Annotated in this window: 33 protein-coding genes; 21 read left to right on the forward strand and 12 right to left on the reverse strand. The window is 72.0% G+C overall.

Annotation, left to right across the window (positions count from 1 at the left end; genetic code table 11):
• The 9 genes from ACGF3A_RS42030 to ACGF3A_RS42070 all read left to right on the forward strand — a co-directional run.
• Nucleotides 1-4,360: HAMP domain-containing protein (locus tag ACGF3A_RS42030; RefSeq protein ID WP_393736258.1), on the forward strand; the 4,360-nt coding region annotated here is incomplete at its 5' end.
• A 260-nt stretch (nt 4,361-4,620) separates the two neighbouring features.
• Nucleotides 4,621-5,316: a two-component system response regulator gene (locus tag ACGF3A_RS42035; RefSeq protein ID WP_393736432.1), complete on the forward strand. Its 696-nt coding sequence runs from the start codon at nt 4,621-4,623 to the stop codon at nt 5,314-5,316.
• Between the two features lie 145 nt (nt 5,317-5,461).
• Complete coding sequence (locus ACGF3A_RS42040) at nt 5,462-8,221, forward strand: DNA translocase FtsK (protein ID WP_393736260.1); 2,760 nt, start codon at nt 5,462-5,464, stop codon at nt 8,219-8,221.
• A 314-nt stretch (nt 8,222-8,535) separates the two neighbouring features.
• A complete protein-coding gene (locus ACGF3A_RS42045) occupies nt 8,536-9,366 on the forward strand; it encodes a helix-turn-helix domain-containing protein (RefSeq protein WP_393736263.1) in 831 nt (276 codons plus the stop codon).
• Between the two features lie 86 nt (nt 9,367-9,452).
• Nucleotides 9,453-10,979: a 30S ribosomal protein S12 methylthiotransferase RimO gene (rimO, locus tag ACGF3A_RS42050; protein WP_393736265.1), complete on the forward strand. Its 1,527-nt coding sequence runs from the start codon at nt 9,453-9,455 to the stop codon at nt 10,977-10,979.
• Nucleotides 10,976-11,743 (forward strand): CDP-diacylglycerol--glycerol-3-phosphate 3-phosphatidyltransferase, encoded by a 768-nt coding sequence (pgsA, locus tag ACGF3A_RS42055; RefSeq protein ID WP_393736267.1) that lies wholly within the window; start codon nt 10,976-10,978, stop codon nt 11,741-11,743. Before rimO ends, pgsA begins: the two co-directional genes overlap by 4 nt.
• Entirely contained in the window at nt 11,740-12,336 is a 597-nt protein-coding gene (locus ACGF3A_RS42060) for a CinA family protein (RefSeq protein WP_393736269.1), read from the forward strand. The genes pgsA and ACGF3A_RS42060 overlap by 4 nt, the downstream gene beginning before the upstream one ends.
• 126 nt (nt 12,337-12,462) lie before the next feature.
• Nucleotides 12,463-12,843, forward strand: a complete 381-nt coding sequence (locus ACGF3A_RS42065; protein ID WP_393736271.1) for a helix-turn-helix domain-containing protein — start codon at nt 12,463-12,465, stop codon at nt 12,841-12,843.
• A 191-nt stretch (nt 12,844-13,034) separates the two neighbouring features.
• On the forward strand, nt 13,035-13,349 hold the full coding sequence (locus ACGF3A_RS42070; protein ID WP_393736273.1) for a hypothetical protein: 315 nt from the start codon (nt 13,035-13,037) through the stop codon (nt 13,347-13,349).
• Here the strand turns inward: ACGF3A_RS42070 and ACGF3A_RS42075 are convergent.
• From ACGF3A_RS42075 to ACGF3A_RS42085, 3 genes are all read right to left on the reverse strand, one after another.
• Nucleotides 13,297-14,073 carry an SDR family NAD(P)-dependent oxidoreductase gene (locus tag ACGF3A_RS42075; protein ID WP_393736275.1) on the reverse strand — a complete coding sequence of 259 codons (777 nt, stop codon included), beginning with the start codon at nt 14,071-14,073 and terminating at the stop codon, nt 13,297-13,299. The two genes, ACGF3A_RS42070 and ACGF3A_RS42075, sit on opposite strands and share 53 nt — an antisense overlap.
• Nucleotides 14,074-14,128: 55 nt before the next feature.
• A complete protein-coding gene (locus ACGF3A_RS42080) occupies nt 14,129-14,938 on the reverse strand; it encodes an Fpg/Nei family DNA glycosylase (RefSeq protein WP_393736277.1) in 810 nt (269 codons plus the stop codon).
• Between the two features lie 643 nt (nt 14,939-15,581).
• Entirely contained in the window at nt 15,582-20,438 is a 4,857-nt protein-coding gene (locus ACGF3A_RS42085; protein ID WP_393736279.1) for a DEAD/DEAH box helicase, read from the reverse strand.
• A 100-nt stretch (nt 20,439-20,538) separates the two neighbouring features.
• Here ACGF3A_RS42085 and ACGF3A_RS42090 point away from each other — a divergent pair, with 100 nt between their 5' ends.
• The 3 genes from ACGF3A_RS42090 to ACGF3A_RS42100 are packed head-to-tail and all read left to right on the forward strand — an operon-like array spanning nt 20,539 to nt 22,497.
• The gene (locus ACGF3A_RS42090) at nt 20,539-21,390 is read left to right on the forward strand and encodes an AraC family transcriptional regulator (protein WP_393736281.1); all 852 of its coding nucleotides are present in this window, start codon (nt 20,539-20,541) and stop codon (nt 21,388-21,390) included.
• 10 nt (nt 21,391-21,400) lie between these two features.
• Nucleotides 21,401-22,192 (forward strand): AzlC family ABC transporter permease, encoded by a 792-nt coding sequence (locus tag ACGF3A_RS42095; protein ID WP_393736284.1) that lies wholly within the window; start codon nt 21,401-21,403, stop codon nt 22,190-22,192.
• Nucleotides 22,189-22,497, forward strand: a complete 309-nt coding sequence (locus tag ACGF3A_RS42100; protein ID WP_393736286.1) for an AzlD domain-containing protein — start codon at nt 22,189-22,191, stop codon at nt 22,495-22,497. Before ACGF3A_RS42095 ends, ACGF3A_RS42100 begins: the two co-directional genes overlap by 4 nt.
• 16 nt (nt 22,498-22,513) lie before the next feature.
• Here ACGF3A_RS42100 and ACGF3A_RS42105 read toward each other — a convergent pair whose 3' ends face one another.
• Entirely contained in the window at nt 22,514-23,422 is a 909-nt protein-coding gene (locus ACGF3A_RS42105; RefSeq protein WP_393736288.1) for a hypothetical protein, read from the reverse strand.
• A 78-nt stretch (nt 23,423-23,500) separates the two neighbouring features.
• Between ACGF3A_RS42105 and ACGF3A_RS42110 the strand changes: the two genes are divergently transcribed.
• From ACGF3A_RS42110 to recX, 4 genes are all read left to right on the forward strand, one after another.
• Entirely contained in the window at nt 23,501-23,695 is a 195-nt protein-coding gene (locus ACGF3A_RS42110; protein ID WP_393736290.1) for a DUF3046 domain-containing protein, read from the forward strand.
• A gap of 43 nt (nt 23,696-23,738) precedes the next feature.
• Nucleotides 23,739-24,977 (forward strand): AI-2E family transporter, encoded by a 1,239-nt coding sequence (locus tag ACGF3A_RS42115; RefSeq protein WP_393736292.1) that lies wholly within the window; start codon nt 23,739-23,741, stop codon nt 24,975-24,977.
• Nucleotides 24,978-25,166: 189 nt separating this feature from the next.
• On the forward strand, nt 25,167-26,348 hold the full coding sequence (gene recA, locus ACGF3A_RS42120) for a recombinase RecA (RefSeq protein WP_393736294.1): 1,182 nt from the start codon (nt 25,167-25,169) through the stop codon (nt 26,346-26,348).
• A 3-nt stretch (nt 26,349-26,351) separates the two neighbouring features.
• Nucleotides 26,352-27,074: a recombination regulator RecX gene (recX, locus tag ACGF3A_RS42125; protein WP_393736296.1), complete on the forward strand. Its 723-nt coding sequence runs from the start codon at nt 26,352-26,354 to the stop codon at nt 27,072-27,074.
• Between the two features lie 114 nt (nt 27,075-27,188).
• Here recX and ACGF3A_RS42130 read toward each other — a convergent pair whose 3' ends face one another.
• From ACGF3A_RS42130 to ACGF3A_RS42155, 6 genes are all read right to left on the reverse strand, one after another.
• Complete coding sequence (locus ACGF3A_RS42130) at nt 27,189-29,261, reverse strand: glycoside hydrolase (protein ID WP_393736298.1); 2,073 nt, start codon at nt 29,259-29,261, stop codon at nt 27,189-27,191.
• 66 nt (nt 29,262-29,327) lie between these two features.
• The gene (locus ACGF3A_RS42135; protein ID WP_393736301.1) at nt 29,328-30,923 is read right to left on the reverse strand and encodes an FAD-dependent monooxygenase; all 1,596 of its coding nucleotides are present in this window, start codon (nt 30,921-30,923) and stop codon (nt 29,328-29,330) included.
• Nucleotides 30,924-31,106: 183 nt separating this feature from the next.
• On the reverse strand, nt 31,107-31,991 hold the full coding sequence (locus tag ACGF3A_RS42140; protein ID WP_393736303.1) for an amino acid ABC transporter permease: 885 nt from the start codon (nt 31,989-31,991) through the stop codon (nt 31,107-31,109).
• Nucleotides 31,988-32,635, reverse strand: coding sequence for an amino acid ABC transporter permease (locus tag ACGF3A_RS42145; protein ID WP_393736306.1), 648 nt, complete (start codon nt 32,633-32,635; stop codon nt 31,988-31,990). Before ACGF3A_RS42145 ends, ACGF3A_RS42140 begins: the two co-directional genes overlap by 4 nt.
• A gap of 150 nt (nt 32,636-32,785) precedes the next feature.
• The gene (locus ACGF3A_RS42150; protein WP_393736308.1) at nt 32,786-33,697 is read right to left on the reverse strand and encodes a glutamate ABC transporter substrate-binding protein; all 912 of its coding nucleotides are present in this window, start codon (nt 33,695-33,697) and stop codon (nt 32,786-32,788) included.
• A gap of 63 nt (nt 33,698-33,760) precedes the next feature.
• A complete protein-coding gene (locus ACGF3A_RS42155; protein ID WP_393736310.1) occupies nt 33,761-34,546 on the reverse strand; it encodes an amino acid ABC transporter ATP-binding protein in 786 nt (261 codons plus the stop codon).
• 375 nt (nt 34,547-34,921) lie between these two features.
• Here ACGF3A_RS42155 and ACGF3A_RS42160 point away from each other — a divergent pair, with 375 nt between their 5' ends.
• Both ACGF3A_RS42160 and ACGF3A_RS42165 read left to right on the forward strand, forming a co-directional pair.
• Nucleotides 34,922-35,662 carry a response regulator transcription factor gene (locus ACGF3A_RS42160; protein ID WP_393736313.1) on the forward strand — a complete coding sequence of 247 codons (741 nt, stop codon included), beginning with the start codon at nt 34,922-34,924 and terminating at the stop codon, nt 35,660-35,662.
• A gap of 29 nt (nt 35,663-35,691) precedes the next feature.
• A complete protein-coding gene (locus ACGF3A_RS42165) occupies nt 35,692-37,095 on the forward strand; it encodes an ATP-binding protein (protein ID WP_393736315.1) in 1,404 nt (467 codons plus the stop codon).
• Here ACGF3A_RS42165 and ACGF3A_RS42170 read toward each other — a convergent pair.
• Entirely contained in the window at nt 37,061-40,099 is a 3,039-nt protein-coding gene (locus ACGF3A_RS42170; protein WP_393736317.1) for an alpha-mannosidase, read from the reverse strand. The genes ACGF3A_RS42165 and ACGF3A_RS42170 overlap by 35 nt on opposite strands.
• Before the next feature lie 128 nt (nt 40,100-40,227).
• Nucleotides 40,228-41,226 (reverse strand): TAXI family TRAP transporter solute-binding subunit, encoded by a 999-nt coding sequence (locus ACGF3A_RS42175; RefSeq protein WP_393736319.1) that lies wholly within the window; start codon nt 41,224-41,226, stop codon nt 40,228-40,230.
• Between the two features lie 78 nt (nt 41,227-41,304).
• Here ACGF3A_RS42175 and miaB point away from each other — a divergent pair, with 78 nt between their 5' ends.
• From miaB to ACGF3A_RS42190, 3 genes are all read left to right on the forward strand, one after another.
• Nucleotides 41,305-42,795: a tRNA (N6-isopentenyl adenosine(37)-C2)-methylthiotransferase MiaB gene (miaB, locus tag ACGF3A_RS42180; RefSeq protein WP_393736321.1), complete on the forward strand. Its 1,491-nt coding sequence runs from the start codon at nt 41,305-41,307 to the stop codon at nt 42,793-42,795.
• A gap of 24 nt (nt 42,796-42,819) precedes the next feature.
• The gene (locus ACGF3A_RS42185; protein WP_393736323.1) at nt 42,820-43,098 is read left to right on the forward strand and encodes a hypothetical protein; all 279 of its coding nucleotides are present in this window, start codon (nt 42,820-42,822) and stop codon (nt 43,096-43,098) included.
• Nucleotides 43,099-43,202: 104 nt separating this feature from the next.
• The gene (locus ACGF3A_RS42190; protein WP_393736325.1) at nt 43,203-43,910 is read left to right on the forward strand and encodes a class III extradiol dioxygenase subunit B-like domain-containing protein; all 708 of its coding nucleotides are present in this window, start codon (nt 43,203-43,205) and stop codon (nt 43,908-43,910) included.
• Nucleotides 43,911-44,051 lie beyond the last annotated feature (141 nt).

The raw sequence follows: 44,051 nt of genomic DNA on the forward strand, positions 1-44,051 counted from the left end.
CGTGGCCAACGGTGACCTGTCGCAGAAGGTGACCGTCGATGTCTCGGGCGAGATGCAGGAGTTGAAGAACACCGTCAACACGATGGTGGACCAGCTGTCTTCGTTCGGAGACGAAGTCACCCGCGTCGCCCGGGAGATCGGGGTCGACGGTGTGCTCGGCGGGCAGGCGTCCGTGCCGGGTGCCGCGGGCACCTGGAAGGACCTCACCGACTCGGTCAACACGGCCTTCCGCAACCTGACGGGCCAGGTCCGCAACATCGCGCAGGTGACGACGGCGGTGGCCAACGGTGACCTGTCGCAGAAGGTGACCGTCGATGTCTCGGGCGAGATGCAGGAGTTGAAGAACACCGTCAACACGATGGTGGACCAGCTCTCCTCGTTCGCCGAGCAGGTCACCCGGATGGCCAGGGACGTCGGTACGGAGGGCCGCCTGGGCGGGCAGGCCCGGGTGGACGGCGTCTCGGGCACGTGGAAGGACCTGACCAACTCCGTCAACTTCATGGCGAACAACCTGACCGAGCAGGTCCGGCAGATCGCTCAGGTGACGACGGCCGTGGCGCGGGGCGACCTCTCACAGAAGATCGAGGTCGACGCGCGCGGCGAGATCCTGGAGCTGAAGAGCACCATCAACACCATGGTCGACCAGCTCTCGGCCTTCGCCGACCAGGTCACACTGGTCTCCCGGGAGGTCGGTACGGAGGGCAGGCTGGGCGGCCAGGCGCAGGTGCCCGGCGTCGCGGGCGTATGGCGCGACCTGACCGACTCGGTGAACGGGATGGCGGGCAACCTGACGACCCAGGTGCGCAACATCTCGCAGGTCGCCACCGCCGTCGCGCGCGGTGACCTGTCGCAGAAGATCGACGTGGACGCCCGGGGCGAGATCCTGGAGCTGAAGACCACGCTGAACACGATGGTGGACCAGCTCTCCTCTTTCGCCGAGGAGGTCACGCGCGTCGCGCGCGAGGTCGGCACCGAGGGCATCCTGGGCGGCCAGGCCGAGGTCAAGGGCGTCTCGGGGACGTGGAAGGACCTCACCCAGTCGGTGAACGGGATGGCGAACAACCTCACCTCCCAGGTGCGGAACATCGCCGAGGTCACGACCGCCGTCGCGCAGGGCGACCTGTCGAAGAAGGTCACCGTCGACGCGAAGGGCGAGATCCTCGCGCTGGTCACCACCGTCAACGGGATGGTGGACACGCTGTCGTCGTTCGCCGAGCAGGTCACGCGGGTGGCGCGCGAGGTGGGCACCGAGGGGCAGCTCGGGGGCCAGGCACGGGTGCGGGACGCGTCGGGCATCTGGAAGGACCTGACCGACAACGTCAACATCATGGCCAACAACCTGACAGGACAGGTCAGGAACATCTCCCAGGTGGCCGCCGCGGTGGCGACGGGCGACCTGACGAAGAAGGTCACCGTCGAGGCCAGCGGCGAGGTCGCGCAGCTCGCCGACACGGTCAACACGATGGTGACGACGCTGTCGTCCTTCGCCGACCAGGTCACCCGGGTCGCGCGCGAGGTCGGTACGGACGGTGTGCTGGGCGGCCAGGCACGGGTGGTCGGCGTCGCGGGCACCTGGAAGGACCTCACCGAGTCCGTGAACTCGATGGCGTCCAACCTGACGGGCCAGGTCCGCAACATCGCCATGGTCACCACGGCGATCGCCAAGGGCGACCTCACCAAGAAGATCGACATCGAGGCCAACGGGGAGATCCTCCAGCTCAAGACCACGATCAACACGATGGTCGACCAGCTGTCGTCGTTCGCCGAGCAGGTGACCCGGGTGGCCCGCGAGGTGGGCACCGAGGGCCAGTTGGGCGGCCAGGCGCGCGTGCCGGGCGTCGCGGGCACGTGGAAGGACCTGACCGACTCGGTGAACGAGATGGCGGGCAACCTGACGCGTCAGATGCGGGCCATCGCCGAGGTGGCCACCGCCGTGACGCGGGGCGACCACAACGTCCACATCGACGTCGAGGCAGCGGGCGAGATCCTGGAGCTGCAGGGCTACATCAACACGATGATCGCCAACCTCCGCGACACCACCCAGGCCAACCAGGAGCAGGACTGGCTGAAGGGCAACCTGGCGCGGATCTCCGGCCTGATGCAGGGCCGCCGCGATCTGCGGGACGTCGCCGGGCTCATCATGAGCGAGCTGACGCCCGTCGTCTCCGCGCAGCACGGCGCGTTCTTCCTGTCGGTGCCCACGGGTACGCCCGGGGAGGCGACCGGGGTCGGCGCGGGGCCGGGCGAGGACGGCTCGTACGAGCTGCGGATGTTCGGGAGCTACGGCTACTGCACGGACTCGATGCCCACGACGTTCACCCCGGGTGAGTCGCTGGTGGGGACGGCGGCCAAGGAGAAGCGGACCATCTTCGTGGACCATTCGCCGCCCGGGTACCTCAAGATCTCCTCGGGGCTCGGTGAGGCACCGCCGGCGAACGTCATCGTGCTGCCGGTCATCTTCGAGGGCTCGGTCCTGGGCGTGATCGAGCTGGCGTCGTTCCAGCCGTTCGCGCAGATCCAGAAGGACTTCCTCAACCAGATCGCCGAGATGATCGCCACGAGCGTCAACACGATCAGCGTCAATACGCGCACCGAGCGGCTGCTGGAACAGTCGCAGGAGCTCGCGTCGCAGCTCAGGGAGCGCTCGGGCGAGCTGGAGAACCGGCAGAAGGCGCTCCAGGAGTCGAACGCGGCGCTGGAGGAGAAGGCCGAGCAACTCGCCCAGACCAACAGCGACATCGAGATCAAGAACCGCGAGATCGAGGAGGCGCGGCAGGTCCTGGAGGAGCGCGCCGAGCAGCTCTCCGTCTCGATGCGCTACAAGTCCGAGTTCCTGGCGAACATGTCGCACGAGCTGCGCACGCCGCTCAACTCGCTGCTGATCCTCGCCAAGCTGCTCGCCGACAACGCGGAGAGCAATCTCTCCCCCAAGCAGGTCGAGTTCGCCGAGACGATCCACGGCGCGGGCTCGGACCTGCTGCAGCTCATCAACGACATCCTCGACCTCGCCAAGGTCGAGGCGGGCAAGATGGACGTCAGCCCGACCCGTATCGCGCTCGTCCAGCTCGTCGACTACGTGGAGGCGACCTTCCGGCCGCTGACCGCCGAGAAGGGTCTCGACTTCTCCGTACGGGTCTCGCCGGAGCTGCCCGCGACGCTGCACACGGACGAGCAGCGGCTGCTCCAGGTGCTGCGCAACCTGCTGTCGAACGCGGTGAAGTTCACCGACACCGGCGCGGTCGAGCTGGTCATCCGCTCGGCGCGGGACGACGTGCCGGAGACGATCCGCGAGCAGATGCTGGAGCAGGGGTCGCTGCGGGACGCGGAGGCCGATCTGATCGCCTTCTCGGTGGCCGACACGGGCATCGGGATCGCGCAGAGCAAGATGCGCGTCATCTTCGAGGCGTTCAAGCAGGCCGACGGCACCACGAGCCGCAAGTACGGCGGCACCGGTCTCGGGCTGTCCATCAGCCGGGAGATCGCGCGCCTGCTGGGCGGCGAGATCTACGCGGTGAGCGAACCGGGCAGGGGCTCCACGTTCACGCTCTACCTCCCGCTGCACCCGACCGAACTGCCGCCCCAGGGCTACACGCAGATCGACTCCGGGGCCACGCTGGCCATCGCGGCGGCGGGTACGGGCGCCGCGGCGGCCGAGCCGGTCGGTACGTCCGAGGGCGCGGCGGAGGCGGCGCCTCCGATGACGCCGGAGGAGGCCGCGGCCGAGGCCGCGAACAGCCTCGCCGACCGGCGCCGCAGGCGCGAGGAGAGCGGCAGGCCCCAGGCCGAGCTGCCCCCGGAGGCCCTGCCGTACAACGCGCAGCGCGGCAACGGCGTGGCGCCTTCGGCGGCGGGGACGGGCCCGGCCGTGGAGCTGGGGAACGCCTACGAGGGCCGTGGGAGCGCTTCTGAGGGCGGAACGGGCGCCGTGCCGGACTCGGTCGCCCAGGAGGGCCAGGAGGTCGAGAGAGCGGACATGGGCGGCCTCGCCGGCCGTAAGGTCCTCATCGTCGACGACGACATCCGCAATGTGTTCGCACTCACCAGCGTGCTGGAACAGCACGGGCTCCAGGTGCTCTACGCCGAGAACGGGCGGGAGGGCATCGAGGTGCTGGAGCAGCACGACGACGCGGCCGTGGTGCTGATGGACATCATGATGCCGGAGATGGACGGCTACGCGACGACGGCGGCCATCCGTAAGATGCCGCAGTTCGCCGGACTGCCGATCATCGCGCTCACGGCGAAGGCCATGAAGGGCGACCGTGAGAAGAGCATCGAGTCCGGTGCGTCCGACTACGTCTCCAAGCCGGTGGACACGGAACACCTGTTGGGTGTCATGAGGCGGTGGATGGGTGCACCGTGAATATGACACCGTGACCCGTGCGGGGTCTGCGCGGGCCACATGCTGACTCAGTGTGGTCAAAGACGTGTGGAAACGCGGTAAACCGGGAACCTTTTGGTCCCCTGGGGCGTTTCTGCTACGTGCACAGTGACATCGCGGTGACAGGGTGTGGCGGGCCGCAGGGTGCGGCTACCATGACCGGCACAAGGACGGGCGGCGGCGACAGGGAGCCGCCCCCAGGGGCGGCGTCCGAGGGGCTGCCGGGGCGAGGAGGACGGGCCATGGTGCAGAAGGCCAAGATCCTCCTGGTCGATGACCGGCCGGAGAATCTGCTGGCGCTGGAGGCCATTCTCTCCGCGCTCGATCAGACGCTGGTGCGGGCATCGTCAGGGGAGGAAGCGCTCAAAGCGCTGCTGACAGACGACTTCGCGGTCATTCTGCTGGATGTCCAGATGCCGGGGATGGACGGGTTCGAGACCGCCGCGCACATCAAGCGGAGAGAGCGCACGCGCGACATCCCCATCATCTTCCTCACGGCCATCAACCACGGCCCGCACCACACCTTCCGTGGATACGCGGCGGGCGCGGTGGACTACATCTCGAAGCCCTTCGACCCGTGGGTGCTGCGGGCGAAGGTCTCGGTGTTCGTCGATCTGTACATGAAGAACGTGCAGCTCCGCGAGCAGGCCTCCCTGCTGCGCCTCCAGTTGGAGGGGAACGGCCCGGGCCAGCGCGGCGAGCCGGACGAGGAGGCGGCCGAGGCACCGGGGCTGCTCGTCGAGCTGTCGGCCCGGCTGGCCGCCGTCGAGGAGCAGGCGGAGGCGCTCACCAAGCAGTTGGGCGACTCGGCCGACGCGGCCACGGCCGCCACCGCCGCGCACCTGGAGCGGAAACTCTCCGGGCTCCGCCGGGCACTTGACGCGCTGGAGCCCGGCACGGGCGGCGACACCTCGGCTCACGTGCCGTCACAGAACTAGCTCCCGGGGCGCTTTCGGTGCCCCGGACCCGTGCGGCGCGGGCGCCCGGGGCACCCCGTGGAACCCGGCCGTAAGCGGGCCACACGCGGCTCACACGCGGCCCTCCGAACGACATCACAGGCCCGTTCCGAGTAACCTCACCCCCATGGCCTCACGAACGTCGGGAACCGGAAAGGCAGCCAAGAAAGCGCCAGCGAAGAAGGCTGCCGCGAAAAAGGCCCCGGCGAAGAAGGCACCCGCCAAGAAGGCACCGGCCAAGAAGGCGGCGGCCAAGCCCAAGGGCAAGGGCGGCAAGCCCGCGGCCAAGGGCGCGCCGTCCCCCACCGGGGGGATCTTCCGCATGGCGCGGGCCTGCTGGCTCGGCGTCGCCCACGCGGTGGCCGCCGTGTTCCGCGGCATAGGGCGCAGCGGCAAGGCGCTCGACCCGGCGCACCGCAAGGACGGGCTCGCCCTGCTGCTCCTCGGGCTCGCCCTGGTCGTCGCGGCGGGCACCTGGTCGAATCTGCACGGGCCCGTGGGCGACCTCATCAAGACGCTCATCACCGGCGCCTTCGGCCGTCTCGACCTCCTCGTGCCGATACTGCTCGGCGTCATCGCCGTACGCCTGATCCGGCACCCGGAGAAGCCCGAGGCCAACGGCCGTATCGTCATTGGGCTTTCCGCACTGGTGATCGGCGTGCTCGGGCTCGTCCACATCGGCTGCGGGGCGCCCGGGCGCGGGGAGGGCACCGAGGCGCTGCAGGACGCGGGCGGCCTCATCGGCTGGGCGGCCTCCCGGCCGCTGATCGTCACGCTCAGCGAGATGCTGGCCGTGCCGCTGCTGGTGCTCGTCACGGTCTTCGGGCTGCTCGTCGTCACGGCCACGCCCGTCAACGCCATCCCGGAGCGCCTGCGCGACGTCGGCGTACGTCTCGGTGTGGTCGCGCCCCGGCCCGACGAGGAGTACGAGCCGGAGGACGCCGCCGCCTTCGAGGACGAGGACGACGAGCCCCGGCCGCGCCGTACGCGGCACAGCGTCCGCAAGGACAACATCGACCCGGCGCTCGCCGAGAAGGAGGCGCTGGACCGGCGCCGTACCGCCCGCAAGGGCAAGCGCGCGGGGACGCAGCAGCCGCTCCCGGAGGACGACGGGGCCCAGGACCGGCCGCTGGACGCCGTGGACGTGGCGGCGGCCGCGGCGGCCTCGCTGGACGGCGCGGTGCTGCACGGGGTGCAGCCCTCGCCGCTCGTCGCCGACCTCACGAGCTCCGTCTCGGCGGGGCGCGAGAAGGCGGGCGCGGGGGCGGACGCCGGGGCGCCGGGCGCCGGAGTGCCGGGCGCGCGCGGGGACGACGAGCAGACCGGACAGGGCGCCGTCCCGGACCTGACCAAGGCCGCCGCGCCGCCGGAGCCCGACGCGCTGCCGCCCCGCGCCGAGCAGCTGCAGCTCCGGGGCGACATCACGTACGCGCTGCCCTCCCTCGACCTGCTGGAGCGCGGCGGCCCCGGACGTACCCGCAGCGCGGCCAACGACCAGGTCGTCGAGTCGCTGTCGAACGTCTTCCGCGAGTTCAAGGTCGACGCCGCCGTCACCGGCTTCACCCGCGGCCCGACGGTGACCCGCTACGAGATCGAGCTGGGCCCCGGCGTGAAGGTCGAGAAGATCACCGCGCTGGCGAAGAACATCGCGTACGCGGTCGCGAGCCCGGACGTGCGGATCATCAACCCGATTCCCGGCAAGTCCGCCGTCGGCATCGAAATCCCGAACAGCGACCGCGAGATGGTCAACCTTGGCGACGTGCTGCGCTCCGCCGAGGCGGCGGGCGAGGAGCATCCGCTGCTCGCCGGGCTCGGCAAGGACGTCGAGGGCGGCTACGTCTCGGCGAACCTCGCCAAGATGCCGCACATCCTGGTCGCGGGCGCCACCGGCTCCGGCAAGTCGTCCTGCATCAACTGCCTCATCACCTCCGTGATGGCCCGGGCCACGCCCGAGGACGTCCGCATGGTCCTTGTCGACCCCAAGCGGGTCGAGCTGACGGCGTACGAGGGCATCCCGCACCTCATCACCCCGATCATCACCAACCCCAAGAAGGCCGCCGAGGCGCTCCAGTGGGTCGTGCGCGAGATGGACCTGCGCTACGACGACCTCGCCGCCTTCGGCTACCGGCACATCGACGACTTCAACGCGGCGGTGCGCTCCGGCAAGGCGACGGCGCCCGAGGGCAGCGAGCGCGAGCTGTCCCCGTACCCGTATCTGCTGGTGATCGTGGACGAGCTGGCGGACCTGATGATGGTGGCCCCGCGCGACGTGGAGGACGCGATCGTGCGCATCACGCAGCTCGCGCGCGCCGCGGGCATCCACCTGGTGCTGGCCACCCAGCGGCCCTCGGTCGACGTCGTCACCGGCCTCATCAAGGCCAACGTGCCCTCGCGGCTGGGCTTCTCCACCTCCTCGCTGGCCGACAGCCGCGTCATCCTCGACCAGCCCGGCGCCGAGAAGCTCATCGGTAAGGGTGACGGTCTGTTCCTGCCGATGGGCGCGAACAAGCCGACGCGCATGCAGGGCGCCTTCGTCACGGAGGAGGAGGTCGCGGCCGTCGTCAACCACTGCAAGGCGCAGATGACGCCCGTCTTCCGCGACGACGTGACGGTCGGCCAGGCCCAGAAGAAGGAGATCGACGAGGAGATCGGCGACGACATGGACCTGCTCTGCCAGGCGGCGGAGCTGGTGGTGTCCACGCAGTTCGGCTCGACGTCGATGCTCCAGCGCAAGCTGCGCGTGGGCTTCGCCAAGGCCGGACGGCTGATGGACCTGATGGAGTCGCGCGGCGTCGTCGGGCCCAGTGAGGGCTCGAAGGCCCGTGACGTCCTGGTGAAGCCCGACGAGCTGGACGGGGTGCTGGCCGTCATCCGGGGCGACGGATAGGGCGATGGATAGGGCGACGGCCCGTGTACGGCTCGTGTGAGGGACCGGTCCGGGCGGTGCGACGGGGGCGCGCACGGGACGGGCGGGACACAAGGTCACTCGTACGAGCGACGGATGGGAGCGTGAGGCAACCGTTTCGGCGGTCGTTACGTCCACCGGGGCAGAGCGGCGGGCGGATGTGCGCGTATCGGGCGGGACCGGGTGGCCTGGCCTCCCGATGGCGGACAAAGTCGGTCCGCCCGCTTGCCCCACCCTTTTGCCCGGCCCCTAGACTGAACCTCCAGCAGGTGGCTACACGCTCGAAAGGCGCCCCCGTGTCCATCGGCAACTCACCCGAAGAGGACCGTCCGCCGGTCGGTGACGAGCACCGCCCCCCGGTCGGCCGAGCCCTCCAGCAGGCCCGTATCGACGCGCGGTTGACCGTGGACGAGATCAGTACGTCCACGCGGGTGCGCGTCCCCATCGTCCAGGCCATCGAACAGGACGACTTCTCCCGCTGCGGCGGCGACGTCTACGCCCGCGGCCACATCCGTACGCTGGCGCGCGCCGTCGGTCTCGACGCCGACGCGCTCGTCGCGCAGTACGACGAGGAGCACGGCGGCCGCCCGGCGCCGACCCCTCCCGCGACGCTGTTCGAGGCGGAGCGGATCCGTCCCGAGCCCCGGCGTCCCAACTGGACGGCGGCCATGGTCGCCGCGATCGTCGTCGTCATCGGCTTCGTCGGCTTCACGCTGGTCAACGGCGGCGGTGGCGAGGACTCGGGCGGGGCCGTCGCGGAGAAGACGCCCTCGCAGGCCCCGTCGAAGAAGGAGACCGGCAAGCCCAGCCCGAGCAAGACCGCGGACCCCAAGCCCTCCGACAGCGCCATCGCCGGAGCGCCCGCCGACAAGGTCACCGTCCGGATGACCGCCGAGAAGGGCGGCAGCTGGGTCTCCGCCAAGGATCACAACGGGCGCCTGGTCCACGAGGGCGTGCTCCGCCAGGGCCAGTCCAAGACCCTCACCGACGACAAGCGGCTCGACCTCGTTCTCGGCAACGCGGGCGGTGTGAAGCTGTACGTCAACGGCAAGGAGGTCAAGGACGTCGGCCAGGTCGGGCAGGTCCAGCGGGTCAGCTACACGCGAGGAGACCCCGAGGCCGGCTGATCGCACAGCCCTTCGGGGCGACTGAGCTGGGTGGCCCGGGGGCCCTCGCGGCGGGTGGGGAAGCCGGGACGAAGTAGGCTGAGCCCATGCCCGAACGCCGCACCGTCGCCCTTGTCACGCTTGGCTGCGCCCGTAACGAGGTGGACTCGGAGGAGCTCGCAGGCCGCCTGGCGGCGGATGGCTGGGATCTCGTCGAGGACGCCTCGGACGCGGATGTCGCAGTCGTCAACACCTGCGGCTTCGTCGAAGCCGCCAAGAAGGACTCCGTAGACGCCCTGCTGGAGGCCAACGATCTCAAGGATCATGGCCAGACCCAGGCCGTGGTCGCCGTCGGCTGCATGGCCGAGCGGTACGGCAAGGACCTCGCGGAGGCCCTGCCCGAGGCCGACGGAGTGCTCGGCTTCGACGACTACGCGGACATCTCCGACCGCCTCCAGACGATCCTGAGCGGCGGCGTGCACGCCCCGCACACCCCGCGTGACCGGCGCAAGCTCCTTCCGGTCAGCCCCGCCGAGCGGCAGGGCGCCTCGGTCGCCCTGCCGGGCCACGGGGACGGCGAGGTGCAGGCCGCGGCCCCGGCCCCCGCCGACCTGCCCGAGGGCGTCGCGCCCGCCTCCGGCCCCCGCGCCCCGCTGCGCAGGCGGCTGGGGAGCAGCCCGGTGGCCTCGGTGAAGCTCGCCTCCGGGTGCGACCGCCGCTGCACGTTCTGCGCCATCCCGTCCTTCCGCGGCTCCTTCATCTCGCGGCGCCCCTCCGACGTCCTGGGTGAGACGCGCTGGCTCGCCGAGCAGGGCGTCTCGGAGATCATGCTCGTCTCCGAGAACAACACCTCGTACGGCAAGGACCTCGGCGACATCCGCCTCCTGGAGACGCTGCTGCCCGAGCTGGCCGCCGTCGACGGGATCGAGCGGGTCCGCGTCAGCTACCTCCAGCCCGCCGAGATGCGGCCGGGCCTGATCGACGTGCTCACCGGGACCGAGGGCGTCGCGCCCTACTTCGACCTGTCCTTCCAGCACTCCGCGCCGGACGTGCTGCGTGCGATGCGGCGCTTCGGCGACACCGAGCGCTTCCTCGGGCTGCTGGAGGAGATCAGGAACAAGGCGCCGCAGGCCGGGGCCCGCTCGAACTTCATCGTGGGCTTCCCCGGCGAGACCGAGGCGGACGTGAAGGAGCTGGAGCGCTTCCTGAGCGAGGCGAGGCTGGATGCCATCGGCGTGTTCGGGTACTCGGACGAGGAAGGGACCGAGGCCGCCGGATTCGGGGAGAAGCTGCCGTCCGAGGAGGTCGCGGAGCGGCTGGCGCGGGTCTCGCGGCTCGCCGAGGAGCTCACCGCGCAGCGCGCGGAGGAGCGGATCGGGGAGACGGTGCGCGTGCTGGTCGAGTCGGTGGACACCGAGGACGGCCCCCTGGGGCGCGGTGCGCACCAGGCCCCCGAGACGGACGGGCAGGTTCTGCTGTCGGTGCCCGAGGGCGCGGACGGGCAGGGCGGGCCGGGCGGGCAGGGACAGCCGTTGGCTGTCGGACGTATGGTCGAAGCACGAGTGGTCGCGACGGAGGGAGTGGATCTCGTCGCAGAGCCGTCGGTCCGGGTGAGCGAGGAGGCGGGCAGATGACGGGAGTGCCGGCCTCCGCAGCGGGACGGGGGCCCGTCGCGAAGGCGAAGGCGGCACCGACCGTACGGCCGGTGAGCCTGTGGAACATCGCGAACATCCTGACGATGATCCGGCTGCTGCTGGTGCCCGCCTTCGTGGCGCTGATGCTGGCCAGCGGCGGGCACGACCCGGCCTGGCGCTCGTTCGCCTGGGCGGCGTTCACCATCGCGATGATCACCGACCTCTTCGACGGCGAGCTGGCCCGGCGCTACAACCTTGTCACCGACTTCGGCAAGATCGCCGACCCCATAGCCGACAAGGCGATCATGGGCGCCGCGCTGGTCTGCCTCTCGGCCCTCTCCGACCTGCCGTGGTGGGTCACCGGCGTCATCCTCGCCCGGGAGCTGGGCATCACGCTGATGCGCTTCTGGGTCATCAAGCACGGCGTGATCCCCGCCAGCCGGGGCGGCAAGCTCAAGACCCTGGCCCAGGGCATCGCCGTCGGGATGTACGTCCTGGCGCTGACCGGTCCGCTGGCGACGCTGCGCTGGTGGGTGATGGCCGTCGCCGTCGTCCTCACGGTCGCGACGGGACTGGACTACGTACGGCAGGCCGTCGTGCTGCGCAGGGCCGGACGGGCCGCCGCGGCGGAGGCGGCAGAGGCGTCGGCGGCCAGGTCGGCTGAGATGGCCGCTGAGGTGGCTGAGGCCGGGGCCGAGGTCGAGGCCGGGGCCGAGGTCGAGGAGACCGGTTCTGCCGGGGTGCCGGGAGCGGAGCGGCAGTGAGCCCGCACGGGGGCCGGGCTGGGCTGGACGGCGCGGGGCAGGTGGACGAGGCGGTCCGTGCCCTCGGGCTGCTGCGTGAGCGCGGGGAGACCCTCGCGATCGCCGAGTCCCTGACCGGCGGGCTGGTCGCGGCCGGGGTCACGGCGGTGGCGGGCGCCTCGCGCGCGTTCCGCGGCTCCGTGACGGCCTACGCGACCGAGCTGAAGCGGGACGTGCTGGGCGTCGACGGGACGCTGCTCGCCGAGCGCGGGGCGGTCGACCCGGAGGTCGCGCGCCAGATGGCGCGGGGCGTGCGCCGGGTGCTGGGCGCCGACTGGGGCATCGCCACCACCGGGGTGGCAGGCCCCGAGCCCCAGGACGGACAGCCCGTCGGGACCGTCTATGTGGCGGTGGCGGGGCCGGACGGATCCGTCGCCGCGGCACGTCTGCCGCTTGAGGTGGACCCTGAAGGGAATCCTGACCGTGTGCGTGCTCGAATCCGTACCGAGAGTGTTCGAGGAGTTCTGGAGCTGCTCTGCAAGCTACTGATCGAAAATGCCGGGGACAGGGTAGGGAACAGACCGGGGGGAATGGATGTTTGCAGCCCTGAGTGAACACGACATCGCTCCCCGCACGGCCGCTGTCCGAGGCGGTACGGTGGAGGCTGAAGGAGTCGGGGCCAACTGGCCGTCCCGATACAGGCTGTGGAAGACGCCGCGCGTTGAGAGGGAGGAGCACCGATGATTCTGCTCCGTCGCCTGCTGGGTGACGTGCTGCGTCGGCAGCGCCAACGCCAGGGCCGGACCCTGCGCGAAGTCTCTTCGTCCGCCCGGGTCTCGCTCGGTTACCTCTCCGAGGTCGAGCGCGGCCAGAAAGAAGCCTCGTCCGAACTGCTGTCATCCATCTGCGACGCACTCGATGTGCGGATGTCCGAGCTGATGCGTGAAGTCAGCGATGAGCTGGCACTTGCCGAGCTGGCCGAGTCCGCGCAGAGCGACACCGTGCCCGCGCCCATGCGGCCGGTGCTCAATCCGCTCACTGTGACGTCGGTCACGGGGGTTCCCGAGGAGCGCGTCACGATCAAGGCGCCGACGGAGGCAGTGGACGTCGTCGCTGCCTGAGAGACGAAGAACGAAGAAGGTCCCGCTGGAGCATCCGGCGGGACCTTTGCTGTGTGCGGCCGTACTCCCTCCCCTGCGGTCCCCGCTTGCTGTGCGTGGTCGCGCCCTCGCGGGGTGTGCGGGACCATGGTGGGCCCGGTCGTGACGTGACGGGGCGGCCGAGGTGGAGCGTGCGGCGGGAGGTGGGCGGCATGGCGGGAGACGCGGCGGGCGGTGGGGCCGGCGGCGGCCGGGCGCGGCCGGGACGTCGGCCGTCCGGTGTCCTCTGCGTGCTGTGCGCCCTCGGCACGCTGCTGTGGTTGAGCGCGATGGGGCGGCTCGTGTGGGGCGCGGGCGGGGCGCTGGAGGCGTCCGTGGTCGCGGGGGGCTGGGGGCTGAGCCTGCTGCCCGTGCACGTCGCGCCGGACAGGGGTGCGGCGCCGCGCGCCGCCGATCTGCTCAAGGTGCTCGGGCTCACCACGGCATGGCGATCCCGCCGTTGGGGCGCAGGATCTGACCAGTCGTGAAGGCGGAGGCGTCCGAGGCGAGGTGCAGGACCGCGTGCGCGACCTCCTCGGCCTCGCCGACGCGGCCCAGCGGGGAGACGCGGGACATGGCCTCCTCGGCGCTGCGCTGCTGCGTGCTGTCGAAGCGGGCGGTCATCGGCGTCCGTATCCAGCCGGGCGCGACGGCGTTGACGCGGATGCCGTGCGGGCCGGTCTCGGACGCGAGGATCTTGGTGAGCTGGACGACGGCGGCCTTCGCCGTGCCGTAGCAGAGCAGCCCGGGGGTGCCGCTGTCGACGACGCCGGAGGAGAGCGTGACGATGCTCCCCGGGGTGCCGGTCCCGATCATGCTGCGGGCGGCTTCCTGGCAGGTGCGCAGGACGCCCTTGAAGTTGACGTCGAGGACCCGGTCCAGGTCGGCGTCGTCCGTCTCCAGGACGGTGCTCCGGTGCATGATCCCGGCGGCGGCCACGGCGATGTGGAGCTGACCGCCCGTGCGGACGGCGGCGGCGACGGTCTCGGCGACCGAGGAGCGGTCGGTGACGTCGACGGTACGGGCGTGGGCCGTGCCGCCGGACTCGGCGATCAGCTCCGCCGTACGGGAGGCGCCCTCGCCGTCGAGGTCGGCGCAGAGCACCTGGGCGCCCGCCTCGGCGAGCAGCAGGGCGGAAGCGCGGCCGATGCCGCTGGCGGCGCCGGTGACGAGGGCGGTCCGGCCGGTCAGGTCGTACGCCGTGAGGGTCATGGGTCAGGACGGTACGACCGGATCTGACGGTCCGTCAATTGGTCCGCGTCGCGCGTCAGTGGGGCGCGGGCTGGCAGTGCGGGCAGTACCAGATGGAGCGCGACCGGCCGGGCGGCCCGTACTCGCCGACGCGGACGGAGGCGCCGCAGCGGTGGCAGGGGCGGTGCTCGCGGCCGTAGACCGCGAGGTTCCGGTCGGGGCGGCTGCCGTTGGTGGTGCGGCGGACGGGGCGGTCCTTGTTCGCCTCCAGGAGCCGTTTGGCGACGGTCAGCAGCCGGGAGGGGAGCGGGGGCGTGAGCGAGCCGACCGGGGCCCAGGGGGAGGTGCGGGCGAGGAAACAGAGCTCGGCCGCGTACACATTGCCGATGCCCGCCAGGTTGCGCTGGTCGAGCAGGGCCTCGGCGAGGGGCCTGGCGGGGTCGGCCAGGAGCCGCCGCTCGGCCTCGGCGGGGTCCCAGTCGGGGCCGAGCAGGTCCGGGCCGAGATGGCCGACGACGGAGTGCTCCTCCAGGGTGCGCAGCAGCTCCAGGACGGGGAGTCGGTAGCCCGTCGCCGTGAGCGTGTCCGTGGCGAGGACGGCGCGGATCTGATGGGCGGGACCGCCCTTGCCGGCGGCATACCGCCCGTACTGCCCGCCGGTGAGGCGCCAGGAGCCGTCCATCCCGAGGTGCGAGTGGAGGGTGAGGCCGCCCTCGACGCGGGTGAGGAGGTGCTTGCCGCGCGGGGTGACGTCCAGGACGCGGCGCCCGGACAGGTCCACGGTCGCGAGCTTGGGCACGCGAAGGTCCGTACGGGTCAGCGTCCGGTCCGCGAGTGCGTCGTGGAGCGTGTGGGCCGTACGCCAGACCGTGTCACCTTCGGGCATACGGCCATGGTCGCAGGGCCCGCGCCGCCCCGGGAGTGGGCGGAACGGAGCCGGGGCGCTCGCGTACGCCACCGGGGCGGTTACCGGCCAGCGGGAGGGAGCGTGCGGGGACCTCACGGGGCGCGCGGGGTATTTCACCGGGGCGTGTGGGCCGCTGGGCGCGTGGTGTGTGCCACCAGGGTGGGTGTGTATGCCGCCGGGGCGCATGCGTGCGCCGCCGGGCGCGGGGGTGTGCGGTTCGTCGCCGGAGGCTGCTCCGCTCGCATCGCCCCGCGGCGCACCTCACTGGGCGTGTGTAGGCCGCCGGGCGCGTGATGTGCGCCCAGCGAGTGCGTGCGTACATCACTGGGGCGCATGCGTGCGCCGCTGGGTAGGTGGCGGGCGGTTCGCCGCCGGGGGCTGCTCCCGTTCGGTACGCCGCGCGGCGTACCTTGCCGGGGGATGAGCGCGCCGTCGGGCGCGGGGATGTCGTTCAGGCAGCGGGCGATTCGCCGCCCGGGGTCCCGCTCGCGACGCCGCGCGGCGTATCTCACCGGGGCGTGTGCGGGTCACCCCGCGCGTGGCGTGCGGGCCTGCGCTGCCGGGGGCGGGGGTGCCGTTCCGGCGGTGTGCGGTTCGCTGTCGCGCGCCGGGGCGTTCGGCGCTACGCCGCGCGCAGGCGCAGGCCGCGGGGGGTCGGGTGGAAGCCCGCTGCCTCCAGAGCGGTGCCGACGGGGGAGGAGAGGGCCGGGGTGCCGTTGACCCGTTCCACCGTGACCGTGCCGAGGGTGCCCTGGCGGGCGGCGCGGGAGAGGGCCTCGACGGCGGCTGTGAGCCTGTCGTCGGTCGCGTCGAGCGTGCCGCCTCCTGGACCGCTGCCCGGGGCACTCCGTACGGAGCTGCCGTCCGGTCCGTTCGCGGCGCCCGTACGGCCGTCGAGCGTGTCGTCGTCGGTGCCCGTCCAGGCGAGCATCGTCTTGCCGCCCCGTTCCATGTAGAGCGTCAGGGCGCCGTCGACCAGGACGACCAGGGAGCCTGCCTTGCGGCCCGGCTTGTGGGTGGCGCCGTCGGGCGGGGAGGGCCAGGGGAGCGCCGCCCCGTACGCGTTCGCCGGGTCGGCGGCGGCGAGGACGAGCGCGCGGCGCGCGGAACGGCTGCCCGAAGGGCCGGACACCGACGGGAGCTCGCGCTCGCGCGCCGTACTGACCGCGCGGAGGCGGTCCACGGCGCCGTCCATCGCGAACTGCGCGGCACCCAGGCCCTCGACGACATAGCCGCGGCGGGCCTGGCCGCTCTCCTCGAAGACGGACAGCACCCGGTACGCCGCGGAGAAGCCACCCTCCACGCCCTCGGCGGCGACGGCGCCCCGGGTGACCACGCCGTGCCGGTCCAGCAAGGTGCGCGCCAGGGCGTGCGCCCGGTGCGTGGGTTCGGACTCGGGTTCGGGGAGGAGCGACCAGCGGCCCGCGACCGTCGGCGGCGCGGACTGCGGGCGTCCCGGGCCTCGGCGGCCCACGCCGTGGCCGCCCGCGACGCCGGAGCCCGCCGCTACGGCGGCTGCCGTGAACGACCCGTAACGCCCGCGCGGCGTCGCCCTCTTGGCGCGGTGCGCCGTCGATCCCGCGGTACGGCCCGAGCCGAGGAGCGCGCGGAGGGGCGCGAGGGTGTCGCCCGTGACGCGGCCCGACCAGACCAGGTCCCACAGCGCGTCGGCCAGCTCGGGATCGGCGGCCTCCGGATGGGTGGTGGCCCGGACCTGACCGGCGATCTGGCGGAAGAACAGTCCGTACCCGCCCTGGAGCGTGTCCAGCACCGACCGGTGGAGCGGCGTGAGCTCCAGGGGGTGCGGGGGCGGGAGGAGCAGCGGGGCCGTGTCGGCGAGATAGAGCGAGATCCAGCCGTCCTTGCCGGGGAGGGCGCCCGCGCCCGCCCAGACGACCTCTCCGGAGGCGGTCAGCTCGTCGAGCATCGGGGCGGCGTAGTCCCCCACCCGGCCCGGGAGGACGAGCTTCTCCAGCGCGGACGCGGGGACGGGCGCGCCCTGCAACTGCTCGACGGTGCGCAGCAGCCCGTCCACGCCCCGGACGCCGCCCGAGCCCAGGTGCTGCCACTGCGGCAGGAAGGCGGCGAGCGCCGTCGGCGGCACGGGCTCCAGCTCCTGGCGCAGCGCCGCCAGCGAACGGCGGCGCAGCCGGCGCAGCACCGCCGCGTCGCACCATTCCTGGCCCACCCCGGACGGATGGAACTCGCCCTGCACCAGGCGGCCCCCGGCGGCGAGCCGCTGGAGCGCCCCGTCCGCGACGGCCGTGCCCAGTCCGAAGCGCGCTGCGGCGTCCGCCGAGATGAACGGGCCGTGCGTACGGGCGTAGCGCGCGAGGAGGTCGCCCAGCGGGTCGGGAACGGGCTCCGTGAACGCCTCCGGGACGCCGACGGGCAGCGCGGCCCCCAGCGCGTCCCGCAGCCGTCCCGCGTCCTCGACGGCCGCCCAGTGCTCCTGGCCTGCGATACGGACGCGGATCGCGCGGCGCGCCGCCTCCAGCTCCTCGGGCCAGGCGGACTCGGCGCCCCGCTCGGCCAGCTCGGCCGTGGTGAGCGGGCCGAGGAGGCGCAGCAGGTCGGCGACGCCCTCGGCGTCCTTGACGCGCCGCTCCTCTGTGCGCCACTGGAGCTCCCGCTCCAGTTCGTGCAGCACGTCGGCGTCGAGCAGCTCGCGCAGCTCCGCCTGGCCCAGCAGCTCCGACAGCAGCCGGGAGTCGAGCGAGAGGGCTGCGGCGCGGCGCTCGGCGAGCGGGGAGTCGCCCTCGTACAGATACTGCGCGACGTAGCCGAACAGGAGCGAGCGGGCGAAGGGGGACGGCTCGGGGGTGGTGACCTCGACCATACGGACGCGGCGCGCCTCGACGTCGCCCATCAGCTCGGTCAGGCCCGGCACGTCGAACACGTCCTGGAGACACTCGCGGACGGCCTCCAGGATGATCGGGAACGAGCCGAACTCGCTGGCCACCTGGAGGAGCTGCGCGGCGCGCTGCCGCTGCTGCCAAAGAGGCGTGCGCTTTCCGGGACTGCGGCGCGGGAGCAGCAGCGCGCGGGAGGCGCACTCGCGGAACCGGGCGGCGAACAGGGCCGATCCGCCCACCTGGTCGGTGACGATCTGGTTGACCTCGTCCTTGTCGAACAGGACGTCGCCGACGCCGAGCGGGGGCTGCTCCGGGTCGACGGACAGCTCCTGGCCGCCGGGCCCCTCGCCGGGCTCGCCCAAGGGGTCGTCGAAGAGGTCCAGGCCCATCAGCTCGGCGTCGGGCAGCCGCAGGACGAGGCCGTCGTCCGCGTGCATCACCTGGGCGTCCATCCCGTACCGCTCGGTGAGGCGGGCGCCGATCGCGAGCGCCCAGGGGGCGTGCACCTGCGCGCCGAACGGGGAGTGGACGACGACGCGCCAGTCGCCCAGCTCGTCGCGGAAGCGCTCCACCACGATCGTACGGTCGTCCGGGACATGGCCCGTGGCCTCGCGCTGCTCGCCCAGATAGGCCAGCAGATTGCTCACCGCCAGCTCGTCCATGCCGGAGGCCCTCAGCCGCTCCTCGGCCTTCTCGCGCGGCAGGGAGCCGACCTCGCGCAGGAACGCGCCCAGCGCGCGGCCCAGTTCGAGCGGGCGGCCGAGCTGGTCGCCCTTCCAGAACGGCAGCCGTCCCGGCACGCCCGGCGCCGGGGTGACCAGGACCCGGTCCCGGGTGATGTCCTCGATCCGCCAGGAGGTGGTGCCCAGGGTGAACACGTCGCCCACCCGGGACTCGTAGACCATCTCCTCGTCCAGCTCGCCGACGCGGCCCCCGCCCTTCTTGGGGTCCGCTCCGGCCAGGAACACCCCGAACAGGCCGCGGTCCGGGATGGTCCCGCCCGAGGTCACCGCGAGCCGCTGCGCGCCCGGCCTGCCGCTCACCGTGTGCGCCACCCGGTCCCACACCAGACGGGGGCGCAGCTCGGCGAAGGCGTCGGACGGATAGCGCCCCGCGAGCATGTCGAGGACCGAGGCGAACGCCGACTCGGGGAGCGCCGCGAAGGGCGCGGCGCGGCGCACCAGGGTCAGCAGCTCGTCGACGTCCCAGGTGTCCACGGCGGTCATCGCGACGATCTGCTGGGCCAGCACGTCGAGCGGATTGGCCGGGATGCGCAGCGACTCGATGGCGCCCTGGCGCATCCGCTCGGTGACGACGGCGGACTGCACGAGGTCGCCCCGGTACTTGGGGAAGACCACACCCGCCGAGACGGCTCCCACCTGGTGCCCCGCGCGGCCCACCCGCTGCAGGCCGGAGGCCACCGAGGGCGGCGACTCGACCTGGATGACGAGATCGACGGCGCCCATGTCGATGCCCAGCTCCAGGCTGGAGGTGGCGACGACGGCGGGCAGCCGGCCGGCCTTCAGGTCCTCCTCGACCTGGGCGCGCTGCTCTTTGGAGACCGAGCCGTGGTGCGCGCGGGCGAGCAGCGGGGGAGCGCCCCCTGCCGCGCCGGAGCCGCCCATCAGCTCGGCGGGGGAGTGGTCCTCGGGCATGGGCTCGCCGGTCGCGCGCTCGTACGAGATCTCGTTCAGCCTGTTGCACAGGCGCTCGGCGAGGCGGCGCGAGTTCGCGAACACGATGGTGGAGCGGTGCTCCTGGATGAGGTCGGTGATCCGCTCCTCCACCGACGGCCAGATGGACGGCTTCGCGCCGCCTCCCGGGCCGCCGCCGGGGTCCTTGGCCGCGTCCTGCGCGGGGGAGCCGCCCAGCTCGCCCATGTCCTCCACGGGCACGACGACCGACAGCGCGAACTCCTTGCCGGAGGGCGGCTGCACGACCGTGGCCTGCCGCCGGGGCGAGAGGAACCGCGCCACCTCGTCCACCGGGCGCACCGTCGCGGACAGGCCGATACGGCGCGCGGGGCGCTCCAGCAGCTCGTCCAGCCGCTCCAGGGAGAGCGCGAGATGGGCGCCGCGCTTGGTGCCCGCCACCGCGTGGACCTCGTCCAGGATCACCGTCTCGACGCCGGAGAACGCCTCGCGCGCCGAGGACGTCAGCATCAGGAAGAGCGACTCGGGCGTGGTGATCAGGATGTCCGGGGGACGGCGGGCGATCGAGCGCCGCTCGGACGCCGGGGTGTCGCCGGAGCGGATGCCGACCCGGATGTCGGGCTCGGGCAGCCCCAGGCGCACGGACTCCTGGCGGATGCCGGTCAGCGGGCTGCGCAGATTCCGCTCGACGTCCACCGCGAGGGCCTTCAGCGGCGACACGTACAGCACCCGGCAGCGCTTGACCGGGTCGGCCGGGGGCGGGGCGGAGGCCAGCCGGTCCAGGGACGCGAGGAAGGCCGCGAGGGTCTTGCCGGAGCCGGTCGGGGCGACGACCAGCGCGTCCGACTCCTGGGCCAGCGCCTTCCAGGCACCCTCCTGGGCGGCCGTCGGCTCGCTGAAGGCAGCCGTGAACCACGCCCGGGTCGCCGGGGAGAAGCCGTCCAGTGCCGAGTTCTGACCCATGGGTCCCATCGTGCAGCACGGCACTGACAGCGGCGGTCCGGAGCGGGTACGGGGCACTGCGGGCTCCGCCGGGCGGCCCCGGCGACCTGTGGCGTCGCACAATGGGCGGATGGGGACAGGGGAGAGCGCACGGCACTGGCGGCCCCCGGAGCTGCCGGGGGTGGACCTGCTGCGTGCCCGCTACATCCACAAGACGTTCCTCCGGCACACGCACGCGACGTACGTCATCGCGGCGATAGCCGAGGGCGTGGAGGCGTTCCACCACGGCGGTACGGTCCACCGGGTGGGCCCCGGCGGGCTGGCTCTGATCAACCCGGACACCTCGCACACCGGGCACGCCGGGGTGCCCGAGGGCTGGCGGTACGACGTGCTCTACCCGGACGCCGGGCTCGTCGCCGCCATCGCGGCCGAGACCGCCGGTTTCCGGGGCACCCCCGGATTCGCCGTCCCCGCCGTCGACGACCCGGGCTCGGCCCGCCTCGTCCGCGAGGTCCACCGCGCCGCCGAGGAGGGCAACGCGCTCGCCGCCGACACCCTGATGCGGGTCGCCGTGGCGCGGCTGCTGCGACGCCACGGCGCGCCCCTTCCGGTACGAGAGGTGCGCACGGCGGGCGCGCGCCATGCCGAGCGCGCACGCGCCGTACTGGAGGAGCGGATGACCGGCCCGCCCACCCTGGAGCAGCTCGCGGCCGAGCTGGGCACCAGCCCGTTCGCGCTGCTGCGCGCCTACCGGGAGACGTACGGGATGCCGCCGCACGCCTGGCTGACCGACGCCCGGGTGCGCCGGGCCCGCGCCCTGCTGGACGCCGGTACGCCGCCCGCGGAGGCCGCGACGGCCGTGGGGTTCACCGACCAGCCGCACCTGACGCGGCACTTCGGCCGCATCATCGGTGTGCCGCCCGGTGCCTACCAGCGTGAACGCGCAAGAACGTACAAGACCGGAGGGCCCGAGGCCGCCTAGCGTCCCCGACGTGCCTCAGCAGACAGACTCCACGGAGCCGGAGCCCGCTTCCCCCGCTTCCCCGGATCCGCCGCCGGGGGAGACCCGCCCCGACCGCGCGGTCGTACGGGACGCGCTCGGCGTCGGTGTGGCCGTCGGGCTCTCCGGGTTCGCCTTCGGGGTGACCGCGGTGGGCTCCGGCATCAGCCTGGCGCAGGCGTGTGCGCTCAGCCTGTTCGTGTTCACCGGAGCCTCGCAGTTCGCACTGGTCAGCGCGCTGGCGGCGGGTGGCAGCCCGCTGACGGCAGCCGCCGGGGCGTTCTTCCTGGGCACCAGGAACGCCTTCTACGGGCTGAGCCTGTCCACCCTGCTGCGCCTTCCGCGCGGAGTGCGCCCCGCCGCGGCGCACTGGGTGATCGACGAGACCTCCGTCGTCGCCCTCGCCCAGCCCGACAGGCGCTCCGCGCGGATCGGCTTCACCGTCACCGGTGCCACCCTCTTCGTCCTGTGGAACCTCACCACGCTCCTGGGCGCCCTCGGGGCCGGGGCACTGGGCGACACGAAGGCGTGGGGACTGGACGCCGCGGGGCCCGCCGTCTTCCTCGCCCTCCTGGCACCGATGCTGCGCACCCTCGCCGAACGGGTCACGGCGGCGGTCGCGGTCGTCCTGGGACTCGGGCTGCTGCCCGTACTGCCCGCGGGCGTACCGGTGCTGGTGGCCGCCCTCGCGGCGCCTCTTGTGCTGACGGGACACCGGCTGACCCCCGCCGGGAGGGGCGTACGGCCGGGACGGAGCGAGAAGCGGGAGGAGGGTCCCCGATGAGCGTCTGGATCGCGATCGGCCTGACGGCGGCGGGCTGCTACCTGGTCAAACTGCTCGGCCTGTCCGTGCCCGAGGGCGCGCTGGAACGCCCGCTGGTCAGGAAGCTGGCCGCGCTCGTCCCCGTGGCGCTGCTCGCGGCCCTGACCGCGCAGCAGACCTTCGGGGACGGCAGTGCCCTCGTCCTCGACGCCAAGGCGGCCGGGCTGGGCGCCGCAGCTGTCGCACTGGTGCTGCGCGCGCCCTTCCTGGTCGTCGTCGGCGCCGCCGTACTGGTCACCGCCGGCGTCCGCGCGGTGACCGGTTGAGGGGCGGTCGGAGCGGCTAGAGACGTCCGTACGCGCGGAGCGTCCGCAGGGCTTCCAGGGTCACCAGGGGACGTCCTTCGAGCGCCGTACCGGGCGCCCATGAGCGCCAGTTGATGTCCCAGCCGCCGTCCTCGCGCTGTGCGGCCGCGAGGTGCTCCAGGCCGCGTTCCAGCTCCGTGTCGGTGAACCAGCGGCGGGCCAGCGAGTCGGGGGAGCGGGCGAAGTCCGTCACGTAGTGGTGCTCGCCCGGCGCGTACCCGTCCGCCACGGGGAAGTCGACCTCCTTGCCGGGCTCCGTCACCGCCAGCCGCTGCTCGCGCACCAGGCCGCCCAGCCGCTCGGCCGCCGCCTCGGCACGCGGCCGGTCGGGTACGCCGTCCAGGAAGACGAGGGCCGCCTCCACCTCGTACGGATGGGTCTTCTCCAGGGACTCGACGGCGGACCAGCAGAAGTCCGTCGCCCGGAACAGCCAGGCGTGCCAGACGCTGTTGCGGTGCAGCGTGCCGACCACGGGCGCGGTCGCCAGCAGGTCGCTCGGGGGATCGTCCACGACGGGGATCCAGGGCGCCGCCGGATAGCCGCGCAGGGACGGATGGAGCGCGGGCAGCGCCCCCTCGGGCGTGGACACGTGCGTCAGGTAGCGGCCGATCCGTTCCACCCGCTGCCCCGCGCAGCGTCCGATGCCGTCCAGCACGCGCAGCGCGGTGGCCGTGTGCAACGGCTGGCTGACGGGGCCGCGCAGATCGGGCTCCAGGGCGTGGCCGTAGCCGCCGTCGGTGTTGCGGTAGGCGTCGAGTGCCGTCTCGACGGCGTCAGGGTCACCGTCCAGGAAGTCGTGTTCGAAGCGCCGCTGCTCCAGGACGCGTGCCGTCAGCCAGATGAAGTGCTCGGCACGGGAGAGAGGAGTCGTTCCAGAAGGAGCCATTCTCCGACCGTAGGCCCAGGCGGCGGCCCGGTCACGGCCGTCGGCGGGAGCCGACCCCGAGGGCGGGATACTGAGGGCATGCGGTTGACGGACTTCTGGCAGCGGATGGCGGACCACTTCGGTGAGGCGTACGCGGACTCCTTCGCGCGCGACCATGTGATGTCCGAATTGGGAGGCCGGACCGTGCGCGAGGCGCTCGACGCGGGCTGGGAGGCGAAGGACGTCTGGCGGGTGGTCTGCGGTGCCATGGACGTCCCGTCTCACAAGAGGTGAGTCGTTTACGGGGCGTTCTGTCCCGTGACGCGAAACTTGCCGGGTGGGAGCATCCGAGAGCGACGCCCAGGGCGGCGACGGCGGCCAGGACGACGGCCGGAGCGAGGACCGGGACGACGGCCGGGATGACGGCCGGGACGAAGACCGGCGTGCTGGTGCCGGTGTCGGTGCCGGTGGTGATGCGGACGCGGACGCGCGGGACCGGCGGATGCCGCGCTGGCTGCCCAGGGCACTCGTCCTGGCGCTGCTGCTGCTCGGCTGCTACCAGCTCCTGAGCTGGGCGTTCGACCGTGTGCTCGGGCTGCTCCTGAACATCCTGATCTCGTTCTTCCTCGCGCTCGCCATGGAGCCCGCGGTGGACGGGCTGGCCGCGCGCGGGATGCGGCGCGGGCTGGCGACCGGGATCGTGTTCGTGATCACTCTGGCGGCGGCGGGCGGGTTCCTCGCGGCGCTGGGCTCGGTGTTCGCCGACCAGATCACAAAGATCATCGAGAATCTGCCGTCGTACGTGAGCGACGTGGTGAGCTGGATCAACCAGACGTTCCACACCGACCTCGACGTCGACAGTCTCCAGTCCGGCGTGATCCATTCCGACTGGGTGCGCCAGTACGTGCAGAGCGGCGCGCAGAACGTCTGGGGCATCTCCGCGACCGTGCTGGGCGGGGTCTTCCAGCTGCTGACGGTCTGCCTGTTCACGTTCTACTTCGCGGCCGACGGGCCGCGGCTGCGGGCCGCGCTGTGCTCCGTGCTGCCGCCCTCGCGCCAGGCCGAGGTGCTGCGCGCCTGGGAGATCGCGGTGACCAAGACCGGCGGCTACCTCTACTCGCGGGTGCTGATGGCCCTGGTCTCCGGCGTCGCGCACTACATCTTCCTGCAGCTGATCGGCGTGCCGTACGCGCCCGCGCTGGCGGCCTGGGTCGGGGTGGTCTCGCAGTTCGTCCCCACGGTCGGCACCTATCTCGCCGGGGCGCTGCCGATGCTGATCGCCTTCACGGTGGACCCGTGGTCGGCGGTGTGGGTGCTGGTGTTCGTGACCGCCTACCAGCAGGTGGAGAACTACATCCTGCAGCCGAGGATCACCGCGCGGACCGTGGACATCCACCCGGCGGTCGCCTTCGGCTCGGTGATCGCGGGCACCTCGCTGCTGGGAGTGATCGGCGCGCTCATCGCGATCCCTGCCACGGCGACGCTCCAGGGCTTCCTCGGGGCGTACGTGAAGCGCTACGACGTGGCGGACGAACGGGTCAAATGGGGCACCCGGGCGCGTCGTCGTCCCTCCTGACCTGCGCCTTCTCAAAGTTATCCACAGTGATCCCAGGTGACTTGACGTGAAAATCGAACATCGATTCTCATGGGTGGACCGGCGAGGCCGGACCGCGGCAGGGACCGGGGCCGGGCCGATTGTCAGTGGCAGGCGCTAGCGTCTTGAAACGTGAAGCGATCGACTCAAGCAAACACCCGGGTGGCACCCATGGCAGGAACCGACCGCGAGAAGGCGCTCGACGCCGCGCTCGCACAGATTGAACGGCAATTCGGTAAGGGCGCCGTGATGCGCATGGGTGACCGGCCGAACGAACCGATCGAGGTCATCCCCACCGGCGCGACCGCGCTCGATGTGGCCCTCGGCGTCGGCGGCCTGCCGCGAGGCCGCGTGGTGGAGGTGTACGGACCGGAGTCCTCCGGCAAGACGACCCTGACCCTCCACGCGGTGGCCAATGCCCAGCGCGCCGGCGGCACGGTCGCCTTCGTGGACGCGGAGCACGCCCTCGACCCCGAATACGCGAAGAAGCTCGGCGTCGACACCGATTCGCTGATCCTCTCCCAGCCGGACAACGGCGAGCAGGCCCTCGAGATCACCGACATGCTGGTCCGCTCCGGTGCCCTCAGCCTGATCGTCATCGACTCCGTCGCGGCGCTCGTGCCCCGTGCGGAGATCGAGGGCGAGATGGGCGACTCCCACGTCGGTCTCCAGGCCCGGCTGATGAGCCAGGCCCTGCGGAAGATCGCCGGTGCGCTCAACCACTCCAAGACCACCGCGATCTTCATCAACCAGCTCCGCGAGAAGGTCGGCGTCATGTTCGGCTCCCCGGAGACCACGACCGGTGGCCGCGCGCTGAAGTTCTACGCGTCGGTGCGGCTCGACATCCGCCGTATCGAGACCCTCAAGGACGGCACCGAGGCCGTCGCCAACCGCACCCGCGTCAAGGTCGTCAAGAACAAGGTCGCGCCGCCCTTCAAGCAGGCCGAGTTCGACATCCTCTACGGCGAGGGGATCAGCCGCGAGGGCGGCCTGATCGACATGGGCGTGGAGCACGGCTTCGTCCGCAAGTCCGGTGCCTGGTACACCTACGAGGGCGACCAGCTCGGCCAGGGCAAGGAGAACGCGCGCAACTTCCTCAAGGACAACCCTGATCTCGCCAACGAGATCGAGAAGAAGATCAAGGAGAAGCTGGGCATCGGCGTCCAGCCTGAGGCTCCGGAGGCGGAGCCTGGGGCGGACGCGGCGAGCGGTCCGGAGGCCGCGGGGGCAGCAGGGGCAGCGGGGACAGACACCTCCGGCGCGGCGGACGACGCGGCCAAGACGGTTCCCGCTCCGGCGACGAAGGCCGCCAAGACGTCGAAGACGTCCAAGGCCGCTGCCGCCAAGAGCTGATCCGTGACACGGCGCACCGACTGGCCGGTGCATGCGGAGATCCCGGAGCGCGCGGGGCGGGACGGCGGTCCCGGCCCCGGCTTCCAGGACAGCGGCGGTCCCGCCCCGTCGAGGGCCGAGGCGGGACCGTCGCGCACGTCTCGCGGTATACGGGGGGACCGCGAGGCGCGCGACGAGGGGGGACGGTGCGGGGGCCGGGGGGAGCGGCCTCCGGAGCCGAAGGACCCGGTCGAGCGGGCGCGCGCCATCTGCCTGCGCCTGCTCACCGGGACTCCCCGGACCCGGCAGCAGCTCGCCGAAGCACTGAAGAAGAGGGAGATCCCGGACGAGGCCGCCGAGGAGGTCCTCGCCCGCTTCGAGGACGTGGGCCTGATCGACGATTCCGCGTTCGCGGAGGCGTGGGTCGAGTCCCGGCACCACAGCCGAGGCCTCGCGCGCCGGGCGCTCGCGCGTGAGCTGCGCACCAAGGGCGTGGACTCGGCGGTGATCGACGAGGCCGTCGGCATGCTCGACTCCGAGCAGGAGGAGGAGACCGCCCGGGCCCTGGTGGAGCGGAAGCTCCGCTCCACCCGCGGCCTGGACAGGGACCGGCGGCTGCGCCGCCTGGCCGGGATGCTGGCCCGCAAGGGCTATCCCGAAGGGCTCGCCCTGCGCGTGGTGCGCCGCGCGCTGGAGGAGGAGGGCGAAGACCCGGAGATCCTGGACGAGCACCTCCCGGACCTCTGACAGGAGCCGATGCCCAGGCCCGCCCCAGGCCCGCCCCTGGCCTGGACCGGGTGGACCTGGCCCGGCTCAAGCTCGGGGGTCTGTGCCGGGCTCAAGCTTGAGTCTGTGTCCGGCTCAAACTCGGCCCGGGCACAGGCGACGCGGCTTGGGCTCGTTCTTCAGCTTGGCGTCCACGCAGCCGCCGGGGAGCGAGCCGTAGGGGCTGGTGCCGAAGTTCGCGGTGACGCGGAGGGTGCCGTGGCCGAAGGTCGAGCGCTGGACCCGGTGGTCGCGGGTCAGGTGGCGGAAGTCCGTCATGCGTTCGGTGCCCGCCGCCCTGTGGAGCGGCGCGAAGTACCGCTGGAGGGCGGCCATTTCGTTCCCTGCCGAGTCCAGATTCTTGTCACTGAGCGCGAAGTTGAGCGGGGTGTTGTAGAGCACGGACATCAGCGCGCGGTCCGTCTTCTGCTCCGGCAGCTTGCCGTAGGGCATCTCCCAGCGGTCGGTGCTGATCAGGGAGTCGTGCAGCGCGGTCTGGTAGAGCGGGACGCGGTACGCCGGGTCGTACAGGGACGTGGCGAGCGAGGCAGGCAGCCGTACGGGCTTGAAGAAGTGGCCCGGAGCGGTGGCGGGGTAGTAGGCGCCCCAGGTCTTCTTGTCGTTCTGGAGCTTCCACAGGGCGTCGTTCACGGGCGTCTGCGAGCCGTGGTTGAAGGCGAGGACGGGCGCCGACCAGGAGACCGCCGACTCCGAGCCGAGGACCAGCCGGTCGCGGTCGGCCAGAACGCGCATCCGGTCCATGCGGTTGGCCCGGTCCTGCTTCTTCGTCATGGGGTGGGAGGGGGTGAAGTCGCTGAAGAGTTCGCCCGCCGCGTCGACGTCGACGAAGACGCTGTTGACGCCGTTGGCGGTCATCTTCTCCGTGTGCGTGGCCAGATAGCGCCTGCTCGGCTCCGACTGGGCGAACGCCTGTGAGCTGAGGTAGCACCCCCGGCCGCCGAAGCCGGTCTTGATCTTCCCCTTGCGGTCCCGCACGCAGTAGTCGGGGTAGACCGTGCCCGGCCATTTGGCCACGGGGGTGTCGGCGGAGCCGGGGTCCTGCCCGTTGTCGTAGGAGTCGTACGGGCCGACCACGTACCCCTGCTTCTTCGCCGTGGACACCGCGTGCCCGCTCATGGGCCTGCCGTCCGCGTCGTAGCCGAGCCAGAGGCGGGTGCTGCCCTGCCGCCCGAGCTTCCGTACGGCCTTCTCGCTCCGCGCCCCGCCCCACAGATAGGCGTGCTCGGCGCCGAGGAGCTTCCGGATCTCCGGGTTGCGGGCGATCTTCTCCTTCAGGGTGCGGACCTGCCCGTGCTCGTCGAGCCAGCGGCGGTAGTCCTCGGCAGGTGCGACGGGCGAGCCGGACGTCAGCGCGAAGGTGACCGTGTACGAACGGGTCTTCTCCCGGCCCGAGAAGTCATGCGTCGCCGTGGCGTGCAGCTTGCCTCCCGTGGAGGTGAAGCCGAGCGAGGTGCCGACGTTCTCGGGCACCAGGTAGCTGACGCCGTGTCCGCCCGACGCATAGCCCCACAGCGGCAGCGTGAGCGAGCCGCCGCCCGCGAGGTCGGCCTCGGAGCCCGCGAGTCCGGCCTTCTTCCCGTTCCAGAAGGTGTCCGCGACGGGCACCGACAGGCCCTCGCCGCGCGGTATCTGGAGCGATGCCTTCCGAGAGGCCCCCGTGCCCTGGCCGGTGACCGGCCACGCAAGGGTGCGGTCGGAGTCCGCGCGTACGGTCATCCGCAGCCGCCCCTTCTCGCTCGCGGCGCTGACGCGCAGCCCGGCCGACGGGTACGACCAGGCGGCCGTGGAGCCCTCCACCGTGACCGTGCCCGGCGTGCCCAGCTTGTCGGCCGCCGCGTCCGAGACGGGGAGCGTACGGCCGCCGCCCGTACGTCCCGTGACGCGCAGCGTGGACGTGTCGACGCGGGCGGTGCCACCGCGTACGGAGAAGTCGACGGTACGGCCGTGGGCACGCGGCGCCGGAGCGGCGGAGGAGGCATCGGGCGAGGTGTCGGACGAGGAGTCGGGAGCGGCGAGGGACGCGTAGCCCGCCGTCGCGGTGGTGGCGGCGAGCACGGCTCCGGCGGTGATCCCGAGCGCCAGGTTCCGATTCCGCTTCTTCGGGTCCCACTGCCCGGCGCGGTGCCGAGGTGTCTCAGAACGATCCATGAGCGCCACAATGGTCAGCGCTTCTAAGGGAGTTCTAAGAGCGGGGAGGCTGAGAACAAGGAGGCTCTAGGAGCGCCGTGGCACGTCGATCACCTCGGCCTCGCCCCGTACGGCCCGTGCGCACAGGAGGAGTTCCGCCGGGCGGGCGGCGGGCAGTGCGGCCGTGAGGTGGCCGTCGGCGCGGATCACGAGGACCGTGTGCGCCGCCGCGCCCGGGTAGCTCTCCGCGACGAGCAGTGTGGCCCGCAGGGGGAGGCCGTCGACGGCGGCGGCAAGTTCGGGCATCATCCCCGCCTGCAGCCAGTGGCGGCTGTCCCACACGCCCGTACCGGGCGCTATCAGCACCACCAGCAGCTCGCCCCCGCTGCCGCACAGCCAGTCGCGCAAACGCCCCCGGGTCCCGTCCGTCGCGGTCACCGGCACGTCGCGCACCGGGGCGCCCGGGGCCGTGCCGACGGGGACGGTGGAGACGGTTCCGCGCCGGGGCCGCAGGGGCGTACGGGCGTACGCGGCGGGCGCGCCCAGCAGTCCGCGCCCCAGGTGGCCGTCCGTGAGCAGCCCGAGGTGCGCCCGTGCGCCGCCTCCCGGCAGCAGCGCGCGCAGTCCGCCGCCGCGCCGGACGAGCGGCAGTGCCTGGTCGACGGCGCGCAGCCGGGAGCCGACGGCGCCGCGCCGTTCCGCTTCGTAGCTGTCGAGCAGGACGCCCGCCGCACTGTCGTGGCCGTGGTGCCAGGCGAGGGCGAGCTTCCAGGCGAGGTTGGCCGCGTCGCGCAGCCCCTCGTCGACGGACTGGATGCCGAGCGCGCCCTGGAGGTGCGCCGCGTCGCCCGCCAGGAACGTGCGGTCCACGCGCCAGTGCCGGGCGAGCCGCTGGTGCGCGGTGTGCACGCCGGTGTCGACCAGCTCGTACGGACCGGGGGTGCCGGCCCCGTTCCCGGCCGCCGCGCCGAACCAGAGGGACAGGGTGTCCTGGACGCGCTCCAGCATCTCCTCGGGGGTGACGAGGTCGCCGCGCGGCGGCAGCAGCCAGTCGAGCCGCCACACGCCGCCGGGCAGCGGCCGCGCCGTCACCTCGCCGGGCTTGCCGCCGGGGTCGCGGTGCAGCAGCGCCTCGTCCTCCCAGGGGAGCTGGACGCGGAGCGCGGCGACGGCGTGCCGTTCGACCGCCGTGTGGCCGGGGAAGCGGACCCCGAGCAGCTTCCGCACGGTCGAGCGGGCGCCGTCGCAGCCGACGGCGTAGCTCCCGCGCCACCAGGTGCCGCTGTCGCCCCGGGTGTGCGTGGTGACCCCGTCGGCGTCCTGTTCCAGCACGTCGACATGGCTGTTCGGGACGACACGGGCGAGCTTCTCGCCGTCAAGCGCCGTGCGCAGCGCCCGTTCCAGCTGGTGCTGCTCGATGTGGAGGGGCGAGGTCTCCCCGTCGAGCTCGACGCGTTCGACGAGCTGTGCGCGCCGCTCCGCGCGCCAGGAGTGCCAGCGCAGCCCGGTGAGCCGGGGCAGGCTCGCGGCGGTGTCGGGGCGCAGTACGCACGTACGCGCTGCCCTGCGTGTCGCTCTGCCGTCCGTGGCGTCCAGGACGACGGAGGGGACGGCGTGACGGGCGAGATGGAGCGAGAGTGCGAGTCCGGTCGGTCCGGCACCGACGACGATCACCGGGTCCACAGCGGAGAGACCTCACAGCCCTGGTGGTGCTGACGGGGGCCGGGGTTCGCGGTTCCTGGTGGAGCCTGGTGCACGATCACGATCGTATGCAACCCACTGCCTGTGCGGGCGTCAAGTGACGGAGGCGGCGGCCCCCTTGGGGACCGCCGCCTCCGTGCTGACCTGTGCCGCGCGGGCGGTGGGTCAGAGCTGTGCCTGTCCCGCCTCGGCGGGCGGCGCGGCGTCAGCGGGCTTGATGCCCGTCTTCGCGCGCCGTCCGCGCTTCTCGATCCAGGTGGCCAGGGCCGAGAGGGCGAGGCAGAGCACGATGTAGATGGTGCCGATGACGATGACCGTGGGGACGTACGGGTAGTCGCCGTTCACCGTCGTGTTGGAGGCGATCAGACGCGCGGTCTGGAGGAGCTCCGGGTAGAGGATGATGTAACCCAGTGAGGTGTCCTTGAGGGTCACCACCAGCTGGCTGATGATCGTCGGCATCATCGCCCGTACGGCCTGCGGCATCAGGATGGTCATCATGACCTGCGTCTTGCGCATGCCGATGGCGTAGGCGGCCTCGCGTTGGCCCTTGGGCACCGAGTTGATGCCCGCGCGCAGCACCTCGGCCTGGACGCAGGCGTTGTAGATGCCCAGGCCGATCACGAGCGCCCACATCGGCTTGATGCTGACGCTGATCGGCAGCAGGGCGTCCACGATGCCGACCCACAGCGCGAAGATGGTGATGAGCAGCGGGATCGAGCGGAACAGCTCGACGAAGGCCGTGGCGACCCACCGGACCGGCTTGTGCTCGGAGAGCCGTCCCACACAGAGGACGACGGCGAGGACCAGCGACAGCACGGCGGCCATCGCGAACACCTTCAGGGTGGCGAGCAGTCCGTCGACGATGTTCTCGCGGATGCCCGAGTAGTTGAAGATGTCCCACTTGGCGCCCTCGAACTCGCCCTTGTCGTACAGCCGGTACACGATCAGTGCGACCAGGCCGATGACCAGGATGGAGCCGATGACGGAGTAGACGATGTTGCGTGCCCGGGCCTTGGGGCCCGGAGCGTCGTAGAGCACGCTCGCGCTCATCGGGCGACCTCCATACGGCGCTCCAGCAGCCGGAAGAGGCCGCTGATGGCGAAGGTGATGACCAGGTACCCGAGCGTGATCCAGATGAAGATCACGAGGATGTTGTAGCCCTCGTTGCTCAGCGTCTTCTGGATGTTGAACAGGTCGACGTTGTTGAACGCGCCCGCGATGGCCGAGTTCTTCGTCAGGGCGATGAGGAAGCTGCTCAGCGGCGGCAGCGCGGTCCTGGTCGCCTGGGGCAGCACGATCATCCGCAGGGTCTGGGTGAACGTCATGCCGATGCTGCGCGCGGCCTCGGCCTGCCCCAGCGGCACCGTGTTGATGCCGGAGCGGATGGCCTCGGAGATGTACGAGGAGGTGTACATCCCGAGCGCGACGACCGCGAGCAGGAAGGAGTCGATCCCCGGGAAGAGGACCTGCGGCACCACGAAGAACGCGACCAGGAACAGCAGGGTCAGCGGGGTGTTGCGCAGCAGCGTGACGTAAACCGTGCCGAACAGCCGCAGGGGCGGCACCGGTGAGACGCGGAATCCGGCGATGATCAGGCCCAGCACGAGTGCGAGCAGTGCGCTGGTGACTGTCAGGGACAGGGTTCCGACGAACCCCTCGCGGAACAGATCCAGATTGTCGAGCAGTACATCCATAGAGTGTCTCGTCTCCGCGGGCCGGAGTCCGGCGGCGTTTCGGACAGGGGTGTGAGCCCTGCCCGTACGAACGGTGCGGTCACGCCCGTACGAGCAGGGGTTCAGGGGGGTGGCGAGAAGAGGCGGGAGGCCCGGAGGCCTCCCGCTGGGTCACTTCTCCTCGAGGGCCGGCGGCTCCTGGAACTTCGAGCCCGACTTGCCGAGAGTGGCGTCGTACGCCTTCTTGTAGTCGCCGTTCTCCTGGTGCGCGACCAGGGCGTCCGCGACGGCCTTCTGCAGGGCGTTGTCGCCCTTCTTCATGCCGACGCCGTAGGGCTCGTCGGTGAAGGGCTTGCCGACGACCTTCAGCTTCTTCGGGTTGTCGGCCGCGTAGCCCTTGAGGATCGCGTCGTCGGTGGTGACCGCGTCGACCTGGCCGTCGACGAGCTGCTTGACGCAGTCCGAGTACTTGGCCAGCTCGGTGACCTTGCCGCCGTACTTCGGCTTCTTGATCTCCTGGAGCGGGGTGGAGCCGACGATCGAGCAGACCTTCTTGCCCTTGACGGTCTCCGGGCCGGTGATCTTCTTCTCGTCCTTGCGGACCAGCAGCGCGGCGCCCGCGTGGTAGTACGGACCGGCGAAGTCGACCTGCTTCTTGCGCTCCGGGTTGATCGTGTACGTGCCGATCATCAGGTCCACGTCACCCTTGCGGACCGCCTGCTCGCGGGCGCCGGAGTCGACCGTCTCGAACTTGATCTGCTTCTCGGAGAAGCCGAGGTCCGCCGCGATCATCTTGGCGATCTCGATGTCGAAGCCCGAGTACTTCTTCGTCGACTGGTCCTGGAAGCCCAGGTACGGCTGGTCGGCCTTGGCGCCGATGACGATCTTGCCGCGCTTCTGGGCGGCCTTCAGCACCGACGAGTCGACCTTGACGTCCTTGGCGACCTTGTAGGTCGGCAGCGCCTTCTCGTCGGTCTTGCCGCCCTGCTCGTCGCCGGCGGAGCCTTCCTTGCCACCGCAGGCCGCGGTGGCGGCGAGAGCCAGGATCACGGCCGCGGAGGCGGCGGTCTTCTGGAGCTTCATAGTGGGTATCCCTTGCTCGAACAGTCGTTGGCGAGACGCGCCGTCGGCGGTGCTCTGCGGTGCCTAGTGGTGCAGGATCTTCGAGAGGAAGTCCTTGGCGCGGTCGCTGCGCGGGTTGCTGAAGAACTGGTCCGGAGTGGCTTCCTCCACGATCCGGCCGTCGGCCATGAAGACGACCCTGTTCGCGGCGGACCGGGCGAAGCCCATCTCGTGCGTGACGACGACCATCGTCATGCCGTCCCGCGCCAACTGCTGCATGACTTCCAGCACTTCGTTGATCATCTCGGGGTCGAGGGCCGAGGTGGGCTCGTCGAAGAGCATCACCTTCGGGTCCATCGCGAGCGCCCGGGCGATGGCGACCCGCTGCTGCTGACCGCCGGAGAGCTGCGCCGGGTACTTGTCGGCCTGGTTGCCCACGCCGACCCGGTCGAGCAGGGTGCGGGCCTTCTCCTCGGCGGCCCGCTTGTCCGTCCTGCGGACCTTGACCTGGCCCAGCGTCACGTTCTCGAGCACCGTCTTGTGCGCGAAGAGGTTGAAGGACTGGAAGACCATGCCGACGTCGGCACGCAGCTTCGCCAGTTCCTTGCCCTCCTGCGGCAGCGGCTTGCTGTCGACGGAGATGTGGCCCGAGTCGATCGTCTCCAGGCGGTTGATGGTGCGGCACAGCGTGGACTTGCCGGAGCCCGAGGGGCCGATGACGACGACGACCTCGCCTCGCGCGATGGACAGGTCGATGTCCTGGAGGACATGCAGCGCACCGAAGTGCTTGTTGACGTTGTCCAGTGAAACCAGCTTGTCGGTCCCCGGCTGGGGGCCCTCCGCGTCCTTGGTCACCGATACTTCGCTCATCGGCGTACAGCTCCGTCCTCGTCGGTTGCGAGGACCCTAGTGAGCCGCTGCCATCAGCGTCATTACATCTGAGCGGAAATTGAGGATAACGATCTGGCCGCAACCGGGCACACTGGGTAAAGGGGACGCCACCCCGTGGAACGGCGTCTCCCAGGGCTCCTGCCGACTCCCGGCAGGGTGCTCACGGGGCTGCGGCCGCACCGGCCGTACCGGCTGTATAACGGATCCCCGTGGGCGACCGGAAGCCCCTTGACTCACCCGGGCTTATCGGGGTGGATGCGGGGGGTTTCTGTACGGCACGGCACGGCACGGCACGGCGCGCGTGACGACGGCACACGCGACGTGACAACGGCACACGGGAAAGGAGGGCGGGGCATGAGGCTGCTCCTCGTCGAGGACGACGACCACGTCGCCACCGCGCTCTCCGCCGTGCTGACCCGCCACGGGTTCGAGGCGGTGCACGTCCGCAGCGGCGCCGAGGCGCTGCGCGAGCTGCTGCCGGGCGAGCCCGGCTCCGGCGCGTGCGGCTTCGACGTCGTCCTGCTCGACCTGGGCCTGCCCGACCAGGACGGTTTCGAGGTCTGCGGCCGTATCCGCCGGACCACCTCCACCCCGGTGATCATGGTGACGGCCCGCGCCGACGTCCGCTCCCGGATACACGGGCTGAACCTCGGCGCCGACGACTACGTGGTCAAGCCGTACGACATGGGGGAGCTGCTCGCCCGTATCCACGCCGTGAGCCGCCGCAGGGCCCCCGAGGACGGCGTGGGACAGGCGCGCCCCGCCGGGGAGACCGAGGGGGACCCGGGGGCCGCTGAGGGCACGCTCACGCTCGGCGCCGTCACCATCGAGCTGCCCACCCGGCAGGTCCGGGTGGACGGTACGGAGGTGCCGCTGACCCGTAAGGAGTTCGACCTGCTGGCCCTGCTCGCGCAGCGCCCCGGCGTCGTCTTCCGGCGGGAGCAGATCATCAGCGAGGTGTGGCGCACGAGCTGGGAGGGCACCGGGCGCACCCTGGAGGTGCACGTCGCCTCCCTGCGCTCCAAGCTGCGCCGTCCCACGCTGATCGAGACCGTCCGCGGCGTGGGGTACCGCATGTCGGCGCAGGGCGCCTGAGCGCCGCTCGGCCGACAGGAACGACGACCGTGCGCTCACGCCTCCTCCCGCTGCTCCTCATCCTGCTCGCGGGTGTCCTGCTCGCCCTCGGCTTCCCCCTCGCCGTCAGCCAGGCCGCCGCCGAGCAGCAGCGCGTCGTGGTGGACCGGATCGACGACACCGCCCGGTTCGCCTCGCTCGCCCAGTTCGTGACCGCGCCCAGCGAACCGGGGGAGCGCCGCGAGACCCTGCGGGGCGAGCTGGAGCGGTACCACGACCTCTACGGCATCCGGGCCGGGGTCTTCTACCGCGACGGCCGTGCCATGGCGGCCGCACCCGGCCGCTGGAAGGTCCCGGAGAAGGACGAGGCCGACGGGGCCCGCGCCTTCGCCGAGGCGCTGGCCGGACGCCGCAGCCACGACCCGCCGCAGGTGTGGCCCTGGCAGGACGGGCGCATCGCCGTCGCCTCGCCCGTCATCCGGGACGGTGACGTCGCCGCCGTCGTCCTCACCGACTCGCCCACCGGGCAGATGCGCTCCCGCATCCTCAAGGGCTGGCTCGCCATCGCCGCGGGCGAGGCCGCCGCGATGCTCCTCGCGGTCGGCGCCGCGCTCCGGCTGACCGGCTGGGTGCTGCGTCCCGTCCGTACGCTCGACCGGGCCACCGCCGAGATCGCCACGGGACAGTTCGCCTCCCGGGTGGCCGCCTCCGGAGGGCCGCCCGAGCTGCGCAGGCTGGCGCACCACTTCAACGAGATGGCCGACCACGTCGAGGGCGCCCTCGAACAGCAGCGGGCCTTCGTCGCCGACGCCTCCCACCAGTTGCGCAACCCCCTGTCCGCGCTGCTGCTCCGCATCGAGGTGCTCGGCCTGGAGCTGCCGGAGGGGAGCGAGGAAATGGCGTCCGTACGGGCGGAGGGCAAGCGCCTCGCCCGGGTGCTGGACGACCTGCTGGACCTCGCCCTGGCCGAGCACGCCGACGCCGCCCATGTGGCGCTCACCGACATCGCGGCGCTGGCCGCCGAAAGGGTCGGCTCCTGGCTGCCCGTCGCCGAGCGCGAAGGTGTCACCCTCCGCGCCGCCGGACAGTCCGCCGCCACCGGATGGGCCGACCCTGTCGCACTGTCCAGCGCCCTGGACGCGGTGGTCGACAACGCGCTCAAGTTCACGCCCGAGGGGGGTGAGGTGACCGTGACCGTCACGGCCGAGGGGGAGTGGGTGACGGTCGAGACGGCGGACGGCGGGGACGGGCTGACCGAGGAGGAGAGGGAGCGCGTCGGCGACCGCTTCTGGCGCAGCGGCCGCCACCAGAACGTCTCCGGCTCCGGGCTCGGCCTGTCCATCACCCGCGCCCTGCTGGAGGCGGGCGGCGCGCGGCTCTCCTTCGCGCCCAACGAGCCGCGCGGCCTGCGCGTCCTGATCACCGTGCCGAGGAACGCCCCAGACGCAGCGTGAGGATCTGGAAGGGCCGCAGCGTCACCCGTACGTCCCCGCCCTCCTCCCAGGAGTGGTGCCCGCCCGGCAGCGGCCGTTCCAGCAGGTCCGTCTCGGTCACCGACGTGACGGGGAAGCCCGGCGCGAGGGTGGCCGTTCCGCGCCCTCCGTGCGACTCGTAGAGCCGCACCACGACATCGCCGCTCCGGTCCTCCGCGAGCTTCACCGCCTCGGCCACCACCTGGTCGCTGTCGACCCTCACAAGAGGAGCGACGGAGGAGGCGCCGCCCGTGACCGTGCGCTCCGGAAGGTTGATCCGGTGCCCTTCTCGTACGGCGTCCCCGACCGAGGCGCCCGGGGCCAGCCCGTAGCGCATGCTGTGGACGCCCTGGTCGGTCTCCGGGTCCGGGTAGCGGGGCGCGCGGAGCAGGGACAGCCGTACGGTCGTCGTCTGGCCGCCGTCCTCCCGGATGTCGCGGGTGACGTCGTGCCCGTAGGTCGAGTCGTTCACCAGGGCCGCGCCCCAGCCGGGCTCCTCGACCTGGAGCCAGCGGTGCGCGCAGATCTCGAACTTCGCCGCCTCCCAGGAGGTGTTCGTGTGGGTCGGCCGGAAGACGTGCCCGAACTGGGTCTCCGCCGCCGACCTGTCGGCCTTCACGTCCAGCGGGAACGCCGCCTTCAGCAGCCGCTCGCTCTCCTGCCAGTCGACCTCCGTGCCGACGAGGAGCACCTTGCTCCCCGCGCGCAGGGTCAGCTCCTGCACGACGGTGGATGCGCCGAACGAACGGCCCACCCGTACGGTCGCGCTCCGACCGTCCGTCTCCGCGACGGTCAGCTCGTCCGCGTGCGTCAGATCGGTGACGGTGTTGCGGTAGAAGGAGTCGATGTCCCAGGCGTCCCAGTGGTTCGGGAAGTCCGGGTGCACCTGGAGGAGGTTGGCGGCGTGCCCCGGCGCCACGGCCTCGCGCTCCGCCTCCCTGTCGTACGCGGAGACGACCAGCCCCCGCCCGTCCACCTCGACGCGCAGCAGGCCGTTGTCGAGCGTCCAGCCACCGCGCGGACGCTCCCCGACGGTCACGGGGGCGCCGGTACGGTCCGGCGCGGGGGCGGCCCCGCCCGCGGGCACACCGTCCCGGGCGTGCGGGGCGCCGTTGAAGACGACCGCGCGGTCGCCCTCGCCCGCGAGCGCCCGCTGTGCGCCGTCGATGATCCCCTCCAGCTCGGCACGGACCCTGGCGTACGTCTCGCGGGCCTCCCGGTGCACCCAGGCGATGGAGGAGCCCGGAAGGATGTCGTGGAACTGGTGCAGCAGCACGGTCTTCCACAGCTGTTCCAGGTGCTCGTACGGATAGACGTAGCCGCCCGTACGGACCGCCGCCGTGGCCGCCCACAGCTCGGCCTCGCGCAGCAGGGACTCGCTGTGCCGGTTGCCCTGCTTGGTCTTCGCCTGGGAGGTGTACGTGCCCCGGTGCAGCTCCAGATAGAGCTCACCGGCCCATACGGGCGCGTCCGGGTACTCCGCGTGGGCCTTCTCGAAGAAGGCCGCGGGCTTCTCCACCGTCACCCTGGGCGAACCGTCCAGATCGCGCAGCCGCGCGGCACGGGCCAGCATCTCCCTGGTCGAGCCGCCGCCCCCGTCGCCGTACCCGAAGGGGGCGAGGGAACGGGAAGCGGCCCCCTTCTCGCGGAAGTTGCGGGCGGCGTGGGCCATCTCCCTGCCGCTCAGGCGCGAGTTGTAGGTGTCGACCGGCGGGAAATGGGTGAAGATCCGCGTCCCGTCGATCCCCTCCCACCAGAAGGTGTGGTGCGGAAAGGGATTGGTCTGGCTCCAGGAGATCTTCTGCGTGAGGAACCATTTCGACCCGGACAGCTTCACGAGCTGCGGCATGGCCGCCGTATAGCCGAAGGAGTCCGGCAGCCACACCTCACGGGTCTCGATGCCGAACTCGTCCAGGAAGAACTTCTTCCCGTAGAGGAACTGCCGCGCCATGGCCTCCCCGCCGACCATGTTCGTGTCCGACTCGACCCACATGCCGCCCACCGGGACGAACTGTCCGTCCGCGACCTTCTTCTTCACCCGCGCGTACACCTCGGGGCGGTGCTCCTTGATCCACGCGAGCTGCTGCGCCTGCGACATGGCGAACAGGAAGTCCGGATGGTCGTCCATCAGCGCCACCATGTTGGACGCGGTGCGCGCCACCTTCCGTACGGTCTCGCGCAGCGGCCACAGCCACGCCGAGTCGATGTGGGCGTGGCCCACCGCGCTCACCCGGTGCGCCGAGGCGCGGGCAGGGGAGGAGAGGGCCGGTGCGAGCCGCTCACGGGCCCGTACGGCCGTGCCGGGCACGTCGTGGAGGTCCAGCGCGTCCAGCGTCCGTTCGACGGCCCTGAGCAGCTCCCAGCGCCGCGCGTCCTCCAGCGGCAGCTCCTCCATCAGGGAGCCCGCCACCTCCAGGTCCTGGACCAGCTCCCACACCTCCGTCCGGAAGACGGTGAGGTCCATCCGGGCCAGCCGGTAGAGCGGCCGGGAGGAGGCGGTGAGCCGGTCGCCCTCGTACGTCGGCGTCTGCGGCACGTTGACGATCGGGTTGGACGCCGCCTCCACGTACAGCTCGACGCGCTCCCCGCCGGACGCCGGACCGGCGATACGCACCCAGGAGTTGCGCGGGTGCAGCCCCTTCACGGCCTCGCCGTCCGGGCGGTAGACGAGTCCCTCGCACTGGAAGCCCGGCATGTCGCGGTCGAAGCCCAGGTCGAGCACCGCCTCCACGGTGCTGCCCGCCCAGGCGTGCGGCACCTGTCCGGTCACCCGGAACCAGGTGGTGCCCCAGGCGGGTCCCCACTCGTCACCGGCCGCCGCGGGAGCGTACGGCGCGGAGAGCGCCTCGGCGACGGGAACGGGCTCGCCCGGAGCCTCCCAGCGCTCGACGGTCAGCGGCTGCGGATCGGTATGGACGCACGGCCTGACGCGCTCGTCCAGGACGCGGCGCAGCCGGTCTTCGACAGTGCGGCGGTCGTCATGCATGGAGACGCTCCTTAGCGGCGCTGGCCCGCGGACGGCCGGGACGGGGCGTACGCGGGGGCGTACGTGAGGGCATACAGAAGGGGATTACCACCCGCGGCGCCGCGGAATCCCTCGCCGGACCCTCCGCCCTACGGCTTCTCCTCGCGGTAGTACCGCCGGGCGCCCTCGTGGAGCGCGACCGGGTCCGTGTAGATCGCGGTGCGCAGGTCCACCTTCTGCGCCGCGTGGACCTTCCGGCCGATCTGGTCGCGGCTCCTGAGCACGGAGCGCGTCATGGCCTCGGTCAGCCCCGGGTCGGCACGGTCCGTGGTCAGCAGCAGATTGGCCACCGCCACCGTCTTCACCGACTTCCCGCGCTGCACCGAGGGATACGCGTCGGGCGCCATCACGGCGGCCCGGTAGTAGCGCGTCTCGGGCTCCTGCGCGTGCAGCCTGGGCACCAGGTCGCCGAGCTGCACGAGACGGATACGGGTACGGTCCGCGAGCCGCTCGACCGCGCTGGTGGGCAGTCCGCCCGACCAGAAGAAGGCGTCCAGCTTCCCCTCGGCCAGCAGGCTTGGCATCCGGTCGATCCCGCTGCGCACCTGCTCGACGTCGCCGCGCGGATCGAGTCCCGCCGCCTTCAGCAGCCGCCCCGCGATCAGCGAGACCCCGGAACGGGACTCCCCGACGCCGACCTTCAGCCCCTTCAGGTCCTTCGCGCTGCGCACGGGGGAGTCCGCGGGGACGACCAGGTGCATGTAGTCGTCGTACAGCCGCGCGCACGCCCTGATGCGCCGTGCGTCCTTTCCGCCGCTGCGCTGGTAGGCCGCGACGGCGTCCGCCGCCGCGATGGTGAAGTCGGCCTTCCCGGAGGCGAGCCGCTCGACGTTGTCGACCGAGCCCTGGCTGCGCCGCAGCCGCAGATCCACGTCCGGCAGGTCCTCGTCCAGCCGCTCCTTGAGGAGCTTCCCGTAGCGCTCGTACACCCCGGTCCGTACGCCCGTGCCGAAGGTGACCGTCCCGCTCGGCGACGGCCCGGAGCCCGGGACGAGCCACCAGGCGAGCAGCCCGCACACGACGGCCACGGCGCCCGCCGCCCACAGCAGACGCCTCGTCCGGGAATCAGGAAGACGCAGGCCGACCATGGGCGGGATCCTGCCAGGAGCGAGGTCGGGAAGGGAGGGGCGGGGGCCCGTGGCGAGCGCGTACCCTGGTCGACTGAGATGACTGCGAAGACATACGAGCTGCGTACGTTCGGCTGCCAGATGAATGTCCACGACTCCGAGCGGATGGCCGGTCTGCTGGAGGACGCCGGTTACGTGCGCGCGCCCAAGGACGCCGACACCGCGGATGTCGTCGTGTTCAACACCTGCGCCGTGCGGGAGAACGCGGACAACCGCCTCTACGGGAATCTCGGCCAGCTCGCCCCCAAGAAGGCGGCCCGCCCCGGGATGCAGATCGCGGTCGGCGGCTGCCTGGCGCAGAAGGACCGCGACACCATCGTGAAGAAGGCCCCCTGGGTCGACGTGGTCTTCGGCACCCACAACGTCGGCAAGCTGCCGGTGTTGCTGGAGCGTGCACGTGTCCAGGAGGAGGCGCAGGTCGAGATCGCCGAGTCCCTCGAAGCGTTCCCCTCGACGCTGCCCACCCGCCGCGAGAGCGCCTACGCGGCCTGGGTCTCCGTCTCCGTCGGGTGCAACAACACCTGCACGTTCTGCATCGTCCCGCAGCTGCGCGGCAAGGAGAAGGACCGCCGTCCCGGCGACATCCTCGCCGAGGTCGAGGCGCTGGTCGCCGAGGGCGTCAGCGAGATCACCCTGCTCGGCCAGAACGTCAACGCGTACGGGTCGGACATCGGCGACCGCGAGGCCTTCAGCAAGCTCCTGCGGGCCTGCGGCGGCATCGAGGGCCTGGAGCGCGTCCGCTTCACCTCGCCCCACCCGCGCGACTTCACGGACGACGTCATCGCCGCCATGGCCGAGACGCCGAACGTCATGCCGCAGCTCCACATGCCGCTCCAGTCGGGCTCCTCGCGCGTGCTGAAGGCCATGCGCCGTTCGTACCGCCAGGAGCGCTTCCTGGGCATCATCGAGAAGGTCCGCGCGGCCATGCCCGAGGCGGCCCTGTCCACCGACATCATCGTCGGCTTCCCCGGCGAGACCGAGGAGGACTTCCAGGAGACCCTGCACGTCGTGCGCGAGGCCCGCTTCGCGCAGGCGTTCACCTTCCAGTACAGCAAGCGGCCCGGGACACCGGCCGCCGAGATGGACGGGCAGATCTCCAAAGAGGTCGTCCAGGAGCGCTACGAGCGTCTGGTCGCCCTCCAGGAGGAGATCTCCTGGGAGGAGAACAAGAAGCAGGTCGGCCGCACCCTGGAGCTGATGGTCGCCGAGGGCGAGGGCCGCAAGGACGACGCGACGCGGCGCCTGTCCGGCCGCGCGCCCGACAACCGCCTGGTGCACTTCACCCGCCCCGAGGAGACGGTGCGTCCCGGGGACATGGTGACGGTCGAGATCACCTACGCGGCGCCGCACCACCTCCTCGCCGAGGGCCCGGTGTCCGCCGTGCGCCGCACGCCCGCCGGAGACGCCTGGGAGCGCCGTACGGCGGCCCCCGAGGAGGCGCCGAACGGCCAGGGCGTCATGCTCGGCCTGCCCTCCGTCGGCGCGCCCCCGGCGCCGCCCGTCGCGCAGAGCGGCTGCGAGGTCTGCTGAGCGGTGGCGCGGTGGGGAGTGATCGTGGTGGAGGACGGCGGGCAGACCTGGTCGACGGCCAATCTGCTCGCCGAGTACGAGGCGGACACCCGGGCCGAGGCCGAGGAGCTGGCGAAGCCGTACATCCGCGCCTATGAGCCGCGGCATCCGATGACGCCCAAGCGCAACCGGCTCTACCGCACGGCCGACGGCTGGCTGCTGCTCGGCGAGGGGTCGTTCCAGCGGCAGTACCCGTACCACTTCCGGGTCTGCGAGCTGGAATGGGACTCGGCGGACGCGTCCGTGGAGGACCGGCGCCGCTGACGCGCGGCGTCCTCCCGTGCGAGTCCGCGCGGCCTCGCACGGGAGGGTGAGTCACGGCCGGGGCAGTCTGGGCAGAAGGGGCGAGTCCCCTTAAGCTGCGCGCCATGCTTGTCGCCGCAGCCGTATGCCCCTGCCCGCCGCTTCTCGTGCCCGAGGTCGCCAGCGGGGCCGCCCCCGAGATGGACGACGCGCGCGCCGCCTGTTACGACGCCGTGGGCGTCCTGGCGGCCGCCCGACCCGACCGGCTGTACGTCCTCGGCCCCGCCGAGCAGTCCGGCCGGGGGCCGCACCCGCAGGGCGCCCGGGGCTCCTTCCGGGGCTTCGGGGTCGACCAGGAGGTCAGCCTCGGCAAGGGCGACCCGGCCCGCCGCGAACTGCCGCCGTCCCTCGCCGTCGGAGCCTGGCTGCTGGAGCGTACGGACTGGACGGGCTCCCCCGTCGAGGGCCTCGGCATCGGGGAGCCGCTCGCCCGTGAGCGCTGCGCCTCGGTCGGCAAGGAGCTGGCGAGCAGCGCCGACAGGGTGGCGCTGCTGGTGATGGGCGACGGCAGCAACTGCCGCACCCTCAAGGCCCCGGGCTACTTCGACGACCGTGCCGCCTCCTTCGACGCCGAGGCCGCCCGCGCGCTCGGCTCCGCCGACGTCCCCGCCCTGTTCGCCCTGGACGCCGAGCTGGCCTACGAGCTCAACGTCGCGGGCCGCTCCTCCTGGCAGACCCTCGCGGGCGCGGGAGAGGGCGCGGGGCTGGCCGGACGGCTGCTGTACGACGACGCCCCGTACGGAGTCGGCTACCTGGTGGCGAGCTGGTCGTAGGGCCGCCCGCGCGGCCCCTGAACGCGTGTGTGGGGGTGTGCGAGCGTCCGTACGCTCGCACACCCCCACACACCCCCGGCCACATATTCAGGGCGGCCAGATGCCCGGACCCCCCCGCCGAGTCCCCTAGAGGAGGCGACC

The sequence above is a fragment of the Streptomyces sp. NPDC048172 genome (assembly GCF_043202595.1).
Lineage (GTDB): Bacteria > Actinomycetota > Actinomycetes > Streptomycetales > Streptomycetaceae > Streptomyces.

Bases quoted from the DNA above. Each gene is read 5' to 3' on its own strand.
- ACGF3A_RS42035 (WP_393736432.1), top strand. From the start codon at position 4,621: ATGGTGCAGAAGGCCAAGATCCTCCTGGTCGATGACCGGCCGGAGAAT.
- ACGF3A_RS42040 (WP_393736260.1), top strand. From the start codon at position 5,462: ATGGCCTCACGAACGTCGGGAACCGGAAAGGCAGCCAAGAAAGCGCCA.
- rimO (WP_393736265.1), top strand. From the start codon at position 9,453: ATGCCCGAACGCCGCACCGTCGCCCTTGTCACGCTTGGCTGCGCCCGT.
- pgsA (WP_393736267.1), top strand. From the start codon at position 10,976: ATGACGGGAGTGCCGGCCTCCGCAGCGGGACGGGGGCCCGTCGCGAAG.
- ACGF3A_RS42065 (WP_393736271.1), top strand. From the start codon at position 12,463: ATGATTCTGCTCCGTCGCCTGCTGGGTGACGTGCTGCGTCGGCAGCGC.
- ACGF3A_RS42070 (WP_393736273.1), top strand. From the start codon at position 13,035: ATGGCGGGAGACGCGGCGGGCGGTGGGGCCGGCGGCGGCCGGGCGCGG.
- ACGF3A_RS42075 (WP_393736275.1), bottom strand. From the start codon at position 14,073: ATGACCCTCACGGCGTACGACCTGACCGGCCGGACCGCCCTCGTCACC.
- ACGF3A_RS42080 (WP_393736277.1), bottom strand. From the start codon at position 14,938: ATGCCCGAAGGTGACACGGTCTGGCGTACGGCCCACACGCTCCACGAC.
- ACGF3A_RS42085 (WP_393736279.1), bottom strand. From the start codon at position 20,438: ATGGGACCCATGGGTCAGAACTCGGCACTGGACGGCTTCTCCCCGGCG.
- ACGF3A_RS42090 (WP_393736281.1), top strand. From the start codon at position 20,539: ATGGGGACAGGGGAGAGCGCACGGCACTGGCGGCCCCCGGAGCTGCCG.
- ACGF3A_RS42100 (WP_393736286.1), top strand. From the start codon at position 22,189: ATGAGCGTCTGGATCGCGATCGGCCTGACGGCGGCGGGCTGCTACCTG.
- ACGF3A_RS42105 (WP_393736288.1), bottom strand. From the start codon at position 23,422: ATGGCTCCTTCTGGAACGACTCCTCTCTCCCGTGCCGAGCACTTCATC.
- ACGF3A_RS42110 (WP_393736290.1), top strand. From the start codon at position 23,501: ATGCGGTTGACGGACTTCTGGCAGCGGATGGCGGACCACTTCGGTGAG.
- recA (WP_393736294.1), top strand. From the start codon at position 25,167: ATGGCAGGAACCGACCGCGAGAAGGCGCTCGACGCCGCGCTCGCACAG.
- ACGF3A_RS42130 (WP_393736298.1), bottom strand. From the start codon at position 29,261: ATGGATCGTTCTGAGACACCTCGGCACCGCGCCGGGCAGTGGGACCCG.
- ACGF3A_RS42140 (WP_393736303.1), bottom strand. From the start codon at position 31,991: ATGAGCGCGAGCGTGCTCTACGACGCTCCGGGCCCCAAGGCCCGGGCA.
- ACGF3A_RS42145 (WP_393736306.1), bottom strand. From the start codon at position 32,635: ATGGATGTACTGCTCGACAATCTGGATCTGTTCCGCGAGGGGTTCGTC.
- ACGF3A_RS42150 (WP_393736308.1), bottom strand. From the start codon at position 33,697: ATGAAGCTCCAGAAGACCGCCGCCTCCGCGGCCGTGATCCTGGCTCTC.
- ACGF3A_RS42155 (WP_393736310.1), bottom strand. From the start codon at position 34,546: ATGAGCGAAGTATCGGTGACCAAGGACGCGGAGGGCCCCCAGCCGGGG.
- ACGF3A_RS42160 (WP_393736313.1), top strand. From the start codon at position 34,922: ATGAGGCTGCTCCTCGTCGAGGACGACGACCACGTCGCCACCGCGCTC.
- ACGF3A_RS42170 (WP_393736317.1), bottom strand. From the start codon at position 40,099: ATGCATGACGACCGCCGCACTGTCGAAGACCGGCTGCGCCGCGTCCTG.
- ACGF3A_RS42175 (WP_393736319.1), bottom strand. From the start codon at position 41,226: ATGGTCGGCCTGCGTCTTCCTGATTCCCGGACGAGGCGTCTGCTGTGG.
- miaB (WP_393736321.1), top strand. From the start codon at position 41,305: ATGACTGCGAAGACATACGAGCTGCGTACGTTCGGCTGCCAGATGAAT.
- ACGF3A_RS42190 (WP_393736325.1), top strand. From the start codon at position 43,203: ATGCTTGTCGCCGCAGCCGTATGCCCCTGCCCGCCGCTTCTCGTGCCC.